At 68.7% G+C, this 54,911-nt stretch carries 53 protein-coding genes (1 of these 53 running past the window's edge); 28 read left to right on the top strand and 25 right to left on the bottom strand.

The window, feature by feature from the left end; all coding sequences use genetic code 11:
• The 3 genes in view from VPA02S_RS29190 to VPA02S_RS29180 are tightly spaced (each overlapping or abutting the next) and all read left to right on the top strand, a layout consistent with a single transcriptional unit that may run on beyond the window.
• A protein-coding gene (locus VPA02S_RS29190; protein ID WP_244883801.1) for a hypothetical protein crosses the window boundary here: on the top strand, positions 1–20 show its 3' end. 178 nt of this gene lie to the left of the window's left edge; the window shows 20 of its 198 coding nt (coding positions 179–198); its start codon lies off the left edge, out of view; it ends in the stop codon at positions 18–20.
• Positions 10–1,119 (top strand): tRNA adenosine(34) deaminase TadA, encoded by a 1,110-nt coding sequence (gene tadA, locus VPA02S_RS29185; protein WP_062366910.1) that lies wholly within the window; start codon positions 10–12, stop codon positions 1,117–1,119. Before VPA02S_RS29190 ends, tadA begins: the two co-directional genes overlap by 11 nt.
• On the top strand, positions 1,116–2,075 hold the full coding sequence (locus tag VPA02S_RS29180; protein WP_062366908.1) for an LD-carboxypeptidase: 960 nt from the start codon (positions 1,116–1,118) through the stop codon (positions 2,073–2,075). The genes tadA and VPA02S_RS29180 overlap by 4 nt, the downstream gene beginning before the upstream one ends.
• A 22-nt stretch (positions 2,076–2,097) precedes the next feature.
• Here the strand turns inward: VPA02S_RS29180 and VPA02S_RS29175 are convergent, their stop codons facing one another.
• The gene (locus VPA02S_RS29175) at positions 2,098–2,334 is read right to left on the bottom strand and encodes a hypothetical protein (protein ID WP_012747901.1); all 237 of its coding nucleotides are present in this window, start codon (positions 2,332–2,334) and stop codon (positions 2,098–2,100) included.
• A 272-nt stretch (positions 2,335–2,606) separates the two neighbouring features.
• On the opposite strand from VPA02S_RS29175, the gene VPA02S_RS29170 reads away from it, so the two are divergent.
• Positions 2,607–3,554 carry an adenylate/guanylate cyclase domain-containing protein gene (locus tag VPA02S_RS29170; RefSeq protein ID WP_012747902.1) on the top strand — a complete coding sequence of 316 codons (948 nt, stop codon included), beginning with the start codon at positions 2,607–2,609 and terminating at the stop codon, positions 3,552–3,554.
• A gap of 120 nt (positions 3,555–3,674) precedes the next feature.
• Complete coding sequence (locus tag VPA02S_RS29165; protein WP_012747903.1) at positions 3,675–4,034, top strand: hypothetical protein; 360 nt, start codon at positions 3,675–3,677, stop codon at positions 4,032–4,034.
• Positions 4,035–4,053: 19 nt separating this feature from the next.
• Here the strand turns inward: VPA02S_RS29165 and VPA02S_RS29160 are convergent, their stop codons facing one another.
• From VPA02S_RS29160 to VPA02S_RS29140, 5 genes are all read right to left on the bottom strand, one after another.
• Complete coding sequence (locus VPA02S_RS29160) at positions 4,054–4,416, bottom strand: response regulator (protein ID WP_244883799.1); 363 nt, start codon at positions 4,414–4,416, stop codon at positions 4,054–4,056.
• 74 nt (positions 4,417–4,490) lie between these two features.
• Positions 4,491–5,711, bottom strand: coding sequence for a hybrid sensor histidine kinase/response regulator (locus tag VPA02S_RS29155; protein WP_062366906.1), 1,221 nt, complete (start codon positions 5,709–5,711; stop codon positions 4,491–4,493).
• Positions 5,701–6,306 (bottom strand): chemotaxis protein CheB, encoded by a 606-nt coding sequence (locus VPA02S_RS29150; RefSeq protein ID WP_012747906.1) that lies wholly within the window; start codon positions 6,304–6,306, stop codon positions 5,701–5,703. The genes VPA02S_RS29155 and VPA02S_RS29150 overlap by 11 nt, the downstream gene beginning before the upstream one ends.
• Positions 6,303–7,157, bottom strand: coding sequence for a CheR family methyltransferase (locus VPA02S_RS29145; protein WP_081247642.1), 855 nt, complete (start codon positions 7,155–7,157; stop codon positions 6,303–6,305). The genes VPA02S_RS29150 and VPA02S_RS29145 overlap by 4 nt, the downstream gene beginning before the upstream one ends.
• Positions 7,154–10,663, bottom strand: coding sequence for a response regulator (locus VPA02S_RS29140; protein ID WP_062366904.1), 3,510 nt, complete (start codon positions 10,661–10,663; stop codon positions 7,154–7,156). The genes VPA02S_RS29145 and VPA02S_RS29140 overlap by 4 nt, the downstream gene beginning before the upstream one ends.
• 135 nt (positions 10,664–10,798) lie before the next feature.
• On the opposite strand from VPA02S_RS29140, the gene VPA02S_RS29135 reads away from it, so the two are divergent.
• Both VPA02S_RS29135 and VPA02S_RS29130 read left to right on the top strand, forming a co-directional pair.
• The gene (locus tag VPA02S_RS29135) at positions 10,799–13,156 is read left to right on the top strand and encodes a helicase C-terminal domain-containing protein (RefSeq protein ID WP_062366903.1); all 2,358 of its coding nucleotides are present in this window, start codon (positions 10,799–10,801) and stop codon (positions 13,154–13,156) included.
• Positions 13,125–13,733 (top strand): alpha-ketoglutarate-dependent dioxygenase AlkB, encoded by a 609-nt coding sequence (locus tag VPA02S_RS29130; RefSeq protein ID WP_062366901.1) that lies wholly within the window; start codon positions 13,125–13,127, stop codon positions 13,731–13,733. The genes VPA02S_RS29135 and VPA02S_RS29130 overlap by 32 nt, the downstream gene beginning before the upstream one ends.
• On the opposite strand, the gene VPA02S_RS29125 is transcribed toward VPA02S_RS29130, so the two are convergent.
• Together VPA02S_RS29125 and VPA02S_RS29120 are read right to left on the bottom strand one after the other, a co-directional pair.
• A complete protein-coding gene (locus tag VPA02S_RS29125) occupies positions 13,697–14,419 on the bottom strand; it encodes a UdgX family uracil-DNA binding protein (protein ID WP_062366899.1) in 723 nt (240 codons plus the stop codon). The two genes, VPA02S_RS29130 and VPA02S_RS29125, sit on opposite strands and share 37 nt — an antisense overlap.
• Positions 14,420–14,464: 45 nt before the next feature.
• Entirely contained in the window at positions 14,465–14,662 is a 198-nt protein-coding gene (locus VPA02S_RS29120; protein ID WP_062367148.1) for a hypothetical protein, read from the bottom strand.
• Positions 14,663–15,089: 427 nt separating this feature from the next.
• On the opposite strand from VPA02S_RS29120, the gene bioA reads away from it, so the two are divergent.
• From bioA to bioD, 3 genes are read left to right on the top strand one after another with little or no spacing between them, the layout of a single operon-like run.
• Complete coding sequence (bioA, locus tag VPA02S_RS29115; protein WP_062366897.1) at positions 15,090–16,487, top strand: adenosylmethionine--8-amino-7-oxononanoate transaminase; 1,398 nt, start codon at positions 15,090–15,092, stop codon at positions 16,485–16,487.
• Positions 16,471–17,703: an 8-amino-7-oxononanoate synthase gene (gene bioF / locus VPA02S_RS29110; protein ID WP_062366896.1), complete on the top strand. Its 1,233-nt coding sequence runs from the start codon at positions 16,471–16,473 to the stop codon at positions 17,701–17,703. The genes bioA and bioF overlap by 17 nt, the downstream gene beginning before the upstream one ends.
• Positions 17,700–18,500, top strand: a complete 801-nt coding sequence (gene bioD, locus VPA02S_RS29105) for a dethiobiotin synthase (RefSeq protein WP_062366894.1) — start codon at positions 17,700–17,702, stop codon at positions 18,498–18,500. The genes bioF and bioD overlap by 4 nt, the downstream gene beginning before the upstream one ends.
• Here the strand turns inward: bioD and VPA02S_RS29100 are convergent.
• Positions 18,483–19,532, bottom strand: a complete 1,050-nt coding sequence (locus VPA02S_RS29100) for an aldo/keto reductase (RefSeq protein WP_062366892.1) — start codon at positions 19,530–19,532, stop codon at positions 18,483–18,485. The two genes, bioD and VPA02S_RS29100, sit on opposite strands and share 18 nt — an antisense overlap.
• A 237-nt stretch (positions 19,533–19,769) precedes the next feature.
• On the opposite strand from VPA02S_RS29100, the gene VPA02S_RS29095 reads away from it, so the two are divergent.
• On the top strand, positions 19,770–20,762 hold the full coding sequence (locus tag VPA02S_RS29095) for an AraC family transcriptional regulator (RefSeq protein WP_012747916.1): 993 nt from the start codon (positions 19,770–19,772) through the stop codon (positions 20,760–20,762).
• Between the two features lie 20 nt (positions 20,763–20,782).
• Here VPA02S_RS29095 and VPA02S_RS29090 read toward each other — a convergent pair whose 3' ends face one another.
• Positions 20,783–21,226 carry a universal stress protein gene (locus tag VPA02S_RS29090; protein WP_062366890.1) on the bottom strand — a complete coding sequence of 148 codons (444 nt, stop codon included), beginning with the start codon at positions 21,224–21,226 and terminating at the stop codon, positions 20,783–20,785.
• A 105-nt stretch (positions 21,227–21,331) separates the two neighbouring features.
• Here VPA02S_RS29090 and VPA02S_RS29085 point away from each other — a divergent pair, with 105 nt between their 5' ends.
• The 10 genes from VPA02S_RS29085 to VPA02S_RS29040 all read left to right on the top strand — a co-directional run bounded on the left by VPA02S_RS29085 (position 21,332) and on the right by VPA02S_RS29040 (position 30,938).
• Positions 21,332–23,674, top strand: a complete 2,343-nt coding sequence (locus VPA02S_RS29085; protein ID WP_062366887.1) for a heavy metal translocating P-type ATPase — start codon at positions 21,332–21,334, stop codon at positions 23,672–23,674.
• Positions 23,674–23,811: a cbb3-type cytochrome oxidase assembly protein CcoS gene (gene ccoS, locus VPA02S_RS29080; RefSeq protein WP_012747919.1), complete on the top strand. Its 138-nt coding sequence runs from the start codon at positions 23,674–23,676 to the stop codon at positions 23,809–23,811. The genes VPA02S_RS29085 and ccoS overlap by 1 nt, the downstream gene beginning before the upstream one ends.
• 65 nt (positions 23,812–23,876) lie before the next feature.
• Entirely contained in the window at positions 23,877–25,316 is a 1,440-nt protein-coding gene (gene ccoN / locus VPA02S_RS29075; protein WP_012747920.1) for a cytochrome-c oxidase, cbb3-type subunit I, read from the top strand.
• Positions 25,317–25,325: 9 nt separating this feature from the next.
• A complete protein-coding gene (ccoO, locus tag VPA02S_RS29070) occupies positions 25,326–25,955 on the top strand; it encodes a cytochrome-c oxidase, cbb3-type subunit II (protein ID WP_062366885.1) in 630 nt (209 codons plus the stop codon).
• A gap of 13 nt (positions 25,956–25,968) precedes the next feature.
• Complete coding sequence (locus VPA02S_RS29065) at positions 25,969–26,109, top strand: CcoQ/FixQ family Cbb3-type cytochrome c oxidase assembly chaperone (RefSeq protein ID WP_012747922.1); 141 nt, start codon at positions 25,969–25,971, stop codon at positions 26,107–26,109.
• A gap of 19 nt (positions 26,110–26,128) precedes the next feature.
• Entirely contained in the window at positions 26,129–27,040 is a 912-nt protein-coding gene (ccoP, locus tag VPA02S_RS29060) for a cytochrome-c oxidase, cbb3-type subunit III (protein WP_012747923.1), read from the top strand.
• Positions 27,041–27,058: 18 nt separating this feature from the next.
• Positions 27,059–28,519 (top strand): cytochrome c oxidase accessory protein CcoG, encoded by a 1,461-nt coding sequence (gene ccoG / locus VPA02S_RS29055; protein WP_062366883.1) that lies wholly within the window; start codon positions 27,059–27,061, stop codon positions 28,517–28,519.
• A gap of 12 nt (positions 28,520–28,531) precedes the next feature.
• The gene (locus VPA02S_RS29050) at positions 28,532–28,828 is read left to right on the top strand and encodes a FixH family protein (RefSeq protein ID WP_012747925.1); all 297 of its coding nucleotides are present in this window, start codon (positions 28,532–28,534) and stop codon (positions 28,826–28,828) included.
• Positions 28,825–30,237, top strand: coding sequence for an oxygen-independent coproporphyrinogen III oxidase (gene hemN / locus VPA02S_RS29045; protein WP_062366881.1), 1,413 nt, complete (start codon positions 28,825–28,827; stop codon positions 30,235–30,237). The genes VPA02S_RS29050 and hemN overlap by 4 nt, the downstream gene beginning before the upstream one ends.
• A gap of 2 nt (positions 30,238–30,239) precedes the next feature.
• Complete coding sequence (locus tag VPA02S_RS29040) at positions 30,240–30,938, top strand: sulfite exporter TauE/SafE family protein (protein WP_062366879.1); 699 nt, start codon at positions 30,240–30,242, stop codon at positions 30,936–30,938.
• 13 nt (positions 30,939–30,951) lie between these two features.
• Here the strand turns inward: VPA02S_RS29040 and VPA02S_RS29035 are convergent, their stop codons facing one another.
• Positions 30,952–33,303 (bottom strand): phosphoketolase family protein, encoded by a 2,352-nt coding sequence (locus VPA02S_RS29035; protein ID WP_062366877.1) that lies wholly within the window; start codon positions 33,301–33,303, stop codon positions 30,952–30,954.
• Entirely contained in the window at positions 33,296–33,526 is a 231-nt protein-coding gene (locus VPA02S_RS29030; RefSeq protein ID WP_012747929.1) for a BON domain-containing protein, read from the bottom strand. The genes VPA02S_RS29035 and VPA02S_RS29030 overlap by 8 nt, the downstream gene beginning before the upstream one ends.
• Before the next feature lie 247 nt (positions 33,527–33,773).
• On the opposite strand from VPA02S_RS29030, the gene VPA02S_RS29025 reads away from it, so the two are divergent.
• Entirely contained in the window at positions 33,774–33,995 is a 222-nt protein-coding gene (locus VPA02S_RS29025) for a hypothetical protein (protein WP_062366875.1), read from the top strand.
• A gap of 17 nt (positions 33,996–34,012) precedes the next feature.
• Here the strand turns inward: VPA02S_RS29025 and VPA02S_RS29020 are convergent, their stop codons facing one another.
• Positions 34,013–34,522 carry a universal stress protein gene (locus VPA02S_RS29020; RefSeq protein WP_062366873.1) on the bottom strand — a complete coding sequence of 170 codons (510 nt, stop codon included), beginning with the start codon at positions 34,520–34,522 and terminating at the stop codon, positions 34,013–34,015.
• Between the two features lie 189 nt (positions 34,523–34,711).
• Here VPA02S_RS29020 and VPA02S_RS29015 point away from each other — a divergent pair, with 189 nt between their 5' ends.
• On the top strand, positions 34,712–35,296 hold the full coding sequence (locus VPA02S_RS29015; protein WP_012747932.1) for a hemerythrin domain-containing protein: 585 nt from the start codon (positions 34,712–34,714) through the stop codon (positions 35,294–35,296).
• Here VPA02S_RS29015 and VPA02S_RS29010 read toward each other — a convergent pair.
• The 9 genes from VPA02S_RS29010 to VPA02S_RS28970 form a co-directional block, all read right to left on the bottom strand.
• Positions 35,293–36,162: a hypothetical protein gene (locus VPA02S_RS29010; RefSeq protein WP_062366871.1), complete on the bottom strand. Its 870-nt coding sequence runs from the start codon at positions 36,160–36,162 to the stop codon at positions 35,293–35,295. The genes VPA02S_RS29015 and VPA02S_RS29010 overlap by 4 nt on opposite strands.
• A 91-nt stretch (positions 36,163–36,253) precedes the next feature.
• Entirely contained in the window at positions 36,254–37,639 is a 1,386-nt protein-coding gene (locus VPA02S_RS29005) for a DUF5666 domain-containing protein (protein WP_244883795.1), read from the bottom strand.
• A 2-nt stretch (positions 37,640–37,641) separates the two neighbouring features.
• Positions 37,642–38,484: a DUF6502 family protein gene (locus VPA02S_RS29000; RefSeq protein ID WP_062366867.1), complete on the bottom strand. Its 843-nt coding sequence runs from the start codon at positions 38,482–38,484 to the stop codon at positions 37,642–37,644.
• 119 nt (positions 38,485–38,603) lie between these two features.
• Entirely contained in the window at positions 38,604–39,113 is a 510-nt protein-coding gene (locus tag VPA02S_RS28995; protein WP_244883794.1) for a GspH/FimT family pseudopilin, read from the bottom strand.
• A 19-nt stretch (positions 39,114–39,132) separates the two neighbouring features.
• Positions 39,133–42,228, bottom strand: a complete 3,096-nt coding sequence (locus tag VPA02S_RS28990) for a pilus assembly protein (protein ID WP_062366865.1) — start codon at positions 42,226–42,228, stop codon at positions 39,133–39,135.
• A 46-nt stretch (positions 42,229–42,274) separates the two neighbouring features.
• Positions 42,275–42,841: a pilus assembly PilX family protein gene (locus tag VPA02S_RS28985; RefSeq protein WP_230537823.1), complete on the bottom strand. Its 567-nt coding sequence runs from the start codon at positions 42,839–42,841 to the stop codon at positions 42,275–42,277.
• Entirely contained in the window at positions 42,838–44,010 is a 1,173-nt protein-coding gene (locus VPA02S_RS28980; protein WP_012747939.1) for a PilW family protein, read from the bottom strand. Before VPA02S_RS28980 ends, VPA02S_RS28985 begins: the two co-directional genes overlap by 4 nt.
• Positions 44,007–44,606, bottom strand: a complete 600-nt coding sequence (locus VPA02S_RS28975; protein WP_062366863.1) for a prepilin-type N-terminal cleavage/methylation domain-containing protein — start codon at positions 44,604–44,606, stop codon at positions 44,007–44,009. The genes VPA02S_RS28980 and VPA02S_RS28975 overlap by 4 nt, the downstream gene beginning before the upstream one ends.
• Positions 44,600–45,010 (bottom strand): type IV pilin protein, encoded by a 411-nt coding sequence (locus tag VPA02S_RS28970; RefSeq protein WP_012747941.1) that lies wholly within the window; start codon positions 45,008–45,010, stop codon positions 44,600–44,602. The genes VPA02S_RS28975 and VPA02S_RS28970 overlap by 7 nt, the downstream gene beginning before the upstream one ends.
• Positions 45,011–45,313: 303 nt before the next feature.
• Here VPA02S_RS28970 and VPA02S_RS28965 point away from each other — a divergent pair, with 303 nt between their 5' ends.
• The 5 genes from VPA02S_RS28965 (at position 45,314) to VPA02S_RS28945 (ending at position 51,290) form a co-directional block, all read left to right on the top strand.
• Entirely contained in the window at positions 45,314–45,574 is a 261-nt protein-coding gene (locus VPA02S_RS28965) for a hypothetical protein (RefSeq protein WP_062366861.1), read from the top strand.
• A 27-nt stretch (positions 45,575–45,601) separates the two neighbouring features.
• Positions 45,602–45,844 (top strand): hypothetical protein, encoded by a 243-nt coding sequence (locus tag VPA02S_RS28960; protein ID WP_012747943.1) that lies wholly within the window; start codon positions 45,602–45,604, stop codon positions 45,842–45,844.
• 134 nt (positions 45,845–45,978) lie between these two features.
• The gene (locus VPA02S_RS28955) at positions 45,979–46,287 is read left to right on the top strand and encodes a hypothetical protein (protein WP_062367146.1); all 309 of its coding nucleotides are present in this window, start codon (positions 45,979–45,981) and stop codon (positions 46,285–46,287) included.
• A gap of 38 nt (positions 46,288–46,325) precedes the next feature.
• Positions 46,326–46,967 (top strand): hypothetical protein, encoded by a 642-nt coding sequence (locus VPA02S_RS28950; RefSeq protein WP_062366859.1) that lies wholly within the window; start codon positions 46,326–46,328, stop codon positions 46,965–46,967.
• Between the two features lie 252 nt (positions 46,968–47,219).
• Complete coding sequence (locus tag VPA02S_RS28945) at positions 47,220–51,290, top strand: autotransporter outer membrane beta-barrel domain-containing protein (RefSeq protein ID WP_062366857.1); 4,071 nt, start codon at positions 47,220–47,222, stop codon at positions 51,288–51,290.
• A 27-nt stretch (positions 51,291–51,317) separates the two neighbouring features.
• On the opposite strand, the gene VPA02S_RS28940 is transcribed toward VPA02S_RS28945, so the two are convergent.
• From VPA02S_RS28940 to cobA, 3 genes are all read right to left on the bottom strand, one after another.
• Complete coding sequence (locus VPA02S_RS28940; RefSeq protein ID WP_155736639.1) at positions 51,318–53,051, bottom strand: bifunctional protein-serine/threonine kinase/phosphatase; 1,734 nt, start codon at positions 53,049–53,051, stop codon at positions 51,318–51,320.
• Between the two features lie 24 nt (positions 53,052–53,075).
• The gene (locus tag VPA02S_RS28935) at positions 53,076–53,888 is read right to left on the bottom strand and encodes a formate/nitrite transporter family protein (RefSeq protein ID WP_012747948.1); all 813 of its coding nucleotides are present in this window, start codon (positions 53,886–53,888) and stop codon (positions 53,076–53,078) included.
• Positions 53,889–53,953: 65 nt separating this feature from the next.
• Complete coding sequence (gene cobA, locus VPA02S_RS28930) at positions 53,954–54,778, bottom strand: uroporphyrinogen-III C-methyltransferase (protein ID WP_062366853.1); 825 nt, start codon at positions 54,776–54,778, stop codon at positions 53,954–53,956.
• Between the last annotated feature and the right edge of the window lie 133 nt (positions 54,779–54,911).

Below are 54,911 nucleotides of genomic sequence, written 5' to 3'. Positions count from 1 at the left end.
AGATGCCGGATGACAACTGAGCCCGCTGCCAAGCCCATGGACGATGCGCACTGGATGGCGCTCGCGCTGGCCGAGGCGCGCCTGGCGGCCGAGGCGGGCGAGGTGCCGGTCGGCGCGGTGCTGGTCAGGAACGGGCAGTTCGTGGCCAGCGGGCGCAACACGCCGGTCGCGCAGCACGACCCGAGCGCCCATGCCGAGATCAACGCACTGCGCGCCGGCGCCGCCGCGCTCGGCAACTACCGGCTCGACGGCTGCGAGCTGTTCGTCACGCTCGAGCCCTGCGCCATGTGCGCGGGCGCCATGCTGCATGCGCGGCTCGCGCGCGTGGTGTTCGGTGCGGCCGACCCCAAGACCGGCGCGGCCGGCTCGGTGCTCGACCTCTTTGCCGAACCCCGGCTCAACCATCGCACCCAGGTGCAGGGCGGCGTGCTGGCCGCGGAGTGCAGCGCACTGCTGCAAGGCTTCTTCCAGCAGCGCCGCGATGCGGCGCGCGAGCAGGCCCAGCCCCTGCGCGACGATGCGCTGCGCACGCCGCCCGAGCGCTTCGACGCGCTCGCGGGCTACGCCTTCGAGCCGCGCTACGTCCATGACCTGCCCAGCCTGCAGGGCTGGCGCATGCACTACCTCGACGAAGGGCCGCAGGACGGCTCGGCCGCCGCGTGCCTCTGCCTTCATGGTCCGGGCGAATGGGGCTACTTCTTTCGCCGCCTCGTCGGCGCACCCGGGCTGCGCACGCTGGTGCCCGACCTGATCGGCTTCGGCAAGAGCGACAAGCCCAAGCGCGAGGCGGCGCACCGCATCGAATGGCACTGCCAGGTCCTGGGCGAATGGCTCGACCGCCTGCAGCCACCGCCGATGGTGCTGGTGCACAGCGCCGCGGCCACCGGCCTGGCCGCGCGGCTGCATGCCGAAAAGGGCGGCCTGTTTGCAGCCGTGCTGCTCGCGCCCGAAGGCGGCGAGCCGGTGGGCGACGCATGGCGCGCGCCGTTCCCCGACCGCGGCTACCAGGCCGCGCTGCGCGCGCTCGGCCCCATCGCATCGTCGTCCGGCCCGAATGCGCAGCAGGCTGCGCTGCTCGCCCAGGCGGTGCGCAACGCAATGGGATACTCGACGCCGTGAGCAAACACATCTACATCTATTCCCCCTCCAGCGCGATTCGCGACAAGGCCGCCTTCCGGCGCGGCGTGGCAAGACTCAAGGCCCTGGGCTACGAGGTCGAAATCGACGAAGCCGCGCTGGCCGTGCACCAGCGCTTTGCGGGCGACGACGCAACGCGCCTCGCTGCCATCGGCCGCGCGGCCGCGAGCGGCGCCGACATAGCGCTGATCGCACGCGGCGGCTACGGGCTCACGCGCATCCTCGACGCCATTCCGTACAAGGCCGTGGCCAAGGCGATCCAGCGCGGCACCGAATTCGTCGGCCTCAGCGACTTCACCGCGCTGCAGTGCGCACTCTTCGCCAAGACCGGCGCCGTGACCTGGGCCGGCCCCGCGGTCGGCGAAGACTTTGGTGCCGAAGGCGGCGCGGACGACATCATGGAAGCCTGCTTCGACGACCTGGCGAGCGGGCAGGGCGAAGGCACCGGCTGGCGCATGCCGGTGCGCGATGCCGGCCTCAAGGTGAAGCCCGTGCATGACGCCACCTTGTGGGGCGGCAACCTGTGCGTGCTCGCGAGCCTGCTCGGAACGCCCTATTTCCCGGTAGTGGAGAAGGGCGTGCTGTTCATCGAAGACACCAACGAGCATCCCTACCGCATCGAACGCATGCTCGACCAGCTGCGCATGGCCGGCGTGCTGGCCAGGCAGCGCGCCATCGTCTTCGGCCAGTTCACGGGCATGCGCAAGGTGCCGGGCTACGACCGCGGTTTCGGCTTCGTTGCAGTGGTCGACCGGCTGCGCGCCATGCTCAAGGTGCCCGTGCTCACGGGCCTGCCATTCGGGCACGTGCCGACCAAGGTGCTGCTGCCCGTGGGCGCGAAGGTCGAGCTGGCGGCCGAAGGGCGCGACGTCTTCATGGTGTGGGGCCACCGGCATGGCGGCCACGACCATGACCACAGCCACGGCCATGCGCATTGAACGCGCGGCGCCGCGCTATCCTTCAGTGGGTGAAGCGCTGATGGGCGCGCGGGCCCATCGAGCCGGGCAGGCCGCCCTTGAACATGCTGTTGATGGCTTTCATCTGGCGGCGTGCAGCGGCTTCGCCGTCGATGGCGCTCAGGGCAACCATCACGTCCTGCCGCAGGTACCAGAGCGCTTCCACGTCGGACGCAAAGCGCACGCGCTGCGCCACGCGCTGGACCGAGTGCCCGCCGTGCGCCTGCAGCACCGACAGCATGGCGGCCCGGATGCGTCCCAGCTGGTTCTCTCCTACCCGGGGAGCCCCGATACCGGGAATTCCGAGAAGGCGGAAAAAACGACGAAGAGGCAGCATGTGGACTAAAGGCGTATTGCCGGGAGCCAGGACGGTCGCTACCTTAAGCCTCGGACGGCCGATTCACAAGTTCTGAAACACTGTTTCTTGTTTGTAAACAACACACTTTACGTTGCACTTAAAGCCTCTGTAGTGATTTGAGTACAAAAGCAATATAAGCAGGCCGCTGTCACAGCATGGACGTCAATTCCACAGTCGTATTCGCAGACCTCACCGGAAGCTCCAGGGTTTTCGAAGCCATGGGAAATGCGCGCGCCACCGACACGGTGACGCGGCTGACCCAATGGATCGGCGGCGTCTGCCAGGCACACGGCGGCAGGGTCGTGAAGTCGCTCGGCGATGGCGTGTTCGCCCTTTTTTCGAACGCGGCCACCGCCATGCAGGCCGTGATCGAACTGCAGCGCTATCACCAGAAGCGCCTCATGACCTGGCCCGTGCCGCTGCGCATGGCGCTGCAGATCGGCGTGGCAAGCGGCGAGGTGGTCGAGGTCGAGGGCGACTGCTTCGGCGATGCCGTCAACCTGGCGTCGCGCCTGAGCGACTTGGCGGGGCCGGGCCAGATCTGGGCCACCGATGCAACCATTGCGCAGTTGGGCGAGACGGCTGTGCGGCACCGAGACCTGGGGCTCATCACCATTCGCGGGCGCAGCGAGATGTCGGCCGTCCACCGCATCGACTGGCAGGAGGAGATGACCTCGTTCCTCACGCTGCCGGCCGCGCTGACGCCGCTGCGGCTGCCCGATTCATCGCTGGGGCAGATCGAGCTGGCGTGGCTGGACGTGCGTTCCACCTTCCGCACCGAAGAACTGCCGATCCACCTCGGGCGCGTGAGCGATGCGCAGTTCGTGGTCAACGATCCGCGGGTCTCCCGGCTGCATGCGCGCATCGAGCTGCGGCATGGCAGCTGCGTGCTGACCGACCTGAGCACCTACGGCACCTGGGTCCGGTTTCATGGCAATGGCGGACCGAGCCAGGAAGTGGCGCTCAGGCGCGAGGAATGCGTGCTGCACGGACGCGGCGAAATCGGCCTGGGCGCGCCGCTGAGCGATTTCACCGCGCCGACCATCGCCTTCAACACGACCGGCGCCGAGGTGCAGCTTTCGCGCCGCGAAATCACGGGCTGAGCGCACGCGCCGCGCAGTGACGTTTGGCAACGATCCGGCAAGGCGGCAGGTGCACTCGCGCAGGGCCTCGGGCGTTGCAACATCGGTGCTGGCCGTCGGCACCTTCTCAAGGGAGCTGCAGTGAAACTCGAAAACAAGCGTTCTTCCGTCTTCAAATGGATGGCCCTTGGCGCGATGGCGGCCAGTGCGCTGCTCGCCGCGGGCGCGGCCAGCGCGCGCGGAAGCTGGTCGGTACAGATCGGGGCGGGCGGCTATCCGGCGCCGTACTACGCGCCTCCGCCGCCTGCCTACTATCCGGCGCCGATCTACTACGCGCCGGCCCCGCCGGTCTATTACCGTCCGCCGCCGCCCGTGTATTACCGTCCCGCACCCGTCTATGCGCCGCCGCCCGGACGGATCTACTACGGGCCGGGCTACCCGTATCGCCCGCCGAACGGCGACGAATGGGACAACGACCGGGAATACGAAGACCGGGACTGACGGCCCGCCAAGACCCCGCTCAGCGCGGCTTGGACAGGATGGCGGACAGTTCGCCCATGTCGATGGGCTTCTGAAGATGGTGGTCGAACAGGTTCTGCGCTGCGGCGCCGCCGGCCGCTTCTTCCTCCGAAAAGCCCGAAATGGCGACCAGCAGCCGGGGGCTGCGGTCCGCGGCGGCCGAACGCAGCCGCCGCGCCACCTCGGTGCCGGGAAAGTCGGGCAGCGTGAGGTCGATGAGCGCCGCATCGAAGCGCTCATCGGCCGCCGCATCCATGGCCTGTTGCGCCGTGTAGGTGCAGCGGGCGGTATGGTCCTGCAGCGTCAGGAGTTCCTGCAGCAGGTCTGCCGCGGCTTCGTTGTCGTCGACGATCAGCACGTTCACTGGGAGGAGGCTTTCAAGCAAGTTGTATCCGCCCAGTATCTCGGCCAATCGCCTCCCGTGCAGTAGGAAGGCGCCTACGCCCGCACTTGCGTCGCAGTCTTGGCGGCGGCCTGCAGCGGCAGTTCGACATGGAACAGCGCGCCTTCGCCGGGCCGGCTCTCCACCTCGATGCGTCCGCCGTGCAGGCCCACGATCTTGCGCGTGATGTAGAGCCCGAGGCCCAGGCCGGGCGCGTGCTTGCGGCTGTCGTCGGTGCGTTCGAACTGCTCGAAGATGCGCTCCTGGTCTTCGGGCGCAATGCCGATGCCCTGGTCGCGCATGGTGATGTGCGCGGTGCCGTCACGTTCCCACAGCATCATCTCCACGGGCTTGCCGCCGCCGTAGCGCAGTGCATTGGTCAGCAGGTTGGTCAGCACCTGCTCGATGCGGAACTCGTCCCACACGCCGCGCAGTTCGCCCGGCGCTTCCAATGCAATGACAGAGCCCGCGGCCTCGGCCTGCTGCTTCAGGCCTTCCACCACGGCCCGTGCGAGCGCGGCCAGGTCGACCGGCTTGGGCTGGATCGACAGCGCGTCCCTTCGCATGCGCGTGACGTCGAGCATGTCGTCGATCAGCCGCACCATGTTGCGGATCTGCCGCTGGTCGCGTTCGATCATGGCGGGCAGGCGATCCGCGGCAAAGGACTCCAGCTTGCCCCTGGACACCTGGACCTGGCGCAATTGCGTTTCGAGGTACAGGGTGTTGAGCGGCGTGCGCAGCTCGTGCGAGACCATCGACATGAAGTCGTCGCGCATGCGCACCGCGCGTTCGAGTTCGCCCTGCGTGTGGCGCAGCTGCTGGACCAGTTCTTCCTGCTTCTGGTTGGCCACCGCGAGCGCGTTCATCTCGTGCCGCAGCGCCTTGCGGTGGCAATGCAGGTCGACGAACACGTTGACCTTGCCGGTGACGGCATGCGGATCGAGCGGCTTGTAGAGGAAGTCGACCGCGCCGCTTTCGTAGCCCTGGAAGGCGTAGTTCGAATCGCGGCCCGCCGCCGTCACGAAGATGATCGGGATGTGCCGCGTGCGCTCCGTGCCGCGCATCAGCTCGGCCAGCTCGAAGCCGTTCATGCCGGGCATCTGCACGTCGAGGATGGCCAGCGCGAATTCGTGGTCCAGCAGCAGCGCAAGCGCCTCCTCGGCCGAGGAGGCGCGGTACACCGCACGGCCCGGGCCGCGGATCAGGGCCTCGAGCGCAAGAAGGTTTTCGGGCAGGTCATCGACGATCAGCAGCTTGCTTTCGACGTCAATGGGCATGGGCGGACTCCAGTTGCAGCAGCAATGTGCGAAGCTCGCGCAGGGCAAGCACGTGATCGGGGGAATGGCGGGCAATGGCTGCCCTGGGCATGGTGGGAATCTGGGCTTCCTCCGGGTCCTGGACGGCGGTGAGGCCGCCGGCCATGTGAATGCGCAACAGGCCTTCGGCGCCGTCGTCGTTCGCGCCCGTGAGCAGGAACCCGGCGAGCGCGGGGCCGTAGGCGTCGGCGGCCGAGGCCATCAGCACGTCGATCGATGGCCGCGAAAAGTGCACGGGCGGCTCGCAGCTGAGCGAAAAGCATCGATCGCGCTCGATCGACAGGTGATAGCCGGGCGGCGCGAAGTACAGGCTGTCGGGCGCGACCGGCATCTTGTCGGCGGCCTCGTGCACCGGCATGTGCAGCCGCTCGGCAAAGATCTCGGCCAGGTGGCTCTGGTGGCCTTCGGGCAGGTGCAGGACCACCACCACCGGAAGCCGCCACGGCGGTGGAATGCCGTGCAGGAGCGCCAGCAGCGCCTCGATGCCGCCCGCTGACGCGCCGACCACCACGGCCTCGACGCGCCGCGCAGGGAAGGGGCGGGCATCCGGCTTCATGTGGCCTTCCGGTAGATGCGCTCCGGCTGCGAATGGGCGTCGAAGCGCCCGGCATAGCTCGAGAAGTCGATGCTTTCCTTCGCGCCCAGGCCCAGGAAGCCGCGGTGGCAGAGCGACTCGTGGAACAGGCCGAGCGCGCGGTCCTGCAGCTCGCGGTTGAAATAGATGAGCACGTTGCGGCACGACACGAACTGCGTCTCGGCAAAGACGCTGTCGGTGGCCAGGCTGTGGTCGGCAAAGATGACGTCGGCGCACAGCGCCGGATCGAAGCGCGCGGCGTCGTAGGCCGCGGTGTAGTAGTCGGAGAACGAACTGCGCCCGCCGGCGCGCTGGTAGTTGGCCGTGTAGCCGCGGATCGATTCGATCGGGAAGATGCCCTGGCGCGCCTTCTCGAGCGAAGCGGGGTTGATGTCGGTGGCATAGATCTGCGTGCGGGAGAGCAGGCCTTCCTCGCGCAGCAGGATGGCCAGCGAAAAGACCTCCTCGCCGGTGCTGCAGCCTGCCACCCACACCTTGAGGGACGCATAGGTGTGCAGGATCGGCACCACGTGCCGGCGCAGCGCCAAAAAGTAGGCCGGGTCGCGGAACATCTCGCTCACGGGAATCGTCAGGAATTCGAGCAGCCGGCCGAACAGCAGCGGATCGCGCAGCACCTTCTCCTGCAATGCCGAGATGCTCGGCAGCCCGAGCTGCGCGAGCGCGTGCAGCACGCGGCGCTTCTGCGAAGCCACGGTGTAGTTGCGGAAGTCGTAGCTGTAGCGCAGGTAGATGGCTTCCATGAGCAGCCGCAGCTCGATCTCCGTGTTGCTCAACGCGGATGGCAGGGGCAGGGATGCGGCATTGGGGTTCACAGCCGCTCCATTTTGGGCATCCACACGCGCAGAAGCGAGAACAGGCGCTCCAAATCCACAGGCTTGGCCAGGTAGTCGCTGGCGCCCGCGGCCAGGCACTGCTCGCGGTCGTCCTTCATGGCCTTGGCGGTGATGGCGATCACGGGCAGCTTCTCGAAGCGCGGGTCTGCGCGCAGCCGGCGCGTGGCCTCCAGGCCGTCCATCTCCGGCATCATCACGTCCATCAGCACCAGGTCGATCTCGCGCGCCTGGTCGAGCTTCTGGAGCGCCTCGCGGCCGTTGCGGCCGATCTCGACCGCGGCGCCGCGCTGCTCCAGCGCGCTCGTGAGCGCGAAGAGGTTGCGCACGTCGTCGTCCACCAAAAGGATGGTGCGGCCCTCGAAGATGCGGTCGCGCCCGCGCGCCGCCTTCAGCATGCCCTGGCGCTCGCTGGACAGCTCGGCCTCGACCTTGTGCAGGAACAGCGTGACCTCGTCGAGCAGGCGTTCCGGCGAGCGCGCGCCCTTGATGATGATGGAGCGCGAATAGCGCTGCAGCTCGGCTTCCTCGCCCCGCGTGAGGTTGCGCCCGGTGTAGACGATCACCGGCGGGAACGAGACGATTTCCTCCGACGCCATGCGCTTGAGCAGCTCGCTGCCCTGCATGTCGGGCAGGTGCAGGTCGGTGATCATGCAGTCGAAGACGCGCCTGCGCAGCAGTTCGAGCGCTTCTTCGCCGGAGCCCACGGCGGCGATCTCGATGTCTTCGTCGCCGATCAGCCGGATCACGCTTTCGCGCTGCAGCGCATCGTCCTCGACCAGCAGCACGGCCTTGACCTTCTGGGTGAGCTTTTCCTCGATCCGGGCGAACACCTGCGTCAGCTCGGCGCGCGTGGCCGGCTTCTGCGCATAGCCGATGGCGCCCATGTGCAGGGCGGCGGCCTGCGCGTCGTCGGCGGCCGAGACCACGTGGATCGGGATGTGGCGCGTCTGCGGCGAATCCTTCAGGCGCTGCAGCAGGCCAAGCCCGGTGCTGTCGGGAAGGCGCATGTCGAGCAGGATGGCATCGGGCAGGAACTGGTGCGCCAGCTCGAAGCCGTCGGCCGCGCCATGGGCCACCAGGCAGCGGTAGCCCAGCTCGTGCGCCAGGTCGTAGAGGATGTGCGCGAACTGCGGCTCGTCCTCGATCACCAGCACCCGGCGCACCTGGTCGGGCGGCAGCGTGCGGTCGTCGGCGAAGGAGGGCGGCGGCACGGCAGCCGGCGGCGAGGGTGCCGCGGGCGTGGCGTGCGCGGTAGGGAAGGGCGCGCGCGCCGCCGTTGCGGGCTTTGCGGGCGCAGCAGCAGGGGGCCGACCTGCTTGCTGCGAAGCCTGTGGCAAGGCCTGCGGCGCCGCGGCCGGCAGCTGCAGCGTGAAGGTGCTGCCCTGTCCGGGCTGGCTTTGCAGCGTGAGCGTGCCGCCCAGGAGGCGCGTGAGGTCGCGCGAAATGGAAAGCCCCAGGCCGGTGCCGCCGTAGCGGCGGCTGGTGGTGCCGTCGGCTTGCTGGAAGGCTTCGAAGATCAGCTCCTGCTGCTCGGGGGCAATGCCGATGCCCGAATCGCTCACGGCGAAGACCGCGCCGCCGTCCGCGGCCGCCGACACGGTGAGTGCCACCTCGCCGCTGTTGGTGAACTTGATCGCATTGGAGAGCAGGTTCTTCAGGATCTGCTCGACGCGGTGGCGGTCGGTGGCCAGCGTGGCGGGCGTGCCGGGCTGCATTTCCAGGCGGAAGGCCAGCTGCTTCTCGGCAGCCAGCGGCCTGAAGGCGCTCTCCAGGCTCTGCGCGAGCTTGCCCGGCGCCACCTCCTCGATCACCACGTCGAGCTTGCCGGCCTCGACCTTGGAGATGTCGAGGATGTCGTTGATCAGCACCAGCAGGTCGTTGCCCGACGCGTAGATCGATTCCGCGAACTTCACCTGCTCGGGGCTCAGGTTGCCCTGCGGGTTGTCGGCGAGCAGCTTGGCGAGGATCAGCGCGCTGTTGAGCGGCGTGCGCAGCTCGTGCGACATGTTGGCCAGGAATTCCGACTTGTAGCGGCTGGCGCGCTGCAGTTCGTCGGCGCGGTCTTCCAGGTCGCGCTGCACGCGGCGCAGGGCGGCGTTGCGCTGGTCGAGCGCCTCGGTGCGCTCGGAGAGCTGGCTGTTGGTCTGCTCCAGCTCGGCCTGCTGGTTCTCCAGCATGGCCTGCGAAGCCCGCAGCGCACGCGACTGCTCCTCGAGCTCCTCGTTGGCGGTGCGCAGCTCTTCCTGCTGCACCTGCAGCTCCTCGTTCAGCTGCTGCGTTTCGGCCAGCGCGTCCTGCAGCTGCTCGCGGTAGCGCGCTGCCGCGAGCGAGTCGCCGATGTCCTCGGCCACCAGGTCGAGCAGTTCGTTGGTCCGCGTATCGGGCACGGCCGGCAGTCCGAGCTCGACCACGCCGTTCACCACGCCGTCGCTCGACACGGGCACCAGCAGCACGGCCGTGGGTGCCATTTCGCCGAGGCCCGAATTGACCTTCAGGTAGTCGGCCTGGATCGGCTCCACGAGCATGCGGCGCCGTTCGGCCGCCGCCTGGCCAACCAGGCTCTGGGTCGGCGAGAACACCTGCGGCGAGGCCTCCGCTTCCATCGAGAAGCCGTAGCTCGCGGCGCGGCGCAGCGTGCCCTGCCGCTCGCGCACGTACAGCGCGCCGACCGCGCTGCCCAGGTAGCGCGAGAAAAAGGCCAGGACCTTGCGGCCCAGGTCGTTGGCATTGAGTTCGCCCACCAGTTCGCCCACCAGTTCGGTCTGCGCGCTGCGCAGCCAGGCTTGCTGCGCCAGCCGCTCGGCATGCGCGGCCTGGTCCCGCAGCACGGCGTCGTAGCTGTTCGACAACCGCACCAGCTGCCGGCGGCCGAAGTAGGCCACCATGCCGGTGAACACCAGCGTGAACAGCAGGAACACGGCCACCACCAGCCAGGCCGTGCGGTTGACCTCTTCGTTGCGCTGGTAGCGCAGGCCCTCCTCGGTGTCCATGAAGGCCGCGAATTCAGCGCGCATGTCGTCGCGCAGCTGCTTGCCCCGGCCCTGGCGCACCGCCTGCGGGTAGTTGCCGCCGGCTCGGCGCAGCGCGATCAGGTCTTCTGCGAACCCGTTCCAGGCCTCCTGCAGCGCCGCGATGCGCTCGACCCGCTGCGCCTGCTGCCGGTTGTCCAGCACCAGCTCGCGAAGCGCGGCGGTGTCGCTCTTGATTCTTGGCAGCGCCCGGTGGTAGGGCTCGAGAGAGCTTTCATCGCCGGTGATCAGGAAGCCGCGCAGGCCGGTTTCCATGTCGATGCTGCGGCCCTGCAGCTCGCTGGCGCTGCGCGTCACGCGGTCGCTCTGCTCGACCCGGCTGATGGTGAACAGCAGGAACACGATCAGGCTGACGAACACCAGCGCGCCGATCACCCCGCCCAGCAGTGGCCACTTGAGATTGCGGCTCAGCTGGCGGTCGAAGTCGTCGGGGTCGATCGCGGTCGGCGTTTTCATTCGAACAGGATTTGTAAGCAAAACTTTTGAAGTTTTGCCGAATTCTGGAGCGCCGGGTGTCGGAGAAAAGCCCGATACCGCCTTTGCCCCCGGTGCGGTGGTCTCGTTATACTGTTGTTTTATACAGCATCAGCCGTGACCACGGACCTTTCCACCCCGCCGACCGAAGACGCGCCCGATGCCCGCGCCGTCTCCGTCAAGGCCCTGTGCGCCTTCGGTGCCAAGGCCGGCGACCTCGACCTGCGCTTCGTGCCTGCACCCAGCGCGCTCGAAGGCATGGCCGGCCATGCGCTGGTGCAGGGCCGGCGCGGCGACGGCTATGAAAGCGAGGTGCCGCTGGTCTCCCGCTGCGGCGCGCTCCAGGTGCGCGGCCGTGCCGACGGGCACGACCCGCGCGAACCCCGCGTCGAGGAGATCAAGACCTTCCGCGGCGACTTCGACGCCATCCGCGGCAACCACCGGGCGCTGCACTGGGCCCAGGCCCGCTGCTACGGCTGGATGCTCTGCGAGGTGCACGGCTACGAGCACATCAACGTGGCGCTGGTCTACCTGGACCTCGGCACCGGCGACGAAACCGTGCTGGAAGAGCAGCACACGCGGGCCGCGCTGCAGGCGCATTTCGAACTGCTGTGCGAGCGCTACAGCGCCTGGGCGCAGAGCGAGGCCGCGCACCATGCGGCGCTCGGCCATGCGCTCGGCCGGCTTGAATTTCCGCACGGCTCGTTCCGGCCCGGCCAGCGCGAACTGGCCGAGGCCGTCTACCGCGCCGCCGTGAACGCGCGCTGCCTGATGGCGCAGGCACCCACCGGCATCGGCAAGACGCTGGCCACCATCTTTCCGCTGCTGAAGTCGCGGGCCGCGCGCAAGATCGACAAGATCTTCTTTCTCACCGCCAAGACCTCGGGCCGGGCCGTGGCGCTGGAGGCCGTCGGCGTGCTGGGCAAGAACTGCGCGCAGCTGCGGGTGCTCGAACTCACCGCGCGCGAAAAGGTCTGCGAATACCCCGACCGCGCCTGCAACGGCGATGCCTGCCCGCTGGCCAAGGGCTTCTACGACCGCCTGCCCGCCGCGCGCGAGGAAGCCGCGCAGGCCGCCCGGCTCGACCGGCCGGCGCTGCGAAGAATTGCGCTGGCGCACACCGTGTGCCCCTATTTCCTTGCGCAGGAAATGGCGCACTGGTGCGACCTGATCGTGGGCGACTACAACTACTACTTCGACGGCAGCGCCTTTCTCTACGCCACCATGAAGGATGCCGAATGGCGCGCGGCGGTGCTGGTGGACGAGGCGCACAACCTGCTGGAGCGCGCGCGCGGCATGTACACGGCGCGGCTCGACGGCCTCGCGCTCGAAGAGGCCCACCGCGTGGCGCCGGCCTCGGTGCGCGGCGCGCTGGGCCGGCTGTACCGCGAATGGGACACGGTGCAGCAGGCGCAGGCCGAGCCCTACGACACCGCCGACGAGATTCCCGAGCGCTTCGCGCGCACGCTGCAGGCCGCCAACACGGCCATGGGCGAGTACTTTGCGGCCACGCCCGATGCGGCGCAGGGCCCGCTGCAGCGCTTCTTCTTCGATGCGCTGCAGTTCGCCCGGCTGGCCGACGCCTTCGACGACCATTCGGTCTTCGAGCGCACGCTGGGCCCCGCGCACGACCAGCAGCAGCGCAGCCTCGCGATCCGCAACCTGGTGCCGGCGCCGTTCCTCGAGCCGCGCTTCGCGGACGCCGCATCGGTCACCTGCTTCTCGGGCACCTTGTCGCCGTTCGAGTTCTACCGCGACGCGCTCGGCTTGCCGCCGGAAACGATGCTGCTCGACGTGGCCTCGCCATTCCGCAGCCAGCAGCTGCGCGTGGAAGTGGCCATGAACGTGTCGACCCGCTTTCGCGACCGCGCGGGCTCGCTCGCTCGCGTGGCCGGGATCATCGGCGAGCAGTTCGAGCGCATGCCGGGCAACTACCTCGCGTTCTTCAGCAGCTTCGACTACCTCGAAAAAGCCTGCGCGGCCTTCCTGGCCAGGCACCCCGGCGTGCCCGTGTGGGCCCAGACGCGCGGCATGGCCGAGGCCGATCGCCACGGCTTTCTCGCGCGCTTCGAGGAGGGCGGCCGGGGCATCGGCTTTGCCGTGCTCGGCGGTGCGTTCGGCGAAGGCATCGACCTGCCCGGCAGCCGGCTGATCGGCGCCTTCGTGGCGAGCCTGGGCCTGCCGCAGCACAACGCGCTCAACGAGATCACGCGCGAGCGCATGCAGGCGCGCTTCGGCAAGGGCTACGAATACACCTACCTTTATCCCGGCCTGCAAAAGGTGGTGCAGGCGGCCGGCCGCGTCATCCGCACCGAGCAGGACAGCGGCGTGCTGCACCTGCTGGACGACCGCTTTGCGCGCGCCGAGATCCGGCAGCTGCTGCCGCCCTGGTGGGAGCTGCGCCTGGGCGGGCCGCCGCGCGCGGGCGAAGGAGAGAGCATCGATGCGCTCAACCAGGCACATCCAGTTCGCTGACGAGCCCGACCTGTTCGGCGAGGCGCCCGCGGCCGCCATCGATGGCCTGCGCTACGAGCGCGAATTCCTCACGCGCGCCGAGGAAGCCGAGCTGCTGCGGCTCGTGCAGGGCTTCGAGCTGCGCGAGATGCGCTACAAGGAATACACCGCGCGCCGCCGCGGCATCAGCTTTGGCGGCAGCTACGACTTCGACAAGAAGCGGCTGCGCCCCGGCGCGGCCATGCCGCCCGCGCTTCATCCGTTGCGTGCGCGGGTGGCCGCGTGGATGGGCATGGCGCCCGAGGATTTCGCCCACATGCTGATCTCCGAATACCGGCCCGGCACGCCGCTCGGCTGGCACCGCGACGTGCCGGACTTCGAGGACATCGTGGGCGTTTCGCTGCAGGGCGACGCAGTGATGCAACTGCGGCCCTATCCGCCGGCCAGCGCCAGCGCACCTGCGAGCCTGCAGCTGCTGATCGAGCCGCGCTCCATCTACATGCTGCGCGGCGAAGCGCGCTGGGCCTGGCAGCACAGCATCGCGCCGACCGAGGCGCTGCGCTATTCCATCACCATGCGCACGCGGCGCCGCGCATGATTTGCGGCGGGCCTGGCCGCGGGCTTTTCGGGCTTTTCGGCGGCGGGCTGTTTTTCGGCCGGCCGCCTGGCCCCGGCTTTCTTCATCAGCTCCGAAGCCATCGACAGGTCCTTGAGCCAGGCTTCCCAGGCCGCTTCGCGCTGCAGCGGATCGCCGCGCAGCAGGGCGGAGGGATGCAGCGTGACCAGCACGCGGCGGCCTGTTGCGGCATCCTCGACCCACTGGCCGCGCTCCGTCATCACCGCGACCGGCCGGCCGAGCAGTGAGCGCGCAGCCGTGCCGCCGAGCGCGATGCAGGCGCGCGGCTGCACGAGCTCCATCTCGCTTTCGAGCCAGTGGTGGCAGGCATCCACTTCGCGCTGGCCCGGGGTCTTGTGCATGCGGCGCTTGCCGCGCGGCTCGTACTTGAAATGCTTCACCGCATTGGTCACGTAGAGCTTCTCGCGCGACCAGCCGAGCTCGGCCACCGCGCGGTCGAACAGCTTGCCGGCCGGGCCCACGAAGGGACGGCCGACCAGGTCTTCCTTGTCGCCGGGCTGCTCGCCGACCACCATCAGCGCCGCGCCGACCGGGCCTTCGCCGAACACCGACTGGGTGGCATGCGCGCCCAGCGGGCATTCGCGGCAGGCATCGGTCGCCACGCTGAGCGCCTTCAGCGCGGCCGTGGCTTCGTTGCGATGGGACATGTTGCCGGCTCCGGCGGTCCGGTGGCGTTCAGGCGGCCACCGTCCTCAATGCGTGGAACCGCCGCCGCCGCCACGCCGCGATTGGCTCTGGTTGCTGCCGCCGACGTGGCTTTCGCGGTCGTGGCGGCTCTCGGTGGTGCGGCGCGGCTCGTTGCGCGGTGTCGGGCTCTGGTGGCCGGCCTTGTTGTGCTGGGGAGGCAACGAACCACGCTCGTCGGGCGTGTTGGGGTTCGTCTTGGACATGGGCTGCTCCTTCGAATGAATGATGAATGGATGGACATTCATTTGTCCGCGCGGCGCCTGCCCGCCGGTGTCGGAATTGGCCCACCGCGGGCGTCGTCCAAGCCTCATGCGCAGGCACGGCGGGGCGCGGAATCTGCCGATAGCCGATATCTGCCATCAGGCTGTCCGATCACGCCAACCGCCCCCTCGATCAGGGTAAGAACTCGATACTCCGCAAAAATCTTTGTCGCCCCCAAGACAACTTGCATTGGCCTTGCGGACCCGCCTCCGTACACGATGCCGCCCTGTTGCGCGGCCTTGGTCCGAACGGGCGTGCTACCCCGGCCAACGTCGTTCAAGTGCCCGCATTCCGATGCCCGCCCCGGCGGTTTGCCGCGCCGCATGGGCGCCGATACGATCCCGCGCCTTGCCCCAAAGGAATGCGCGGATGCCGCCAACGATTGCTTCTCCCTCGATGCCCGCCGCATCGAAAAACGCCGGCTGGCAGCAGCGCAGCCGGCGCCACGTCTGGCATCCGTGCACGCAGAGCATCCGGCTCGAGGCGGTGCCGCCGCTGCCGATCGCGCGGGGCGAGGGCGTCTGGCTGTTCGACCACGACGGACGCCGCTACCTCGACGCAACGAGCTCGTGGTGGGTCAATCTCTTCGGCCATGCGCACCCGGCCATCAACGCCGCGCTCAAGGACCAGCTCGACACGCTCTCGCACGTGATGCTCGCGGGCTGCACGCACGCGCCGGCCGTCGAGCTGGCCGAGCGGCTCGCCGCGCTGACCGGCCATGCGCTGGGCCACTGCTTCTATGCCTCGGACGGCGCCTCGGCGGTGGAGATCGCGTTGAAGATGAGCTTTCATACGTGGCGCAATGCGGGCCGCAGCGGCAAGCAGAACTTCGTCGCGCTGCGGCAGGGCTACCACGGCGAAACGCTGGGCGCGCTGCATGTGACCGACGTGCCGGTGTTCCGCGACGCGTACGCGCCGCTGCTCGCGAATGCGCACCTCGTGGCATCGCCCGACGCCCGGGCCGCACGGCCGGGCGAGGACGCCGCCGCGGTGGCGCGGCGCGGCGCGGCCGAACTCGAAGCGCTGCTGGCCGAGCGGCATGCATCGATCGCCGCCGTGATCGTCGAGCCGCTGGTGCAATGCGCCACCGGCATGGCGATGCACGACCCCGACTACCTGCGCCTCGTGCGGGCACTGTGCGACCGCTACGGCGTGCACCTCATCGCCGACGAGATTGCGGTGGGCTGCGGGCGCACCGGCAGCTTCTTCGCCTGCGAGCAGGCCGGCATCTGGCCCGATTTCCTGTGCCTGTCGAAGGGCATCAGCGGCGGCTACCTGCCGCTGGCGCTGGTGATGACGCGCGATGAGATCTACCAGGGCTTCGTGGACGACGACGTGGCGCGCAGCTTCCTGCATTCCCATTCCTACACCGGCAACGCGCTGGCCTGCCGCGCGGCGCTGGCCACGCTCGACCTGTTCGAGCACGAGGACGCGCTGCGCCGCAACCGCGCCCGCGCCGAGCGCTTGATCGGCCGCTTGCGCAAGGGGCTGCACGGCATGTCCGTCGATCACCTGCGCCAGCGCGGAATGATCACGGCCTTCGACGTGCGCGAGCCCGGCGCCCGGTTCGCAGAGCGCTTTCACCTTGCCGCGCGGGCCAACGGACTGCTGATGCGCCCGATCGGCCCGACCGTCTATCTCATGCCGCCCTATGCGATCGGCGACGACGACATCGACCGGCTGGTCGACGGCACCCTCGCCACGCTGGAAGCGGTGGCCGTTTCCGCCCACGCAGAGGAAGGAGGCCGCGATGCCGCGCTTGCTTGAACGCCTGCAGGACGAGATCACGGCGCTCGACGCGCAATCGCTGCGGCGCCGCCGGCAGATCGCCGAAACCGCCTGCGCACCCGGGCAATCGCTGACGCTGGCCGGCGCGGGCGCGCCGCGCACCATGCTCGGCTTCAGCAGCAACGACTACCTCGGCCTGGCCGCGCATCCGGCGCTGGCCGCCGCACTGGCCGAGGGCGCGGCGCGCTACGGCACGGGCAGCGGCGGGTCGCACCTGATCCTCGGCCACTCGCGCGCGCATGCCGAGCTCGAGGAGCGGCTGGCCGGCTGGATGGCGCCGTTCATCCCGGAGGCGCAAAGCCTCTTTTTCTGCACGGGCTACATGGCCAACCTCGCGGTGCTGTCGGCGCTCGGCGGCGCGGAGGCGGTGATCTTTTCGGAGTCGCTCAACCACGCATCGCTGATCGACGGGGCGCGGCTGGCCAAGGCGCGGGTCGAGCGCTATCCGCACTGCGGCGTGGCCGCGCTCGATGCGCAGCTCGGCGCCTGCGATGCGCCGGTCAAGCTGATCGTGAGCGATGCGGTCTTCAGCATGGACGGCAACATCGCGCCCGTGGCCGAGCTGCTCGCGCTGGCCGAACGCCACGACGCCTGGCTGGTGCTGGACGATGCGCACGGCTTTGGCGTGCTCGGCGCCACGGGCCGGGGCGTGCTGCAGGCCATGGGGCTGCGCTCGGAGCGGCTGGTGCTCATCGGCACGCTCGGCAAGGCGGCCGGGGTGTCGGGCGCGTTCGTGGCGGCGCACCGCACGGTCATCGACTACCTGGTGCAGCGCGCGCGGCCGTACATCTTCACCACGGCCGCGCCGCCGGCCATTGCGCACGCGCTGCTCGCGAGCCTTGCGCTGATCGAAGGCGAAGAAGGCGACCTGCGCCGCGCCCGCTTGCAGGCGCGCATCGCCCAGCTGCGCCGCGGCCTCGAGGCGATCCTGCCGGCGGACGGCAGCGCCTGGCTGCCCGAATCGCCGACTGCGATCCAGCCGCTGGTCGTCGGGGACAACGCGCGCGCGATGCAGGCGATGGCGCAGCTCGATGCCCGCGGTTTGCGCGTCGGCGCGATCCGCCCGCCGACCGTGCCCGCCGGCACCGCGCGGCTGCGGATCACGCTGTCGGCCAGCCACTCGGAGGACGATGTGGCGCGGCTGCTGGACGCCTTGGGCGATGCGTTGGCGCGGCCGTGGAAAGAGGCCGCATGAGCGCCGCGCCGGGTGCGCCGATGACACACCGCCGCTGGTTCGTCACGGGCACCGACACGGGCGTCGGCAAGACGCTGGCCAGCAGCGCGATGCTGAGCCTGCTGGCCGCCTCGGGCCTGCGGGCGGTCGGCATGAAGCCGGTGGCCGCGGGACTGGAGCTCGTCGATGGCGCCTGGCGCAACGATGACGTCGAGCAGCTGCGCGCGGCCGGCAATGTCGATGCGCCGCTGGCCCTGCGCTGCCCGTACCTGCTGCGCGCGCCGATGTCGCCGCATCTGGCGGCAAGGGAGGAGGGCGTGCGCATCGAATTGCCGCCGCTGCTGTCGGCCTTCGCGGCGTTGTCGCAGTGCGCCGACGCGGTGGTGGTCGAAGGCGTGGGCGGCTTCTGCGTGCCGTTCGGCGACGACCTCGACAGCGCCGAGCTGGCCGTGGCGCTGGGACTGCCGGTGATCCTGGTGGTCGGGCTGCGCCTGGGCTGCCTGAACCACGCGCTGCTCACGGCGGAGGCGATCCGCGCGCGCGGGCTCATGCTGGCGGGATGGATCGCGAGCACCATCGAGCCGGGGATGCTCGCGCCCGAAGCCAATCTGCAGACGCTGCGCGGCCGGCTCGGTGCGCCGCTGCTCGGTGTGGTGCCGCACCTGGCCGAACCCTCGGCGGCCAGCGCCGCGCGGCACCTCGACCTGCGCGCATTGCGCGCCACGGCGGCCTACGCGGCGCGCCGGTCAGCGGAGCTGGCCGAGCTCAGCCACTCGGCGGTGCCGGCCGAGCTCGGCCGCTCAGCCGCGCTGGCCTGATTCAGCCAGCCGCTTCGCCCGCGCGCCGCCCTGGCGCTCGAGCATCCAGCCCGGGTACTCGGAGGGCAGGGCGCTCACCTTGCCGAGTTCGGCCAGCTCGTCGGCGGAGAGCCGGATCGCGGTGGCGGCAATGTTGTCGTCCAGCTGTGCGACGCGCTTGGCGCCGACGATCACGCTGGTCACCACCGGCTGGTGCAACAGCCACGCGAGCGCGATCTGCGCCACCGACACCTTGCGCGCTTCGGCCAGCTGGCGCATCACGTCGATGCAGTCGTAGGCGCGCTCGACGTTCACGGGCGGAAAGTCGAAGCTGGTGCGGCGGCTGCCTTCTTCGGCTTCGGTGCCACGCCCGTACTTGCCGCTCAGCAGGCCGCCCGCGAGCGGGCTCCAGACCATCAGGCCGAGGTTTTCGCTCTGCAGCATCGGCGCCAGTTCGCGCTCCAGGTCGCGGCCCGCGATGGTGTAGTAGGCCTGCAGCGATTCGAAGCGCGCGAGCCCCTGGCGCTCGGCAATGCCCAGCGCCTTCATGATCTGCCAGGCCGCCCAGTTGGAAACGCCCACGTAGCGCACGTGGCCCTGCTGCACCAGGTTGTCCAGCGCGCGCACGGTTTCCTCGATGGGCGTGACAGGGTCGAAGCCGTGGATCTGGTAGAGGTCGATGTGGTCCAGCTGCAGGCGCCTGAGGCTGGCCTTCACGCCGTCCATGATGTGGTAGCGCGAGGCGCCGGCCGCGTTGGCGGTCTTGCCGGTCTCGCCGAACACCTTGGTGGCGACCACCACGTTCTCGCGCGGCACCTTGAGGTTCTTCAGCGCCTGGCCGGTGATGGTTTCCGACAACCCTTCGGAGTACACGTCCGCGGTGTCGATGAAGTTGATGCCGGCGTCGAGCGCGCGGCCGACCAGGCTTTCCGCCTCGGACTGCTGGAGGTTGCCGATCTGGCCCCAGATGCCGCTCGCGCCGCCGAAGGTCATGGTGCCGAGGCAGAGTTCGGAAACGAACAGGCCGGTGCGGCCGAATTTGCGGTACTGCATGAGAGATGTCCTTTGGATGGGTGGCGCAAGAAGGAGGCCGGAAAGCCCCCGCCGTCCGCAAAAGTATCCGGCCGCGGCGCCGGGCATGGCGAGTGCGTTCCTGCAAAGTCCTTGCCTATTTCTCCAGACCTCCTGCGCGGGCCCTGCAGATTCGTTGGCGTGGCGCTAAGCTTTGAACCACCCGATCCTCCACGCCGGCCGCCACCGCGGCCCCATCCGTGACAAGGCCCCCCGAACATGCCCCAAGACACACCCGAAATCGCTGCCGCCATTGCCCAGCCGATGCCGCTGGAGCCCGAACTCGACGAAGCCAGGAAGGAACTGGTCGCGCTGATCAACCGCATCACGCGCGGCCAGGACGGCACCGTGGAAACGCCGGTGGCCGGCCTGCAGGTGTTCTGCATCAGCAAGCCCGACGGCCCCAAGCATGCCTTCGCAACGCCGGCGCTCGGGCTGATCGCGCAGGGCTCCAAGCGGATCATCGTGGGCGACGACATCTATGTGTACGACCCGATGCACTACCTGGTGACCTCGGTCGACCTGCCGGTGTGTGGCCAGGTGCGCCTGACGAGCGACAACGAGCCGTACCTGGGCGTGCGGCTGGAGCTGGCAATCGACGAGATCGGCAAGCTCATCGGCGACGAGAAGCTGCCCGCGAAGGCCAATGCGCCTGCCTCCCGCGGCATGTACGTCAACCGCATCGGCATGCCGGTGCTGGAGCCGGTGCTGCGGCTGCTGCGGCTGGTCGAGTCGCCCGAGGACGTGCCGATCATGGCGCCGCTCATCAAGCGCGAGATCATGTACCGCCTGCTGGTGAACGGCGAGGGCGCGCGGCTGCGGCAGATCGCGCTGCAGGACAGCCACACCCAGCGCATCGCCAAGGCGATCAGCGCGCTGCGCATCAACTATTCGCAGTCGCTGCGGATCGAGGACATGGCGCGCGCGGTGCACATGAGCGTGTCGTCGTTCCACCATCACTTCAAGGCCGTGACGGCCATGAGCCCGCTGCAGTACCAGAAGCAGCTGCGCCTGCAGGAAGCGCGCCGCCAGATGCTGATGGCCGGCGCCGACGTGTCGAGCGCGGCGCACAGCGTGGGCTACGAGAGCCCGTCGCAGTTCGCGCGCGAGTACAGCCGCATGTTCGGCGCGCCGCCGCTGCGCGACAAGCGCCGCTGGCTCAGCGACGCCGAGAACGACGCGCTCGGCGCGGGCTCGATGCAGGCCGCCTGAAGCTGAGGCCCGCCGCGCGGTCAGCGCAGCACCAGCACGGGCAGCGTGGAGTGCGTCAGCACGTGCTGCGTCTCGCTGCCCAGCAGCAGCCGCTTGATGCCCTTGCGGCCGTGCGAGGCCATCACGATCAGGTCGCACTTGTGCTTCTTTGCGGCGGCGACGATCGATTCAGCCACCAGGTCCGAGTTGGCGATGGCGGTCTTCAGCTGCACGCCGCTCGCCACCGCGCGCGCGGCCACGGCGTCGAGCATGTCCTGCGCCTTGTCGGCCCACTGCTTCTCCACCCGGGCGATCTCGTCGGGCGAGAAGGACATCGCGCCGTCGAAGTAGCTCTTGGGGTAGCGCGGCACCACGGTGAGCGCGACGAGGTCGGCATCGTGCCGGCTCGCGAGGGCGATCGCGCTCGTGACCGCCTTCTTCGAGAGCGTGGAGCCGTCGGTGGCCACGAGGATGCGCTTGTACATGGTTTTTCTTTCCGGAGACGTGTGCCGCGAGCTTAGGCAGGCAGCCACCCGCGCCGCTTGATGCAGATCAAATGCGCGCGCCTGGCCGGCCCTTAGCCTTGCCCGATGCAAGCCGCGCTCGCCTCCTTTTCCCCGGCCGCCGCGCTCCCACGGGCACCCCGTGAGGCGTGGCAGGTGCTCGACGATCCCGCCGAATGGCCCGCGTTCGGCCATGCGCTCGATGGCGGCGATGCCGCCGCGGCGCGCTGGGAATCGCAGGTGGCGGTGGAAGGCATGCACTGCGCGGGCTGCGGCCTCGCCGTGGAGGCCGCGCTGCTGCGCGTGGCGGGCGTGCTCGAGGTGCAGGTGAACGCCGCGAGCCAGCGTGCCCGCGTGCTGTGGTCTGCCGCGCAGACGCGGCCTTCGCGCTGGTTCGAGGCCTGCGAGGCTGCCGGTTACCGGCTGGTGCCCGCCGCCGACGGCTCCGCACGCGAGCGCCGTTCGCGCGAGTTGCGGCTCGCGCTCTGGCGCTGGCTGGTGTCGGGCTTTTGCATGATGCAGGTGATGATGTACGCCTACCCGGCCTACATCGCGCAGCCCGGGGAAATGACGCCGGACGCCGCGCAGCTGCTTCGCTGGGCCTCCTGGGTGCTGACGCTGCCGGTGCTGTTCTTTTCCTGCGGGCCGTTCTTTCGCAGCGCGTGGCGCGACTTTCGCCATGCGCGCATCGGCATGGACGTGCCGGTCGCCTTCGGCATCGCCATTGCGTTCGCGGTCAGCACCGCGGCCACCTTCGACGGCGCGGGCGCATTGGGACACGAGGTCTATTTTGACTCGCTGACCATGTTCGTCTTCTTCCTGCTCACGGGCCGCTGGCTCGAGGCGCGGCTGCGCGACCGCACGGCCGGCTCGCTCGAGGCCGTGATGAACCGCCTGCCCGATGGCGTCGAGCGGCTCGGGGCCGATGGCGGCTGGCAGCGCGTGGCGGTGCGGCGCCTGGCCGTGGGCGACGTGGTGCGGGTGCGCCCGGGCGAGGCCTTTCCAGCCGACGGCGTGCTGATCGACGGCGGCACCAGCACCGACGAAGCGCTGCTGACCGGCGAATCCCGCCCCGTGGCGCGGGCGCGCGGCGAGCGCGTGCTGGCGGGCAGCCACAACCTGTCGGCGACGGTGCAGCTGCGCATCGAATCGGTGGGCGAGGGCACGCGCTTCGCGCAGATCGTGCGGCTGATGGAAAGCGCCGCGCTCGGCAAGCCGCGCCTGGCCCAACTGGCCGACCGCATCGCGCGGCCGTTTCTCGTGCTGGTGCTGGTGTCGGCTGCCGGCGCCGCGGCCTTCTGGTGGCATGCCGACCCGGGCCGCGCGCTGATGGTGGCGGTGGCGGTGCTGATCGTGACCTGCCCGTGCGCGCTCTCGCTCGCCACGCCGGCCGCCATGCTTGCGAGCGCGGGCGCGCTGGCGCGCGGCGGCGTGCTGACCTCCAACCTGCAGGCGTTGGAGGCGCTGGCCTCGGTCGATACGGTGATCTTCGACAAGACGGGCACGCTGACCGGCGACACGCCGCGGCTCGAACGGGTCTACTGCCGCCAGGGTTTGCGCCCTGGCGATGCGCTGGAGATCGGCGCCGCGCTCGGCGCGCACTCGCTGCATCCGGGCGCGCGTGCACTGGTGAATGCATGGAATGCGCAGTTCCGCTCGCCGCCCGGCTGGGAGGTGACGCAACCGACTGAACTGGCCGGCCTCGGGCTCGAGGGCCTGCTGCGCCGAAGCGGCGATGCCGGCGGCCCGGCGCGGCGCGTGCGGCTGGGCTCGGCGAACCATTGCAACGTGGCGCCGCTGCAGGTGGAAGCGCCGCAGGTGCACCTCCGCGACGAGCAGGGCTGGATCGCGAGCTTCGTGCTGGCCGAGGAGCTGCGCCCGGATGCGGCCGCCGCGGTGGCGGCGCTGCAGGCCGAAGGCGTCACGGTGCGCCTGCTGTCGGGCGACCGCGACAGCGCCGCGCGGGAGATCGCCGCGCGCGCCGGCATCGAATTCGCGCAGGGCGGCTGCACGCCCGAGGACAAGCTCGCGGTCCTGTGGCGGCTGCAGGCCGAAGGCCGGCAGGTGGCGATGGTGGGCGACGGCCTGAACGACGGGCCTTCGCTGGCGCGCGCGAATGCCTCCTTCGCTTTCGGGCGCGCCGTGCCGCTCGCGCGCGCGCGGGCCGACTTCGTGGTGCCGGGCGATGCGCTCGCGGCCATTCCGAGCACCATTGCGCAGGCGCGGCGAACACTGCGCGTGGTGCGGCAGAACCTGGCATGGGCGGCCGGCTACAACGCGCTGTGCGTGCCGCTGGCCGTCATGGGCTGGCTGCCCGCGTGGCTGGCCGGGCTGGGCATGGCGGCGAGTTCGCTGGTGGTGGTGCTCAATGCGGCGCGGCTCGCGGCCCCCGCGGCTTCCGAGGCCGCCGCGGCCAGGGCGGTGCGCTGATGGACATCCTCTTCCTGCTGATCCCGCTGTCGGTCGTGCTGGTGCTCGCCATCCTCGGCGGGCTGTGGTGGGCCATCGAGCGCGGGCAGTTCGAAGACATCGAGATCGAGGGCGACCGCATCCTGCGCGGCGATTGATCTGCATCAAACCCTCGGGAGGGGGGCGCGGGGACACTGCCCGCAGTCCATCAAGAGGCACCACGATGCAAGAACCCCATCCTCCCGCAGCGGTCTACGACGACACCGCCGTACGGCAGCTCGCCCTCATGTCCGTGGTCTGGGGCGTGGTCGGCATGCTGGTCGGCGTGATCATCGCCACCGAGCTCGCCTGGCCCGAATTCAGCCTCGGCATCCCGTGGCTCAGCTACGGGCGGCTGCGGCCGCTGCACACCAACGCGGTGATCTTCGCGTTCGGCGGCTGCGCGCTCATGGCCACCAGCTTCCACGTGGTGCAGCGCACCTGCCAGGTCCGGCTGTTCGCGCCGGCGCTCGCGTCGTTCGTGGTCTGGGGCTGGCAGGCGGTGATCGTGGCCGCCGCCATCAGCCTGCCGCTGGGCTACACCACGGGCAAGGAATACGCCGAGCTCGAATGGCCGATCGACATCCTGATCGCGGTGGTGTGGGTGGCCTATGCGGTGGTGTTCTTCGGCACCATCGGCATGCGTCGCGTGCGCCACATCTACGTGGCCAACTGGTTCTACGGCGCCTTCATCATCGCGGTGGCGCTGCTGCACATCGTCAACAGCGCCGAGATTCCGGCGGGCTGGATGAAGAGCTACTCGGCCTATGCCGGCGTGCAGGACGCGATGGTGCAGTGGTGGTACGGCCACAACGCGGTGGGCTTCTTCCTCACTGCGGGCTTCCTCGGGATGATGTACTACTACATCCCCAAGCAGGCCGGCCGGCCGGTGTATTCGTACCGGCTCTCCATCGTCCACTTCTGGGCGCTGATCTTCACCTACATGTGGGCCGGCCCGCACCACCTGCACTACACGGCGCTGCCGGACTGGACGCAGTCGCTGGGCATGGTGTTCTCGCTGATCCTGCTCGCGCCGAGCTGGGGCGGCATGATCAACGGGGTCATGACGCTCTCGGGCGCCTGGCACAAGCTGCGCACCGACCCGATCCTGCGCTTCCTGATCGTGGCGCTGTCGTTCTACGGCATGTCGACCTTCGAGGGTCCGATGATGTCGATCAAGACCGTCAACGCCCTGAGCCACTACACCGACTGGACCATTGGCCACGTGCACTCCGGCGCGCTGGGCTGGGTGGGCTTCATCACGATGGGCTCGCTGTACTACCTGATCCCGCGCATGTACGGCCGCACCGCCATGTTCAGCGTGAAGGCCATCGAGGCGCATTTCTGGATGGCCACCATCGGCATCGTGCTGTACATCGCCGCCATGTGGATCGCCGGCGTGATGCAGGGCCTGATGTGGCGCGCCATCAATCCCGACGGCACGCTCACCTACACCTTCGTGGAGAGCGTGAAGGCCACCTTCCCGTTCTACGTGGTGCGGCTGGCCGGCGGCCTGCTGTATCTGGCCGGAATGCTGGTGATGGCATGGAACGTGTGGATGACCGTCATCTCCGGGCGCTCCATGCAGGCCGCCATTCCCCCCGTTGCCATTGCCCACGCCTGAGGAAGCGCCATGACGCAAAAGACCCCCTCCAGCACCGGCTTCACCCATGAGAAGGTGGAGACCAACAACCTGCTGATGATCGTGCTGATCCTCGTGGTCATCGCCATCGGCGGCCTGGTCGAGATCGTGCCGCTGTTCTTCCAGAAGTCGACCACCGAGCCGATCCAGGGCCTGAAGCCGAACACCGCGCTGCAGCTGGCCGGCCGCGACGTCTACCTGCGCGAGGGCTGCTACAACTGCCACTCGCAGATGATCCGCCCGTTCCGCTCGGAAACGCTGCGCTACGGCCACTACTCGGTGGCCGGCGAGTTCGTCTACGACCATCCGTTCCAGTGGGGCAGCAAGCGCACCGGCCCGGACCTGCACCGCGTGGGCGGCAAGTACAGCGACGAATGGCACCGCATCCACCTGAACAACCCGCGCGACCTGGTGCCCGAATCGAACATGCCGGCCTATGCCTGGCTGGACAAGACCCAGGTCGATGCCGATGCCGTTCCGCGCCACATGCGTGCGCTGCGCCAGGTCGGCGTGCCCTACACGGACGAGGAGATCGCCCGTGCCGCCGACGACGTGCGCGGCAAGACCGAGATGGACGCCACCGTGGCGTACCTGCAATCGCTGGGCCTCGCGCTCAAGTAGGGAGCACCGAACCATGATCGACATCACCACCTTGCGCGTTGCCGCCACCGTTTCCTGCTTTGTGCTTTTCCTCGGCATCGTGGCCTGGGCCTATGCCCGCCGCAACGCGCCGCGCTTCGAGGAAGCCGCGCAGCTGCCGTTCGAGCAGGACTGAAGAACAAAAGGGGCCCACGATGAGCGATTTCGTCAATAACTTCTGGTCCAACTACGTTGCCGCGGGCGCGGTGCTGAGCATCCTCGGATGCATGCTGCTGCTGTGGCTCACGGCCCGCAAGCGCGTGCCTTCCGATGCGGACAACACCACCGGCCACGTCTGGGACGAGGACCTGCGCGAGTCCAACAATCCGCTGCCCATGTGGTGGATCGGCCTTTTCGTGCTGACCATCTTCTTCGCGGTGGGCTACCTGGTGGTCTTTCCGGGGCTGGGCAGCTTCAGCGGCCAGGCGAACTGGAGCACCCGGAGCGAGTACGAAGAGGACGTGGCCAAGGCCAACGCGGCGCTGGCGCCCGTCTACGCGAGCTACGCCGGCATGACCATGGAAGACATCGCGCGCGAACCCAAGGCCATGGCCATCGGCGAGCGCCTGTTCATGAACAACTGCTCCCAGTGCCACGGCTCCGATGCGCGCGGCAGCAAGGGCTTTCCCAACCTGACCGACAAGGACTGGCTGCACGGCGGCACGCCCGAGAAGATCGCCGAGACCATCACCAAGGGCCGCATCGGCACGATGCCGCCAATGGCCGCGGCGGTGGGCACGCAGGACGACGTGAAGAACGTGGCGAACTACGTGCTGAGCCTGTCGGGCGCGCCGCACGATTCGGTGCGCGCCGGCCTCGGCAAGTCAAAGTTCACGGTGTGCGCCGCCTGCCACGGCATCGGCGGCGTGGGCAACCAGGCGGTGGGCGCGCCCAACCTGAGCGACAAGACCTGGCTGCATGGCTACGGCGAGGCGGCCATCGTGCAGATGGTCAATGCCGGCAAGCACAGCGAGATGCCCGCGCAGGAAGGCCGGCTCACCGAGGCGCAGATCAAGCTGCTCGCGTCCTATGTGTGGGGACTTTCCAACCCTGCCACGGGGCCCTGACGCCGCCAGGCCATCACCATGGATCCATCCGCTCCCGTTTCCGCCGCATCGGCCCAGGCCGGCCCCGGCACGCGCAAGATCATTCCGATTGCGCCGGCCGAGAGCGAGTCGGTGGGCCTGTACGAGGCCTCCAAGAAGATCTATCCGCGCACCGTGCGCGGCATGTTCGCGCGCTGGCGCTGGGGCATGGTCTTCCTGACCCAGCTGCTGTTCTACGGCCTGCCGTGGGCGCAGTGGGGCGAACGGCAGCTGCTGCTGTTCGACCTGGCCGCGCGGCGCTTCTACGTCTTCGGCCTGGTGCTGTATCCGCAGGACCTGATCTACCTCTCGGGCCTGCTGGTGGTGAGCGCGCTGGCGCTCTTTCTCTTCACCGCCGTGGCCGGGCGGCTGTGGTGCGGCTATGCCTGCCCGCAGACCGTCTACACCGAGATCTTCATGTGGGTGGAGCACCGGATCGAGGGCAACCGCACCGCGCGCATGCGGCTGGACGGGGAATCGATGTCGCTCGAGAAGCTGGTGAAGAAGTGGTTCAAGCACCTGGTGTGGATCGGCATCGCCATGTGGACGGGCTTCAGCTTCGTGGGCTACTTCACGCCGATCCGCGAGCTGGGCATGGCCTTCCTGCAGACCCGGATGGGCTCGTGGGAAGTGTTCTGGGTGTTCTTCTACGGCTTTGCGACCTATGGCAACGCGGGCTTCATGCGCGAGCAGGTGTGCAAGTACATGTGCCCCTATGCGCGCTTCCAGAGCGCCATGTTCGACCGCGACACGCTCATCGTCAGCTACGACCCCAAGCGCGGCGAGCCGCGCGCGCCCCGGCGCAAGGGCATCGACCCGCGCAGCATGGCGCTGGGCGACTGCATCGACTGCGGGCTGTGCGTGCAGGTGTGCCCGACCGGCATCGACATCCGCCAGGGGCTGCAGCACGAATGCATCGGCTGCGGCCTGTGCGTGGATGCCTGCGACACGGTGATGCAGAAGATGGCCTATGCGCCGCGGCTGATCCGCTACGACACGCAGAACGGCATGGAGGCCGGATGGTCGCGCCGCCAGCTGCTGCGCCGCGTGCTGCGTCCGCGCGTGCTGGTCTACAGCGCCATCCTGTCGCTGCTGGTCCTCGGGCTGCTCGCGAGCCTCGTGGCGCGCACGCCGCTGAAGGTGGACGTGGTGCGCGACCGCGCCTCGCTGGCCCGCATCGTCGAGGACGGCCGGCTCGAGAACGTGTACCGGCTGCAGATCATGAACGCCACCGAGGAGCCGCGCGACTACCGCATTGCCGCCCACGGCATCGAGGGCCTGACCGTCTCGCCCGGCGCGGCGGTCGCGGTGGGTGCGGCGCAGTCGCGCTGGGTCGCGGTGCGGCTGCAGGTGCCCTATGGCGCGGTGCCCGCCGGTTCGCACACGGTGCACTTCGACATCCGGGACGAACGCGGCGGTTTTCAGGTGTCGGAGAAAGCGGTCTTCCTGGTGCCGCGCTGAAGGAGACGAAAGATGAATGCAACGACGAACGATCCGCCGGCTGCCGGCGATGCATGGTGGCGCCACCCGCTGCTGTGGATGGTGATTGCCGGCCCGGCGCTGGTGGTGGTCGCAAGCTTCGTGACCTTCTGGGTTGCCTGGGGCAGCGCCGACCCGCTGGTGTCGGAAGACTATTACCGCCGCGGCGTCGAAATCAACAAGGCCCTGGCGGACAAGACACTGATGCCCGCCGTCAACGGCAGGAACCACGCGGCGACACCGGCCGAGGCCGTGCCGCTGCCCCGCAATCTTCCCGAGCGTTCGCAATGACACAGCCTTGCACCGCCTCCACGGGGCTTCCAGATGCCGCCCCCTTGTCGGCTGCCGTGCTGCGGCAGTTCGACGTTGCGGGCCCGCGCTACACCTCGTATCCCACGGCCGACCGGTTCATCGAAGCCTTCGGTGCGGACGAGTACGCGGCGGCGCTGCGCGAGCGGCGCGATGCGGGCGCTTCGGCGGCGCCGCTGTCGCTCTACGTGCACATTCCGTTCTGCGAATCGCTGTGCTACTACTGCGCATGCAACAAGGTGGTGACGCGGCACCACGAGCGGGCCACCCAGTACCTGGCCTACCTGGCGCGCGAGACCCGGCTCCAGGCCGCGCAGCTGGGCCGCCGCGCCGCCGTGAGCCAGTTGCACCTGGGCGGCGGCACGCCCACCTTCCTGAGCGACGCGGAGCTGGGCGAACTGCTGGCCATGCTGCGCGAATCCTTCGACTTCGTCCCCGGCGGCGAATGGTCCATCGAGATCGATCCGCGCACCGTCGATGCCGCGCGGCTCGCCAGCCTGGCGACGCTGGGTTTCAACCGGCTGAGCTTCGGCGTGCAGGACTTCGACCCCGAGGTGCAGAAGGCCGTGCACCGCATCCAGCCCGCGCACCAGGTGTTCGGCTTGATGGCCGATGCGCGCGCGCTGGGATTCAAGTCGATCAACGCCGACCTGATCTACGGGCTGCCGCGCCAGAACGACAGGTCCTTCGAGCGCACCATGGCCCAGGTCTGCGAGCTTCGGCCCGACCGCATCGCGCTCTACGCCTATGCGCACCTGCCCGAACGCTTCAAGCCGCAGCGGCGCATTGCCGCGGACGAACTGCCCGACGCCGCCGCGCGGGTGCGAATGCTCTCGCGCGCCATTGCCACGCTCAGCGATGCCGGCTACGTCTACATCGGCATGGACCACTTCGCGCTGCCGGACGATCCGCTGGCGGTGGCCAAGCGGCAGGGGCGGCTGCAGCGCGATTTCCAGGGCTACAGCACGCAGCCGGAGGGCGACCTGGTGGCGCTCGGCGTTTCCGCCATCGGCCGCATCGGCGCCACCTACAGCCAGAACGCCAAGACGCTGGACACCTACTACGACCTGCTCGGCCAGGGCCGCCTGCCCGTGGTCCGCGGGCTTGCGCTGTCGCGCGACGACGTGCTGCGGCGCGCGGTCATCATGGCGGTGATGTGCAGGGGGCGGGTGGTGTTCGACGCCATCGGCGAGGCGCACCGCATCGACTTCCGGCACTACTTCGCGGCCGAGTTCGCGGCGCTCGGGCCGCTTGTGGCCCAGGGGCTGGTGCGGGTCAGCGACCACGACATCGAGGTCACGGCCGAGGGCTGGTTCGTGGTGCGCGCCATCGCCATGGTGTTCGACCGCTATTGCCGCGAGAACCGCACGCGCTTTTCGCGCGTGGTCTGAGCATGCAGACCGCATGGGCCGGCGCCGCCTTGCTGATGGGCCTGGCAGGCGGCCCGCACTGCGTGGCCATGTGCGGCGCGGCCTCGGCCGCGGTGATCCGCATCGTGCCGGCGGCGGCGGGCGGCCATGCCAACACTGCCTTCGCGGCGCCGGCGGCCTTTCATGTGGGCCGCATCGCAAGCTACGCCGCCGCGGGCGCCATTGCGGCCGCAAGCGTGGACAGCCTGGCCCAGGCCAGCGCGCAGGTCGCCGCGCTCAGGCCGCTGTGGATGCTGCTGCATGTGTTCGTGTTCGCATGGGGCGCCATGCTGGCCGTCGCAGGCCGGCAGCCGGTATGGGCGCAGCGCGTCGGCCGAACGCTCGAAGCGCGCCTTCGCCCGCTGGCCGGCGGCACGCCGCTGGGCCTGCTGGCCGCCGGCGCACTCTGGGTGGCCATGCCTTGCGGGCTGCTCTACTCGGCGCTGCTGCTGGCCAGCCTGGGCAACGGGCCGCTGCAGGGCGGCCTCGCGATGATGTCGTTCGCCATCGGCAGCGGACTGTCGCTGGTGCTGGCGCCATGGCTCTGGCAGCGGCTGCGCTGGGGCGGCACCGGCCGGCTCCAGGCCTGGGGCGCGCGCCTGGCGGGCGTGCTGCTGGCGGCGGTGGCGCTGCAGGCGCTCTGGTCGGACCTCGGCCACCGGATCGCCGACTGGTGCCGCTGAGCGGCGCGCCGGCTCAGCCCGCCCAGCGCCAGTCCTCGATCTCCGGCATGTCCTTGCCGTGCACGGTGACGTAGGCGCGGTGCTCCAGCAACTTGTCGCGCAGATGCTGCTGCACATGGCCCGCGCTGTCGCGAAAGCGCTCGACGCGCGCAATGGCGTCGGCCGCCAGGTGGAAGCGGTCGAGCCGGTTGAGTACGGTCATGTCGAACGGCGTGGTGGTGGTGCCTTCCTCGCAGTAGCCGTGGACATGGAAGTTGTCGTGGTTGGTGCGCTTGTAGGTGAGCCGGTGGACCAGCGAGGGATAGCCGTGGAACGCGAAGACCACCGGGCAGTCGGTGGTGAAGATGGCGTCGAACTCTGCATGCGGCAGGCCGTGCGGATGCGCATCGGGCGCCTGCAGCGCCATCAGGTCGACCACGTTCACCACGCGCACCTTCAGTTCCGGCAGCATCCTGCGCAGCAGGTCGACGGCCGCCAGCGTCTCGAGCGTGGGCACGTCGCCGGCGCAGGCCATCACCACGTCGGGTGCGGCATCCTGGTCGTTGCTGGCCCAGGTCCAGATGCCCAGGCCCACGGTGCAGTGGCGCACCGCCGATTCGATGTCCAGCCACTGCGGCCCCGGCTGCTTGCCCGCGACGATCACGTTCACGTAGTTGCGGCTCCGCAGGCAATGGTCGGCCACCGACAGCAGCGTGTTGGCATCGGGCGGCAGGTACACGCGCACCACCTCGGCCTTCTTGTTCACCACGTGGTCGAGAAAGCCAGGGTCCTGGTGGCTGAAGCCGTTGTGGTCCTGCCGCCAGACATGGCTGGTGAGCAGGTAGTTGAGCGAGGCGATCGGAGGGCGCCAGCCGATGCCGCGCGTCACCTTGAGCCACTTGGCATGCTGGTTGAACATCGAATCGACGATGTGGATGAAGGCCTCGTAGCACGAGAAGAAGCCATGGCGCCCGGTGAGCAGGTAGCCTTCGAGCCAGCCCTGGCACAGGTGCTCGCTCAGCACCTCCATCACGCGGCCTTCGGGCGACACATGGTCGTCGCCGGGGAGGATCTCGGCGGTGGAAGTCCGCGCCGTGACCTCGAACAGCGCGCCCAGCCGGTTCGACGTGGTTTCGTCCGGCCCCATGACGCGGAAGTTGCGCGCTGCCTCGTTGCGGCGCATCACCTCGCGCAGGAACTGGCCCGCCACGCGCGTGGCCTCCGCATCCGCGGCGCCGGGCGTGGCCACCGCCACCGCATGCTCGCGGAAGGGCGGCATGGCCAGGTCCCGGAGCAGCAGGCCGCCGTTGGTGTGCGGATTGGCGCTCATGCGCCTCGCTCCCTTGGGCGCCAGCGCCGCGATCTCGGGGCGCAACGCGCCGCCTTCGTCGAACAATTCCTCGGGCCGGTAGCTGCGCATCCAGTCTTCGAGCAGGCCCACATGCTCCGGCTTGGCGGCAAAGCCGGTGAGCGGCACCTGGTGCGCGCGGAAGGTGCCCTCGACCGGCACGCCGTCCACCTGCCGCGGCCCGGTCCAGCCCTTGGGCGAACGCAGCACGATCATCGGCCAGCGCGGCCGCTCGCGGAAGCCGTTCTTCCGGGCATCGGCCTGGATGGCGTCGATGCCGTCGAGCGCCTTGTCGAGCGCGGCCGCCATCAGCCGGTGCATCTGCGCGGGCTCGTGGCCGGCAACGAAGTACGGCTCGTGTCCGTAGCCCCGCAGCAGCTGCGCCAGCTCTTCGTCCGGAATGCGCGCGAGCACCGTGGGGCCGGCGATCTTGTAGCCGTTCAGGTGCAGGATCGGCAGCACGGCGCCGTCGCTCTCGGGGTTCAGGAACTTGTTGGAGTGCCAGCTTGCCGCGAGCGCACCGGTTTCGGCCTCGCCATCGCCGATCACGCAGCAGGCGAGCAGGCCGGGGTTGTCGAACACCGCGCCGTAGGCATGCAGCAGCGAATAGCCGAGCTCGCCGCCTTCATGGATCGAGCCCGGCGTTTCGGGCGCCACGTGGCTCGGAATGCCGCCCGGGAACGAGAACTGCGTGAAGAGCCGCTTCATGCCATCGGCATCCTGGCCGATGGCGGGGTAGACCTCGCTGTAGGTGCCCTCGAGATAGGTGTTGGCAACCACGCCCGGGCCGCCGTGGCCGGGGCCGGCGACGAAGATGGCGTCGAGCTCGCGCGCCGCGATGGCGCGGTTCATGTGCGCATAGACGAAATTGAGGCCCGGCGTCGTGCCCCAGTGGCCCAAGAGCCGCGGCTTGATGTGCGAAAGGCTCAGCTTCTCGCGCAGCAGCGGGTTGTCCATCAGGTAGATCTGGCCCACGGACAGGTAGTTGGCCGCGCGCCACCAGGCGTCCAGCAGCGCGAAGTCGTCGTGCTCAGTCATTGTTCGCGCATTCCGCGGTGGTCAGCCGGTTGACGATCAGCGTGACGCCTTCGGCCCGGCGCACGGCGCGCTCGACGGCGCTCTTCAGGTCCTCGCTGGCCAGCTGGCCATGCAAGGTGACCACGCCGTCGGCCACGCGCACGTCGACATCGCAGCTGCACACCGCCGGGTCCCAGTTCAGCTGGGCGAAGACCTCGTGCCTGAGTTGAATATCGGGGTTCATCTCAAACCTTTCGAAGAAGAAAAGACAGAGAAAAACAAAGAGGAGCGGCTTCCACTATCGGTGCACACGCTTCGCACCTTGCCGTCGCGGCGCAATTCCGATGTGGCCTGCGGGTCTTTTTTGAGTTCGCGCCGGCTTTTGCGCGGACCGCGCCCGCTCGATAGGATGTGCTCGACGCGGCTGCATCGCGGCGCCCGACCCGGCTCGCCCCACATGATTCCATTTCCGGACAACCCAGGAGAACAGCATGGACAGCAACGTTCCCGCAACACCCGCATCGGCATGGACCGATGCCTACTTTCGCTCCCTGCTCGACTGGCAGGCGGCCTGCGGCGCGAGCGTGCTGCGGGCGCAGCAGGTCCAGTGGGGAATGCTGGCTGCCTGGCAGCAGTCGGCCAAGGCCGTCCAGCAGGAACTGCTGGACCAGTGGACCAGCCGTTTCGGCGGCGGCGTGCCGCTGGACGGATAGACACCCGGCCGGCCTGCCTACTGGCTCGCCACCGCGCCGCCCGGCATGGTGAAGCGCGCCGCTTCCGCCTTGGCATGCGATTCGGGCGCGCGCACCAGCAGCACCGGAACACTCGCGCTGCGCAGGATCTGTTCCGCGCTGCTGCCCATCACCATGCGGCCGAGGCCGCGCCGGCCGTGCGTTCCCAGCACGATCAGGTCCGCGGGCCAGGAAGCCGCCTCGGCCGTGACCCGGTCGGGAACGGCCCCCCTGAAGTTGTCGCACAGCACCGAGTCGGCCTGGACCCCTTCGGCGGCGGCCCTTGCCTCGCCTTCCTCGAGCAGCCTGGCGGCGGCGGCGCGCAGTTCATCGAGCCAGTCGCCCGTGCGGCCCGAATAGGCGTCCATTGCCAGGGCGAAGGAGAGCTCGTCGATGACGTGGATCAGGCGCAGGCGCCCTGCGGTGACCTTGGCAAGGCGAATCGCTTCGCCCAGGCCATGGCTGGATGTCGAACTTCCATCGACAGGAACAAGAATTCGCTGGTACATGGTGTCCTCGCTTTGCTTTGAGGTGGGTATGCGGCCAGTGTCCGGGCCGGTGCGAGGCGCGGCTTGATGCGGATCAAGCGAAGGCGTTCTCGCGGGCGAAAAGGTCCGCACGGGATGCATCGCGTTTGATCTGCAGCAAGCCTGTGCAGGCCCGGACCCGCGATCCTCGGGTACGCACAGGAGCCATCCATGACCCACGCCACCGTTCGCATCATTCGCCAGGAGCATGCGGCGCTTGCCGCCATGCTGCGCTCCATCATCATGCTGCTCGAACAGCACCGCCGCAAGGGAACCCCGCCCGACTTCGCGGCCTTGCGCGCCATGCTGTTCTACGTCGACGAATTCCCGGAAAAGCGCCACCACCGCAAGGAGAGCGAGCTGCTGTTTCCCAAGCTGCGCGCCCGCACGCCGATCTCGCGCGAGCTGATGGACCGGCTCGACAACGACCATGCCTGGGGCGAGCGGAAGATCCGCAACGTGGAGCACGCGATGCTGGCCTTCGAGATGCTGGGCGACTCGCGGCGGGCCGCCTTCGAAAGCGCGATGGGGCAGTACGTCGACTTCTACCTGGACCACATGGCGATCGAGGAGCGCGAGATCCTGCCGCTCGCCGAGAAGGTGCTGACTGCCGAGGACTGGCGCGACCTGGACGAGGCGTTCGGACGCAACCGCGATCCGCTCACCGGCTACCGGCCGGAGCGGGAGTACGAAGCGCTCTTCACCCGCATCGTGAACATCGTGCCTGCGCCGATCGGGCTGGGCCCTGCGGCTTAGGGCGCGGAGTCGGCGCCCGTGGGCAACGGGCCGGACTTCGGCGGCGGCGACCAGGCGGGCCGTTCGGAGCGGCCGGTGTCGACGACGATGAGATAGCGCCCCGCGCCTTCGACCGGCGCCTGGTCCGGCGGCAGCACCCACGGCGCGCTGCCCTCGGCCTTGGCCCTGAGGTAGTCGGCATCGAGCACGCCCAGGCGGTCGAGGAAGCGGTTCAGGCTGGCCGCAATGCGGATGCAGCCCTTCGATTGCACGCTGCCCAGCCGCGCCTCGAGCCGGTCGGGATCGGTGGCGTGCATCTGCAGCCGCATCGTGCTCGTGCCGCCCCGGCCCCACAGGCGCCGCGCCTGCTGCCAGCCGAAATCGAACACGCGCATTCCCTTTTCGCCATAGCCCCGAATGCCGAATTCGTTGCGCGTGCCCTCCGCGCGGAAATCGGGGTTTGCCACCGAGTGGTCGAACACGCCCAGCGGCGTCTCGAAGTACTCGAACCCGCCGCGGCGCCCGGTCGATACCGGCGCTGCCCCGATCAGCACGGGCGCGGCGCCGGCCGGCAGCCAGAAGACGAAGAGGGCCTGGACCGAGGCGCTGCGGTCCACCAGCAGCGCGTACTGGGGCGGCTCCTCGGCGATGCCCGCGCGCCTGAGTTCATCGCGCGCGAGGTCGCCGTAGCGCTGCACTTCGTCGGGTGGCGGATCGAGCCGGCGATCGACCTGTTCCATGAAAGCCTGGCGCAGGCCCATTGGGTCGGCCCAGCAGGTGGCCAGCGCGCCTGCAAGCGCTGCAAAGACGAGCGCCCGGGCGGCACGGCGCAGCCTGCCGGGAACGGCCGCGCCCATGTTCTTCTCTTGTGCTCCCGTTTCCTTCATGCCTGCCAGGGCAGGCGAGTTGCGCCGGCCCTGGCGGGTTGGTACCCCGCAGGCCTGCGCGAGTTCCCGGGGTGCGGCCCGGCCGGCCTGTTCAGGGTGTCAGGAATGTGACGGTCTGCGCGGTCAGCACGCCATCCACCACCGCATTGCCGACCACCGTGACACGGCGGCCGTTAGCCAGATCGGCGGCGCTGCCGTTCTTGAAATCGTCACTGGTAAGGCCACTCGCGTCCACCTGCTGGCCCTTCACCACGAAACTCGAGGGCGACAAGTAGTTGCCGATGGCGCCGATCACCGTGAACGCGACCGGCCCCCCAGTTCCCGGAATGTTGCGAATTCGCAGCTTCTTGACCACCAGCACGCCGTTGCTCATGAAGCCGTCGAGTTCCACCTTGACGCCGTTGCCGATCGAATTCGACTGGCCGACCGGAATCTGCGCATCGGAGGCATTGATTGCTGTACCGAGCACCTTGAAGTCACCGATCCCGTTATAGCTGGTGATGACACCCGCCAGCTGCACCGCGGCCGCGTTCTGCTTGGGCACCGCGTACCAGCCCTGCACCTTGCTTGCAGTGAACGTGCCCAGCACCGGCGCAGCGCTGCCGCGCACGCGGACGATGGCGCCCTCGGCCAGCGTGGAGGCGTCGATGCCGCCCGGGAACGTGGCGCTGCCGTAGCGCACCGTGAGCTGGCCCAGCGTGAATTGCTGGGCCAGCCGGTCCAGGTTTTGCACCGCGCCGGTCACCAGCGGCTCAGCCGAAGCCGGCTTGAGTTCAACCCGCGTGGCACGCAAGCTGCCCGGCGCCGAGGGCAGGCCCCAGACCTGCACCACGCCGCCGATCGTGAGCCCGGCCAGGCTGTTCGCGCCGCTCCAGACCGTGGCGTTGTCGACGGTGACCGTGGTGCCCATCACGGCGAAGCTGCCGCCGACGGCATCGATGGCCGAGACGGCACCGCGCAGCTCGGCAGCCGAATCGACCTGCTGCGCCGTGGCCGCGGTGAAGTCGCTGTCGATCTTGCCGGCAATGCGCACGCTCATGCCGATCTGCAGTTCGGTGGCGTCCTCCAGGCTGATGCTGGCGGTATCCGTGTTGTAGCGCACGCCGTTCAGGATGATGCTGCCCAGCCCGCCGACGGAGCCGATGCCGGTGGCGTCGGCGGTGCTCACGCCGGTGCCGCCCGAGCCCACGCCGGAGCCATCGCCGCTGCCGTTGCCGGCAGTGCTCGTGCCGTCGGAGCCGCCCGCGGTACCCGTGCCGCCGGTGCTGCCCGTGCCACCCGTACCGCCGGTGCCATCGGTCCCGCCACCTCCCGTGCCCGCGCCATCGCTTCCAGAGCCCGTCGCGCCACTCCCGGCAATGCCGGCCAGGCTGCCTGCCGAACCTCCGCCGCCACCACCACCGCCGCACGAGAGCAGCAAGGCCATGGCTCCGGCAAAGAGGATGCCGCGCATCCATCGGAGGTGGTGGTTCTTCATCATCATCGTGTTCCTTTGTCCCGCGGGGCGGGGACGGGAGGCGCGCCGGGCGCCGCCTCGTCTTCATAGTAGGTGTAGATCCCGACGCGCATGCGCCCCTTGGCGCCCTCTGGCGCCCGGTCGACCGCGCGGTTCATCTCGCCCGCCAATTCCAGGTGCAGGGCTGCCCAGCGCTCGCGCACCATCTGGTGGATATTTTCACAATCCTGAAGGGAAAGGCCGCGCGCATACACCGAGCGTTCGAGCATGCGGGGCTCTTCGCCGAGCGTGTTGGACACCGCCGCCAGCAAGTGGTCGCGGCCGTTGTCGCCAAGGAACGCCAGCATCGACTGCAGGTCGTCCACCGGTACGAAGCCGTTGGCCTTGAGCTCGGCATAGCCGTCCTGCTCGGCCACCATGTTCAGGCGCACCAGCTCGTCCAGGATGGTTCGATGATGCACGTTGCCGCGGCTGCCGAGCCTGGCCACGGTCTCGAAGGAGGGCGCATCGTCGCCCTCGGAGGTGATCGGCAAGCGCTGGAAGGACTGGTTCTGCGACACCATCTGCAGCCACAGCGTGAAAGTCTTGGCCGCGGCCGAGATTTCGGTGTGGGGCAGGGCGTCCACGGTGTCGCGCACCTTGGCCGTCACGGCCTTGCGGTTGAGCCCGGTGGTGACGGACAGCTGGCTGATATTGGGCTTTGCCACCCCCTGCTGGCGCCAGGAGCGCTTGGCCTCCTCGAGCAGCAGGTCGCGCAGCAGGACTTCCAGGTGCGGGTGCTTGACCCCCATCGCCAGGGCGAGCCTGACCACCGGCCGCAGGATGCGGGCGCAGGCGGCCAGTGCCCAGTCGAGCTGGTGTTCCATGAAATGAGGCGTTTCTTCTGATGCGATTGCGGTGCGGCCGCCGGGACTGAAGGGCCCCCGGGCCGTCGATCAGTGCACTATTGTCCGCGTCGCCGAGGATCGCACAAAAAAGGCCTCATTCATGCGGCGCAGCTTCCTGCATCGGTCCGCGTGACAGAGGAACGGCCGGTGGCGCTGATCTTGACCAGCCGCTTCGGGGTACCCAGCGGGGTAGCCCGGCAGATCGTGAAGTTGGCCGCGGTGGCGCCGACGCCGGTCCCTTCGAAGGCGAGCGCGCTGAGGCCGCCGCTGTCGCGGATGCGGTAGCCGCTGGCGGCCGCGGGCTGCTTCTGGATGACCGTGGGTGTCGCACCGCTGCTGATGATGATCCAGCCGGCCTCCCATTGACCGTCGGTGGCGCAACTGGTGCCGTTGGACGAGGCGCACAGCGTGACGGGCGCGTTGCGCTTGATGGCCTCGCTGCGCGCGAGCTGGCTGCCGGCAACGAGATCGGTCGCGTAGGAATTCAGCCGGGTCGAAAGCCTTATGTAGTCGAAGGAGGGAACCGCCACCGACACCAGCACGATCAGCACCACGAGGGTGACCATCAGTTCGATGAGCGTGAAACCGCGAGCGCGCGTGCCGGCCATGGCCATCCCTTTTTTCCTTTTACTTCTGGATAAACCAGTAGACGCGGCCCTTGGGCTGCTTGAAGGCGGCCTTGACCGTGGCGCCCTTCGGGCTCAGGAACGAGTCGGGATTGGCGCCGATCACCACGTCGCGCAAGGTGTCGCCCACCATGACCCGGCCGACCACGGGCGATGGCGCGAGGCCGCCGCCAATCACGTTCTGGAAGCGCGCGCCGTTCTGCCCCGTGGCGTCCAGGTACGACAGGTTGTAGACGTTGGCGGTGCCCAGGTTGGAGCGGCACGACTGGCTCACGGCCGGGTCGGTGGGCGTGTGGGTGTTGAAGGTCGTGTTGCCATAGGCCGTGACCGACGAGGTCACCACCTGCTCGCCGGCCGCAAGCGCGAGGTACCAGCCCTTCTTGGCCGCGAGCTCGGTCGCGGACGGCGCCGTGGTGCCCGTGATGGCAAAGAGCGAGTTATGGCACAGCAGCGAGTTGCCGTCGCAGTGGCTGGCCTCCGCGGTGAGCCAGGCGGTGTCGGAGGGCTTGTCGACCAGCATGTAGAAGCGGTTGGAAACGCTGAGCGCGGCGGAGTAGGAGCGCAGCGGCTTCTCGCGGTCGCCCGAGCCCAGCAGCAGCACGTACATGCCGTTGTCCTCGACCACGTCGGGACCGAACATGAACTTGCGGTTGGGCGTGCAGGCGGTCACGGTGTCGCTGCAGCCGAGCGAGGCGATCTTGACCATGCTCCAGCTGGCGGGCGCGCCGCTTCCGATGGTGATGCGGTACACGTTGCCGCCCAGGTCGGCCGCGTAGGCGAACTTGGCGAGGCCGGTGCTGTCGTTCACGATGGTGACCTCGCCGCTGACCGCGCGGACGGTGTCGAAGGTCTTGAGGACGTCGCCCGTGCTGGCGTCGAGCACATAGATCTTCTTGCCCTTGGTGGCCGAGCCGCAGGCGCTGGCGGGCGTGGTGGTGTCGACGTCCTCGCACTTGTCGTAGCCGCCGCCGAACATCACCATGGGCGTGTTGCCAGCGCCATAGCCGCTGGCCTTCACGATCTTCGGTGCCGACCAGGTCTGGCCGATGCCGCTCATGTCGTTGGCACCGCTGTCGCAGCCCGTGTCGTTGTCCTGGTTGGGGCAGCCGCGGCGCCATTTGAGAACGGGCGTCGCGGGGTTGGACACGTCGAACGCATAGATCAGCCGGCCGCCGCGGCGCATGCTCGCATAGAGCCATGCCGACGTGCCCTGCCGGTAGGCCGCCATCGGGCCGTCCATGCCATAGGGCTTGGGCGCGGTGGCGCCCACGCTGACCGGAATGCCCGGAAAGTTGATGCGCGTGGTGTTGTCGTACAGCCGCTTGATGCTGCCGTAGAACTCCGGCGGCACGAAGGACCACAGCTCGCTGCCGGGCGCTGCCGACCCGATGGAGGTGGCCTGATTGCCGTTGACGGCGCGCAGCACGCCGTCGTTGGCGCCATAGAACACCACCACCTGCGCGTTCGCCAGGTCGTCGCTGCCGTAGTTGATGGCCACCGGCCGCGAATGCACCACGTCGCCGTGCACCGAGGGGCGCATGGCGGTGGTGGAGGTCAGGGGATTTCCGGTGGTGTCCTTGCGCTCGTCGCCCTTGTTGTCCAGGCCCCGGAGCCAGTTGATCAACGCGGTCCGTTCGGTGGTGGTTTGCGCCCCGAGGGCCGTCGACGTGATGCCCGCATTGCCATCGGCGAAGGTGGTCAAGGCCGAGCAGGCGCCCGGCGCGCAGGTCATGACGTTGCGGTCGGCGGTGGCCACTTGGCGCAGCATGTAGGCTTGTGCGCCTTTCTCGACCACGTTGCCGTCCGGGCTGTCCGAAGCGCGAAGGTCGATGGTTGTGTCGCTGCTGATGCAATCGCCGGAGGGGTTGAAGCTCCAATAGGTGTTGCGACTGGTCGGCGTCCAGAAACTCCGCGCGCAAGGTGCAATGAAGCCGGTCTGGTTGTTGATGGCGTTGGCGCCCGAGGCGTCCTGCAGGATCAGCTGGTTGCTGCCATCCACGCCCAGCTTGTATTGCTTGAGATTGCCGTTCCAGCGGGGATAGGCGGAATCGTCGGGGCGGAACATGCCCACGAACACCTGGTTCAGGTAGGTGCCCTGCGTGTTCACGCTCACGGGCAGGCTCACCGACGAGAACACGCTGTTGACCGACTGGATCTTGCTGAAGATGTCGTCGAGCGCATCGCTCAGCGCCTTGCCCAGGTTGGGATTGGTGGAAATGTCGTAGTACTCGCCATTGCTCTGCTTGGACATGCTCTTGAGCAATGCAGTCCAGCCCGGCCCCTGGCCGCCGCTGGCCGTCGCGGCTTCGACGGTATAGACCTTCACGCCCATCCTGCTTTGCAGGAATCTGGCCCATTCGTCGGCCACGTTGTCCTGCGAGCCGCTCGGGTTCAGCGTAATGGCGGTGGTCGTGCCGCCCGCGGCGCGCAGGGCATCGGTGGAAGTCGTGGTGTCGCTGTTGTTGTCCTGTGCGGCACCATTGCTGATGTAGATGACGTAGGTGCCGATGCAGTTGGCCGTGTTCGGACCGATATAGGTGTTGCTATCAACGGCCGTCAAGGGGTTTCCCGGCAGCGCATAGATTGCCTTGGATGCGGCGGTTCCAAAGGTATTGCCCGCGTAGTCCGCCTTGGCCTTGTTGTTGCCAGCCATGGGTGCGCCGTTGCTCAGGTAGCGGTAGACCTCCGCCATCATCTTGCCGGCCTTGCCGCCGTTGGACTTGTCGTCCCGCACATCGAGGCTACGGATCAGCGCGCCGTAGTTGGTCTTGTTGGCAGCATCGAGCAAGCGCACGCCAGCGCGCAGGTAAGCACCATCGACGTTCGAATTGCCTCCGCCCGTTTCGGTGAACATCATCACGCCCACCTTGAACTTGCCCACGGGCAGGCTTTCGAAGGCGCTCGCCAGCGCGTTCATTTCAGCGGTGAAGAGCGGGGTCCAGTTGGCCGTGTTGTCCACCACGAACAGCACGTTCGGCGCCTCCGTGGTGGTCTGGTTGTAGCCGACGAAAAGATCGATGTCTTCCGCCTGGGCCGAGCCCAGGCCGAGCATCAGCATCGCAGCGGCGCAGAGCGACCGGAAGAAGTTCTTTTTCATGATTGCGATCCGTTCGTCGTCGTGATCATCGGGAGGAGGGGAATGGCTATGAACACAGCGCCAGGAACTGCTCTTTGCTCAGAAGCGCGCGCACGCCCTGGCGAACCGAGGTGACCGTGCCGCTCACGGCATCGGTCACGCTGGTGCTGATGTCCCACACCGAGTTGTATTGGTCGGGCAGCGCATTGAGGCCCGAGCCGGCGGTGGATGCCCCGCCGCCGATGCCGCCGGGTCCCACCGCGCCGCCGCCGCCGGTATCCGTCGACTTGGTCGCCCGCACGCAGGTCGGCGGTGCAATCTGGACTTCGTAATCGATCGTGCCGTCGTTGTTGATGTCCACCATGCTCACGGTGCGCTGCGGCGCCGCAAGCGAAGGCGAGCCGTCCACGCCCGGCAGCAGCAGCGAGGCCGCCACTTCCTCGATGGCGCGGTTGGAAGCGGCCACGGCTTCGTTCCGGCTCTGCATGTTGCCGACCGACTTGAGGTTGGTGTTGCTGAGCGTGAACCCCGCCGTCACGGCCAGCGTGATGAGCACCAGCATGATCAGCCCGACGATCAGCGCCGCGCCGTCCTGTCGCCGGCGCATGGTGGAGTGCGTTGTCGATGGCTTCACGGCGTTTCCCTGCGTCCGGTCACGTTGGTCATGCGGATCGCGGTGGTGAACGCATGCCGCTTGTAGTGGTCGTTGAAGGGGCCGAGCGATCCGCTTCCCATGTTGTAGGTGCGCGTATCCGTGTGGCCGGGAGAAATCTCCAGGCTGCGGGCGACCACATAGAGCTTGACCGCCGCCACGTTCATCAGCTGGTCGGCCGTGCAGGGCAGCGCGGTGCTGCAGTGCACGAAATCGCCATCGGGGCTTCCGTCGCCGCGATTGGTGGGCGTGGACCTGTTGGCCACGTCGGCCCAGTTAATGGCTTGGGCGTAGTTCACGAGCGCGCCGGTCTTGCTGAGCGTATCCAGGCCCAACTCCACGCGGAAGCCTTCGATGCCCTCGATGAGGGGAACCGGCGGCTGCTGCGCCAGGCCGGTGGCCGAGAGGTCGAAGCGCGAGCGGGCCAAGGTCGGAATGCCGTCGCCCACGGTTTCGGCGTAGGTGCGCACGTAGTAGATGTCGGAGATGAACTTGCGCTTGGGCGCCGGTGCCGTGCAGTTCTTGGCCAGCATGGTGGCAAAGCCCGCCGTGCTGAGATCGAAGTCCGACGGCTTCTGCGTACCGCAGAACGACGACTGGAAGTAGAGCTTGCCCAGCGTGTCGGCTTCGCAGTTGGGCGCGCCTGGCACGCAGGTCTCGGCATGGCGCACCACCAGCACGTCGGTGCCGGCTTTCTGATTCGGCAGCAGATCGGTGCAACTGGCGGGCACCGCGGCGTAGGCCTGAACGGGCATGTCGAGCAGGCTGCGCTTGTAGTCGTCGGTCCAGTTGGCCGCCGAGTAGGCCAGGCAGGGATCGGGCGCCGTGCCGGTGGGTACCTTCTGGGGCACGCCACTGACGGTGAGGTCGTCGAACTCAGGCATGTAGTTTTCCCAGAAGCCCGCGTGCGAGACCTCGTTCTCAAGCACGAAGATGCTGAGGCGGCCGCTCTCGATCTGGCGATTGACCCTGACCATCTCGCGCTGGGTGTTGTTCACGTTGAGGAACAGCGCCAGCAGCGCGGCCACGACGATCAGCATGATGGTGATCGCCACCATCAGCTCGATCAGCGTGAGGCCGTGCTGGCGCAGCGAGGCGCGTGTCCGCCGGGCAGGGCGCTGAACCGCGATCGCGAAGCTGGCCTGGCTCATGAGAGATTCCCGATGCGCACCAGCGTCGTCACGGTCCTTCGGCACCTGTCGCTGGAACAGGCCGGCGCCGGTTCGCTGGCCGAGGCCGGGGCGGCCGCATCGTACAGGTCCTTGCCGCAGGGCACGCCCTCCGGCGGCGCGGCGATGGGCACCAGGCCTTGCCAGGCGACCGTGATCAGGTATTCGTTGTTGCCCAGGTCCTGCACGCAGCCGCGGCCACCGATCATCGCGCCAAGCTTGGTGCCGCTGGAGGTTTCGGCTGCGCCCTGCAGCGCGTTGCACCACTCCTTGACGTCGACCTGCAAGCGCGTGGCGGTGGCGGTCGGGCAAGTGGCTCCGGCGCCCAGCGGCGCAGTCGTGACGTAGCTGGAGGCCATGCGACGGTTGATCTCGATGCGGCTGGCCATGTCGTTGAGCAGGATCAGCGCCTGCGAGCGCTGGTAGGACTCCATCTCCGACGACTGGAGGCGTGCTTGCAGGCCCACGAGCCCAAAAAGCCCGAACGAGACGATCAGCAGCGTGACCAGCACCTCGAGCAGCGTGGCGCCGCGCTGCCCTCGGCCGTTCGGTGCGGCAGACAAATGGCGCCTCACCATTTGCCCGCCGGCGTCTTGACGCCCTGGTTGTTGAGGGTGAGGTCGCCATCTCTCTGCTGGCTTCCCGTGGGGCTGAAGGTCAGGAGAAAACTGGGCACCTGTGTGCCGGCGTCCTGCAGCGTGATGGTGTAGCCGTAGTTGGCCGCAACCTCCGCGGGCAGCGTGTAGCCGCTGGCCGCGAGGGCGTCCTTGGTGGCGTAGCTGCGGTTGGCCAGCAGGAACTGCTGCTGGCGGTTGGCGATGTCCATCATCTGCGCCTGGGCCGCCGAGCGCTTGGACCGGATGATGTACTGCTGGTAGCTGGGATACGCGATGGACGCCAGGATCGCAATGATCGCCACCGTGATCATCAGCTCGATCAATGTGAAGCCATTGCGCTTGCGCGGGAACGAGTGCTTTTTCATTCAGCTGGCCATCAATGTTTCACAATGTTATTTATGTGAATTTATCACATACAAATGTGAATAGGGGGCATTCGATGCTGATCCATTCGAGCGCCGCCGGCAAGGTGTTGCGCCTTTGGAGAAACACTTCAGCAACATTCAACAACCGAACGGCGGCCCTGGGGCGAGGAAGCTTCCGACTGACGGACGCTGGCCTCGTCCTACGTGCGGGACCGGGGTACCTCCCAGAATGGGTTCGTTCCAACTGGTGTTCTGGTGTTCTCCAGGCACCCCAAGCGGACAGAGAGAGAGGAGTCGATCGACATGAATAGAGCACCCGGAAGCCTCGGTTCAGGCGACGGATCGCGGCCCACCACCGACGGCGGCGTGGACAACATCGGCGCGGGCGAAAAGTTCGCGGCCGGTTCCTCGGCCGCCGGCGAGCCGGACTCGGCACCGGCGCCGGCCGAGCGCATGGCGCGCAAGCGCAAGAACGCGGAGGCCTCGCGCCACGACGATTCCGCGCCCTTCGGGCTGCGGGAAGACCTCCGGCCCAAGACCAACCAGGAGCCGTCCAAGCCCTGAGCGCTTGGATGGCCTGAGGAGCCCAAGATGACTTCTTCGGAAAAAGCCTTTCCCTTTCCCACTTCCAAGAACCACGGCAAGCCGCCGGTCGAGCCCGCCAAGCCGACCGAACAGGCGCCGAGCGAGGAGGCCCTGGACAGCGGGGTCGAGGAATCCTTTCCCGCGAGCGACCCGGTGTCCGTCACGGTGACCAAGGTCAAGCTGCCCAAGGCGCCGCAAGACAAGGACAAGGCGGAGCAGCAGGGCCGCGACGCAGACGCCAAGAGGTAGCCCTCCTACAGCGTGCCGCGCTGCGAGCCGACCCGGCGCAGCCGGCAAGAACCTAGCTTTTTCAAGGTCGGGCATCCGGTCCGGCACGGCCCTTATCTGCCGGGACAGCCGGCTCTTTTTCAGGAGAAATGACCATGAACAGCACTTCCAGACTCATTGCCGCACTTGCCCTGGGTGCCGCAGGCGCAGCCTTTGCACAAGGCAATCCGCCCACCACGGCACCCCCCAATCCGGCCACCGCGGCAGGCCAGCAGAATCCGTCGGGCGGTCCCATGGGCAGCACGGGCGTGACGCCGCAGAACACGCAGAGCGGCAGCACCTCGGGAAGCTCCTCCGCGCCCACGGCCCAAAGCTCGCCTGACACCAGCAGCAGCTCAAGCAGCACCATGGCCGCGTCGGGCGACACGCCTGCCATGCGGCGTGCACGCGCCGACCGCAACTGAGCGCGGTCCGTTCCGGTCCCACGCGGCACGGTCGATCCATGAATGCCGTGACAGCTGCACCGGGCGCGGCGAGCCGCGCGCTTGCCGTGCTCGTTTCGCTTTCGCTTCTGTCGCTGTCGGCGTCGGCCCCGTCGCCGCCCGCGGTGGAAGATGCGCAGTGGCTCGCGCGGGCCGTCGTGGCCACGGCGGACAATCGGGCGGCCCCGTTCGCGGTGGTCGACAAGAAGAACGCCCGCGTCTTCGTCTTCGACGCGGCAGGCCGGCTCCAGGGTTCGTCGCCCGTGCTGCTGGGCCTGGCGCACGGGGACGACTCCGTGCCGGGCATCGGCGAGCGCGAGATGTCCAGGATTCGGCCTGAGGAGCGCACGACGCCGGCGGGGCGCTTCAGGACGGAGCCGGGCCGCAACGCCCAAGGCGAAGACATCGTCTGGATCGACTACGACGCCGCCGTTTCCATGCACCGGGTGCGCGCCACCGTCAAGTCGGAGCGCCGCCTGGAGCGGCTGGCATCGCCAAGCGTGGCCGACAACCGCATTTCGTACGGCTGCATCAATGTGCCGGCCGCGTTCTACGACGCCTACATCAAGCCCGCGCTCGGCAGCCGCCGCGGCGTGGTGTACGTGCTGCCCGAAACCGTGGCGCCGCACGAGCGCTTCGAATTCCTGAGCCGGCCTGCATAGACGCCCCCTCGAAGCCTCCTGCCTCCGGAAAGGCCGGTGCGCAGGCAAGGCTCTCGTCCTCACACCAGCAGTTGAAAGAAGACACGCGCTCTGGCATAAATCCGGAGTTGTGAAGAAATGTCTTCACATGTTAACTATCGTTTCAAAATAATCCTGGCAGCCTCCATCGCGATGCTCGTCCAGGGCGCTTGGCATGCGGCGACCTCCACAGGTTCCGCATAGCCGATACCAGTCAACACGAGGATCGAGGGCATGAACAACATTCATTGCAGCGTCTGGAACGCTGCGCTGGGAGCGTGGGTGGCCGTTTCGGAGCTTTCGCGGCGGCGCGCGCGGGGGGCTTCTGTTTCTTCTTCGGCCGCGGCGGCCGTGTGCCTGCTGGCGCTTGCGAGCCTGCCGGGAACGGCCTCGGCGCAGGCCGCCGGCGGAGATGCAGCCATGGTAGGGGGAGGCACCGGCGGCCGCGGCGGCGCGGGAAATGGCGCCGGCGCCGGGGGCGGCAGCGTCGGCGAGTACCCCACCAGCAATGGACAGGCGCCGACAGCCGGAGCCGGCGGTGCTGGCGGCAACGGTGCGGCGGGGGCTGGCGGTACGGGCGGCGCGGTAGGCGCCACCAGTGCCGCGGGCTCCGCCACTGGGGCGTCGGGAACCAACGGCGTCGCCGACCCAGACCCCGTCTACGGCGCCGGCGGCGGCGGCGGCGGCGGTGCCGCCGTGTACACCTCCGACACATCCATCACCGTGGTGGGTGGGACCACTCTCCTGGGTGGCAACGGCGGCAATGGAGGCATTGGGCGCCTGTCTGGCGGCGGCGGTGGCGGTGGCGCGGGCCTGCAGGCGGTCGCTGCCAATGCTGTGGTCAGCAACTCAAGCCTGACGGTCACGGGCGGCAATGGGGGCAACGGCGGCGTCGGCCAATGGGCCGGCGGCGGTGGCGGCGGCGGCGACGGCATCGTGTTGCAAGGCGGAGGCGCCGTTGTCACCAACACCGGCACGGCCGCGGGCGGAAACGGCGGGAGTGGCGGCACCGTCACCACCGGCGGCCTGGTGGGCGGCGGCGGCGAAGGCGGTGCCGGCCTGGCGCTGGAATCCAGCGGCAACTCGGTGCTCAATACCGGCGCGCTGGTGGGAGGTGCGGGCGGTGCCGGCGGAAGCAGCGCAGTCAACGGCATCGGCGGCGCGGGCCTGCGCATCCGCGGCAACACGAACACCATCGTCAACACCGGCATCTTGACCGGGGGCCTCGCCGGCGTCGGCGCTACGCGTGGCGATGCGGTGCGCATCACCGGCAACGACAACTCGCTCGAACTGCAAGGCGGCTCGGTGATCACCGGGACGCTGACTGCGAACGGCATCGGCAATGTGCTGCGCCTGGCCGGCGCGCTGACCGATGGAACCACCTCGCTTGGCGCCGCCACCTACCGCGGCTTCGACCGCTACGAGAAGACGGGCGCCAGCACCTGGACGCTGACCGGCACCACCACCGAACTGACGCCCTGGCACGTGCTGGGCGGCACGCTCGCCATTGCCGACGACGCCGCCCTCGGCAGCTCGGCCGGCGCGCTCACGCTCGACGGCGGCACCTTGCGCGCCACCGGCACGACCGCCGGCACGCGCAATGTCACGGTGGGAGCGGGCGGTGCGGCTTTCGAGATTGATCCTGCGCAGGCGCTGACGCTCAACGGCGTGCTTTCCGGCAGCGGCAGCCTGCAAAAGACCGGCGCCGGCACGCTGGTGCTCGGCGCGGCCAACAACTACAGCGGCGGCACCCTTGTCAACGACGGGTCGTTGGTCGCGACAGCCAGCGGAGCCCTGGGCAGCGGACCCGTCATCGTCAACGCGTCGCTCACGTTCGAGACCGGCGTGAATGCGGGATCGCTGTCCATCACCAACCAGAACGGCTACACCCGATTCAACGGCACCAGCACCGCAGGCACGGCCAGCATCGTCAACAACAACGGCAGCGGCACCGACTTCTATGGCGACAGCCGCGCAGGCACGGCAAGCATCACCAACAATGACTACGCTTTCACATACTTCCGCGAGACTGCATCGGCGGAGCAGGCGACGATCCTGAACCCCTCGGGCACCACCTTCTTCATCCAGAACGCCACGGCCGGCAACGCCAACATCGACAACAGCGGCGGGCAGGCGCGCTTCTACGACAGCAGCAGCGCGGGCTCCGCGAACATCATCAATCGCAGCGGCGGCATCACCTATTTCGTGAACACCAGCAGTGCCGAAAGCGCCACCATCGACAACCGCGCCGGAGGCAGTGTCGATGCGTCGTACCACACAGGCGGGCTCTCGATCGGTGCGCTGTCAGGCGCCGGGCGCCTGCTTCTTGGCGCCGAGGCCGTCAGCGTGGGGGCGCTGGGCACGAACACGACGATCAGCGGCGTGATCGCCGATGGCGGCGAGAACGGCGGCACCGGCGGCTCGCTCGTGAAGGTCGGCACCGGCACGCTGACGCTCTCCGGCGCCAACACCTACACCGGCGGCACCGCGCTGAAGCAGGGCCGCCTCGACCTCGGCCACAGCCAGGCGCTGGGCACCGGCACGCTGGCCATGGACGACGGCACCACGCTGGGCTTCAGCGCCAACGGACTGACCATCGCCAACGCCATCGAGCTGACCGGCAGCAACGATCCCGTCATCGACACGGGCGCCTTCAGCGAAACGCTCAGCGGCGCGATCAGTGGAGGCGGCTTCATCACCAAGCAGGGCAGCGGCACGCTCACGCTGGCGGGCGCCAACACCTACACCGGTGCCACCAACGTGGCCCAGGGCACCTTGCGCGCCGGCGCGGCCAACACCTTCAGCGCGAGCTCCGCGCACAGCGTGGCGGCCGGCGCCACGCTGGACCTCGCGGGCTTCAGCCAGACGGTGGCCTCGCTCGCCAACAGCGGCACCGTGTCGCTGGTCGGCAACGCGCCGGGCACCACCTTGACCGTCAGCGGCCCCTACACCGGCAACAACGGCGTGCTGCGCCTGGGCACCGCGCTGGGCGCCGATGGCAGCGCGAGCGACCGGTTGGTGCTCGACGGACCCACTGCCATTGCCAGCGGCAGCACCACGGTGCAGGTCACCAACCTGAGCGGCCTGGGCGCACTCACCAGCGGCAACGGCATCGAGGTGATCAGTGCACGCAACGGCGCCACCACCACCGCGCAGACGACGAAGAGCGCCTTCTCGCTGGCGGGCGGCCATGTGGATGCGGGCGCCTACGAGTACCGCCTGCATGCCGCCGATGCGGGTGGGGCAGGGGAGAACTGGTACCTGCGCTCCACCACGAATGTGGCCCCGCCGGCCGATCCCGTGGCGCCTCCGGCCGCACCGCCTGTGGTGGTGCCCACCTACCGCGCCGAGGCCTCGCTCTACGCGGCGCTGCCGAGCCAGCTGCGCCAGGGCAGCCTCGCGATGCTGGGCGACCTGCGCAAGCGCGTGGGCGACGACGATGTGAAGGGCACGGCCGCGGCGCCGGCGGGTTCGCAGCGCCGCGCCTGGGCACGCGTGCTCTCCGCCGACATCGACATCCGGCAGGGCGGCACGGTCTCGCCCACCAGCAAGGGGCGCCTGACCGGCGTCCAGGCCGGCACCGACCTGCTGGCCGCACCCAACTGGCGCGCCGGCCTCTACGTGGGCCAGCTCGACGGCGATGCGCGCGTCAACGGCTTTGCCAGCGGCTTGCAGAACCTGCGCGTGGGCCGCAACGACCTGCGCAGCCAGTACGTAGGCATCTACGGCACCTACAGCGGCGACAGCGGCCTGTATGCCGACGCCGTGGTGCAGTCGGGCCGGCACCGCTACACGGTGCAGCCGAACCTCGGCGGCGGCGTGGAAGGCAAGGGCCACAGCCTGCTGGGCTCGATCGAAGTGGGCCAGGCCTTCGCGCTGGGCGCGAGCGGCTGGAGCGTGGAGCCGCAGCTGCAATTGATCCACCAGCACCTGGACCTGAACAATGCGGCCATCGTCGGCGCGGTGGTCCAGCCCGAGACCGACAGCGGCTGGATCGCACGCGCGGGCATCCGCGTGAAGGGCGAGCTCGCCACCGGCCTGGGCACGCTGCAGCCGTACGGCCGCTTCAACGTCTACAAGAGCTCGAGCGGCGCGGACGTGGCGAGCTTCGTGAACGGCGCCACGCGCACCGACATCGCGGCGCCGACCGGCGGCACCAGCACCGAGCTGGCGGGCGGCTTCACGCTGGCGCTGGGCAACACCACCAGCCTGTACGGCGAAGTGGGCAAGCTCTGGTCCTCGGGCGGCGACGCCAAGGTGAAAAGCTCGGTCAACGCATCGCTCGGCGTGCGCGTCAAGTGGTGAGCGGCCGAGGGGGCGGCCTTCGCTCCCTCAGCTGCGCAGGCTAATCACGCCAAGCAGCACCACCACCGCCATGCCCAGCAGCAAGGTGGCGCATTTCCAGAAGACCATCGGGTTCTTGTCGACGAGCGGCGTGCCGCGCCGGTTCAGGAAATCGGGATGCGGCTGGCGCAGGTCCTCGACGAATTCCGACAGCGCTTCATGGCGCTTGAGCGGGTTGGGATGCAGCGCCTTGCGCAGCACTTCGTCGATCCATGCGGGGATGGCGCGCTGCGCGTCGAGTGCCGGGCGGTACTGCAGGTTGCGCTGGTCCGCGCGCGTGCGGATGCGCGCCACCTGCGCGCCGTACGGCAGGCGGCCGGTCAGCATCTGGTAGACGATCACGGCCAGCGAGAACAGGTCGGACTGCGCCGAGCCGCCATCGCCGACGAAGTACTCGGGCGCCGTGTACTGCACCGTGCCCAGCACCTGGGCCGGGTCGGCCAGCTTGCTGTCGCCCAGGCCCGCCACCCAGGCCGAGCCGAAGTCGATGATCCGCACCGTGCCCGTGCGGTCGATCATGATGTTCTCGGGCCGCAGGTCCTGGTGCAGCATCTCCATGCGATGGAAGGCCTGCAGCCCCTTGGCCAGCTGCTCCACGATGCCGCGCACCGACTCCAGGCTCGGCCGCGGGTTGTCGACCATCCACTGCGCGAGCGTCTGCCCGTCGACGAACTCCATGGCCACATAAAGATAGCTGCGCTTGCGTTGCGGCACATGCGGCTTGAGCACATGCGCGCTGTCGATGCGCCGCGCCACCCATTCCTCGAGCAGGAAACGGTCGAGATGGGCCTCGTCGTTCTGCAGGTCGACGGACGGCGTCTTGAGCACGACGCGCTCGCCCGTGTCGTCGTCGACCGCCAGGTAGATGTGGCTGCGGCTGCTGCGGTGCAGGTCGCGCACGATGGTGTAGCCGTCGAACTGCATGCGCGCTTCGAGCACTGGCGGCAGGCGCAGTGCCGCGCGCTGCGCCTGCAGTTCGTTGACCTCGCCGTCGGGCAGGGCGTCGACGCGCACGATCTGCACCGTCAGGTTGTCGGGGCTGCCGCGCCGGTACGCTTCCTCGGCAATGCTTCTTGCCGCGGCGTCCAGGTCGCCGGGGTGGGCGTCGAGCGCGGTGCTGACGGCGGCCGCATCCACGTGTTCATGGACACCGTCGGAGGTCAGCAGGAAGACATCGCCTTTCTCGATGGCGAGGGCCTGGTAGTCGATCTCCACATGCGGGCCCACGCCCAGCGCGCGGCTCAGGTAGCTGTGCCCGCCGGCCACCGAGACGCGGTGGTCCTCGGTCAGCTGCTCGAGCGCCCCGGCATGCCAGCGGTAGACGCGCGTGTCGCCCACATGGAAGACGTGCGCCGTGGTCGACTTGATCACCAGCGCGCTGAAGGTGCAGACGTAGCCGCGGTCCTTGTCGAAGCGGCCGCTGCTGTTCTGGGTCTGCGCGTGCAGCCAGGCATTGGCGGCCGTGAGCACGCGCTGCGCCGAGCGGCTCACGCTCCAGGCGTCGGAGGTGCAGTAGTAGTCGGTCAGGAAGCTCCTGACCGCCGACTCGCTGGCCACGTGGCTCACGTCGCTGCTGCTGATGCCGTCGGCAATCGCAACGGCCACGCCCTTGGCGCTGCGGCCCGGCGCCTCCGGCAGGGCGGCGCCGTGGAAGTCCTGGTTGGCCTCCTTGCGTCCCTTGTCGGAGTACTGGCCGATGGAGACCACGAGGCCGGAGCGCATCGTCACGCGGCGGCGGTGCGCAGGTCAGCGCGGAACGCGCTTGGGCGCCGTGCGCACGTGCGTCGCGTACAGCGTCAGGCCGGTGAACGACAGGCCGCCGACGAGGTTGCCCAGCACGGTGGGGATCTCGTTCCAGATGATGTAGTCCATGATCGAAAAATTGCCGCCCATGAGCAGCGCCGAGGGGAACAGGAACATGTTGACCACCGAGTGCTCGAACACCATGAAGAAGAACACCATGATCGGCATCCACATGGCCAGCACCTTGCCGGTCACCGAAGTGGAGATCATCGCACCCACCACGCCGGTGGACACCATCCAGTTGCACAGCATGCCGCGCACGAAGAGCGTCAGCATGCCCGCCGCGCCGTGGGCGGAGTAGCCGAGCGTGCGCGCCTCGCCGATCGTGGCGATCACCTGGCCGACCTTGTCGGGCGGGCTGGTGAAGCCGAAGGTGAAGACGATGGCCATCAGCACGGCCACGGTGAAGGCGCCGAGGAAATTGCCGACGAACACCAGGCCCCAGTTGCGCAGCACGCCGCCAATGGTGACGCCCGGCCGCTTGTCGATCAGCGCGAGCGGCGTCAGCACGAACACGCCGGTCAGGAGGTCGAAGCCAAGCAGGTAAAGAATGCAGAAGCCGACGGGAAACAGGATCGCGCCGATGATCGAGTAGCCGGTCTGCACATTGATGGTGACGGAGAACACCGCCGCCAGCGCGAGGATCGCGCCCGCCATGAAGGCGCGGATGAGCGTGTCGCGCGTGGACATGAAGATCTTGGATTCACCGGCGTCCACCATCTTGGTGACGAATTCGGAAGGCTGCAGGTAGGCCATGGATTTTTTCTTTGGAATTGAAGGGTGAGAAGCTGAACGGAAAAAGGGGAGGAGGGGGCCGCGCCTCAGGCGGCCTTCTCCAGCGCGGGCTGTGCGGAGGAAGCTGCGGCCGCGAGCCCTTGCAGGACATCGCCGACCACGATGATCGAGGGGCTGCCAAGGCTGTTGTCGGCAATCGTGCGCTGCAGCGTCGCCAGCGTGCCGACGGCGTGCCGTTGCAACGGCAGGCTGGCGTTCTGCACCACCACGACAGGCGTGGCCGGCGGCAGTCCGCTCAGCAGTTCGTCCTGGATCGAGCCCGCGCTCGATACGCCCATGTAGATGACCAGCGTGAGGCGCGCCGAATGGGCCGTGGCCGCCAGCGTGCGCCAGTCCGGCCCCGGCGATCCGGGCTTCGCGTGGCCGGTGATGAACACCACGCCCTGCGCATGCGCACGGTGCGTGAGCGGCACGCCGAGCGAGGTCAGCCCGGCCAGGCCGGCGGTGATGCCGTTCACCACCTCCACATGGATGCCGGCCTGCGCGAGGTGCTCGACCTCTTCGCCGCCGCGGCCGAAGATGAAGGGGTCGCCGCCCTTGAGCCGGACCACCTGCTCGCCTTCGCGCACCGCCATGATCATCAGCCGCTCGATGAAGCTTTGCGGCGTGCTCTTGCAGCCGCCGCGCTTGCCGACGTGGATCACGCGCGCGCCCGGCGCTGCCATGGCGACGATGTCGTCGCTGACCAGGTCATCGACGAGCAGCACGGTGGCCGACTGGATGGCCCTGAGCGCCTTCAGCGTGAGCAGTTCGGGATCGCCGGGGCCGGCACCGACGAGGGTGCAGCGGCCGAGCGCCATGGGCGCCCGCACATGCGTCGCAGGCGTCGAAGAAGTCAGAGTGAGGCTCATGATGGCTCCGCGGTTCAGGCGGCCGTGTCTTCGGACAGGCGGGTGCGGTTCGCGGGCCCTGCAACGGGGCGTTCCAGTTCGACGGCATGCGTCGCGAGTTCTTTCGAATCCAGATGCACCACGCCTTCGGCGA

The sequence above is a fragment of the Variovorax paradoxus NBRC 15149 genome (genome assembly GCF_001591365.1).
GTDB lineage: Bacteria > Pseudomonadota > Gammaproteobacteria > Burkholderiales > Burkholderiaceae_C > Variovorax > Variovorax paradoxus.
This window is presented reverse-complemented; position numbering and strand designations above follow the sequence as displayed.

Coding starts and splice junctions, on each gene's coding strand:
- tadA (WP_062366910.1), top strand. CDS start 10: ATGACAACTGAGCCCGCTGCCAAGCCCATGGACGATGCGCACTGGATG.
- VPA02S_RS29175 (WP_012747901.1), bottom strand. CDS start 2,334: ATGCTGTCGGTGCTGCAGGCGCACGGCGGGCACTCGGTCCAGCGCGTG.
- VPA02S_RS29170 (WP_012747902.1), top strand. CDS start 2,607: ATGGACGTCAATTCCACAGTCGTATTCGCAGACCTCACCGGAAGCTCC.
- VPA02S_RS29155 (WP_062366906.1), bottom strand. CDS start 5,711: ATGCCCATTGACGTCGAAAGCAAGCTGCTGATCGTCGATGACCTGCCC.
- VPA02S_RS29150 (WP_012747906.1), bottom strand. CDS start 6,306: ATGAAGCCGGATGCCCGCCCCTTCCCTGCGCGGCGCGTCGAGGCCGTG.
- VPA02S_RS29140 (WP_062366904.1), bottom strand. CDS start 10,663: ATGAAAACGCCGACCGCGATCGACCCCGACGACTTCGACCGCCAGCTG.
- VPA02S_RS29130 (WP_062366901.1), top strand. CDS start 13,125: ATGCGCTCAACCAGGCACATCCAGTTCGCTGACGAGCCCGACCTGTTC.
- VPA02S_RS29125 (WP_062366899.1), bottom strand. CDS start 14,419: ATGTCCCATCGCAACGAAGCCACGGCCGCGCTGAAGGCGCTCAGCGTG.
- VPA02S_RS29120 (WP_062367148.1), bottom strand. CDS start 14,662: ATGTCCAAGACGAACCCCAACACGCCCGACGAGCGTGGTTCGTTGCCT.
- bioA (WP_062366897.1), top strand. CDS start 15,090: ATGCCGCCAACGATTGCTTCTCCCTCGATGCCCGCCGCATCGAAAAAC.
- bioF (WP_062366896.1), top strand. CDS start 16,471: ATGCCGCGCTTGCTTGAACGCCTGCAGGACGAGATCACGGCGCTCGAC.
- bioD (WP_062366894.1), top strand. CDS start 17,700: ATGAGCGCCGCGCCGGGTGCGCCGATGACACACCGCCGCTGGTTCGTC.
- VPA02S_RS29100 (WP_062366892.1), bottom strand. CDS start 19,532: ATGCAGTACCGCAAATTCGGCCGCACCGGCCTGTTCGTTTCCGAACTC.
- VPA02S_RS29095 (WP_012747916.1), top strand. CDS start 19,770: ATGCCCCAAGACACACCCGAAATCGCTGCCGCCATTGCCCAGCCGATG.
- VPA02S_RS29090 (WP_062366890.1), bottom strand. CDS start 21,226: ATGTACAAGCGCATCCTCGTGGCCACCGACGGCTCCACGCTCTCGAAG.
- VPA02S_RS29085 (WP_062366887.1), top strand. CDS start 21,332: ATGCAAGCCGCGCTCGCCTCCTTTTCCCCGGCCGCCGCGCTCCCACGG.
- ccoS (WP_012747919.1), top strand. CDS start 23,674: ATGGACATCCTCTTCCTGCTGATCCCGCTGTCGGTCGTGCTGGTGCTC.
- ccoN (WP_012747920.1), top strand. CDS start 23,877: ATGCAAGAACCCCATCCTCCCGCAGCGGTCTACGACGACACCGCCGTA.
- ccoO (WP_062366885.1), top strand. CDS start 25,326: ATGACGCAAAAGACCCCCTCCAGCACCGGCTTCACCCATGAGAAGGTG.
- VPA02S_RS29065 (WP_012747922.1), top strand. CDS start 25,969: ATGATCGACATCACCACCTTGCGCGTTGCCGCCACCGTTTCCTGCTTT.
- ccoP (WP_012747923.1), top strand. CDS start 26,129: ATGAGCGATTTCGTCAATAACTTCTGGTCCAACTACGTTGCCGCGGGC.
- ccoG (WP_062366883.1), top strand. CDS start 27,059: ATGGATCCATCCGCTCCCGTTTCCGCCGCATCGGCCCAGGCCGGCCCC.
- VPA02S_RS29050 (WP_012747925.1), top strand. CDS start 28,532: ATGAATGCAACGACGAACGATCCGCCGGCTGCCGGCGATGCATGGTGG.
- hemN (WP_062366881.1), top strand. CDS start 28,825: ATGACACAGCCTTGCACCGCCTCCACGGGGCTTCCAGATGCCGCCCCC.
- VPA02S_RS29040 (WP_062366879.1), top strand. CDS start 30,240: ATGCAGACCGCATGGGCCGGCGCCGCCTTGCTGATGGGCCTGGCAGGC.
- VPA02S_RS29035 (WP_062366877.1), bottom strand. CDS start 33,303: ATGACTGAGCACGACGACTTCGCGCTGCTGGACGCCTGGTGGCGCGCG.
- VPA02S_RS29030 (WP_012747929.1), bottom strand. CDS start 33,526: ATGAACCCCGATATTCAACTCAGGCACGAGGTCTTCGCCCAGCTGAAC.
- VPA02S_RS29025 (WP_062366875.1), top strand. CDS start 33,774: ATGGACAGCAACGTTCCCGCAACACCCGCATCGGCATGGACCGATGCC.
- VPA02S_RS29020 (WP_062366873.1), bottom strand. CDS start 34,522: ATGTACCAGCGAATTCTTGTTCCTGTCGATGGAAGTTCGACATCCAGC.
- VPA02S_RS29015 (WP_012747932.1), top strand. CDS start 34,712: ATGACCCACGCCACCGTTCGCATCATTCGCCAGGAGCATGCGGCGCTT.
- VPA02S_RS29010 (WP_062366871.1), bottom strand. CDS start 36,162: ATGAAGGAAACGGGAGCACAAGAGAAGAACATGGGCGCGGCCGTTCCC.
- VPA02S_RS29005 (WP_244883795.1), bottom strand. CDS start 37,639: ATGAAGAACCACCACCTCCGATGGATGCGCGGCATCCTCTTTGCCGGA.
- VPA02S_RS29000 (WP_062366867.1), bottom strand. CDS start 38,484: ATGGAACACCAGCTCGACTGGGCACTGGCCGCCTGCGCCCGCATCCTG.
- VPA02S_RS28995 (WP_244883794.1), bottom strand. CDS start 39,113: ATGGCCGGCACGCGCGCTCGCGGTTTCACGCTCATCGAACTGATGGTC.
- VPA02S_RS28990 (WP_062366865.1), bottom strand. CDS start 42,228: ATGAAAAAGAACTTCTTCCGGTCGCTCTGCGCCGCTGCGATGCTGATG.
- VPA02S_RS28980 (WP_012747939.1), bottom strand. CDS start 44,010: ATGAGCCAGGCCAGCTTCGCGATCGCGGTTCAGCGCCCTGCCCGGCGG.
- VPA02S_RS28975 (WP_062366863.1), bottom strand. CDS start 44,606: ATGGTGAGGCGCCATTTGTCTGCCGCACCGAACGGCCGAGGGCAGCGC.
- VPA02S_RS28970 (WP_012747941.1), bottom strand. CDS start 45,010: ATGAAAAAGCACTCGTTCCCGCGCAAGCGCAATGGCTTCACATTGATC.
- VPA02S_RS28965 (WP_062366861.1), top strand. CDS start 45,314: ATGAATAGAGCACCCGGAAGCCTCGGTTCAGGCGACGGATCGCGGCCC.
- VPA02S_RS28960 (WP_012747943.1), top strand. CDS start 45,602: ATGACTTCTTCGGAAAAAGCCTTTCCCTTTCCCACTTCCAAGAACCAC.
- VPA02S_RS28955 (WP_062367146.1), top strand. CDS start 45,979: ATGAACAGCACTTCCAGACTCATTGCCGCACTTGCCCTGGGTGCCGCA.
- VPA02S_RS28950 (WP_062366859.1), top strand. CDS start 46,326: ATGAATGCCGTGACAGCTGCACCGGGCGCGGCGAGCCGCGCGCTTGCC.
- VPA02S_RS28945 (WP_062366857.1), top strand. CDS start 47,220: ATGAACAACATTCATTGCAGCGTCTGGAACGCTGCGCTGGGAGCGTGG.
- VPA02S_RS28940 (WP_155736639.1), bottom strand. CDS start 53,051: ATGCGCTCCGGCCTCGTGGTCTCCATCGGCCAGTACTCCGACAAGGGA.
- VPA02S_RS28935 (WP_012747948.1), bottom strand. CDS start 53,888: ATGGCCTACCTGCAGCCTTCCGAATTCGTCACCAAGATGGTGGACGCC.
- cobA (WP_062366853.1), bottom strand. CDS start 54,778: ATGAGCCTCACTCTGACTTCTTCGACGCCTGCGACGCATGTGCGGGCG.